This window comes from Photorhabdus akhurstii (assembly GCF_019090985.1).
In the GTDB taxonomy this organism is placed as follows: Bacteria; Pseudomonadota; Gammaproteobacteria; order Enterobacterales; family Enterobacteriaceae; genus Photorhabdus; species Photorhabdus akhurstii.
The window spans coordinates 1,268,773-1,326,443 of the sequence record NZ_CP020335.1 but is presented as its reverse complement, the minus strand read 5'-3'; the positions used below and the strand labels follow the sequence as shown (position 1 = coordinate 1,326,443).

At 46.5% G+C, this 57,671-nt stretch carries 59 protein-coding genes and 3 pseudogenes (2 of these 62 only partly in view); 25 read left to right on the top strand and 37 right to left on the bottom strand.

Features of this window, described 5'->3' with window-relative positions; all coding sequences use genetic code 11:
• Window positions 1-114 carry the end of a site-specific tyrosine recombinase XerC gene (xerC, locus tag B0X70_RS05675; RefSeq protein WP_217471096.1) on the top strand. It extends 999 nt beyond the left edge of the window, so 114 of the gene's 1,113 nt are visible here — the last part of the coding sequence; the start codon falls outside the window, past its left edge; its stop codon occupies window positions 112-114.
• A gap of 247 nt (window positions 115-361) precedes the next feature.
• Here the strand turns inward: xerC (B0X70_RS05675) and B0X70_RS05670 are convergent, their stop codons facing one another.
• Window positions 362-637, bottom strand: coding sequence for a hypothetical protein (locus tag B0X70_RS05670; RefSeq protein WP_217471095.1), 276 nt, complete (start codon window positions 635-637; stop codon window positions 362-364).
• A 349-nt stretch (window positions 638-986) separates the two neighbouring features.
• Here B0X70_RS05670 and B0X70_RS25675 point away from each other — a divergent pair, with 349 nt between their 5' ends.
• Entirely contained in the window at window positions 987-2,126 is a 1,140-nt protein-coding gene (locus B0X70_RS25675; protein ID WP_217471101.1) for a hypothetical protein, read from the top strand.
• Window positions 2,127-2,132: 6 nt separating this feature from the next.
• Window positions 2,133-2,522 (top strand): SMI1/KNR4 family protein, encoded by a 390-nt coding sequence (locus B0X70_RS05660; protein ID WP_217471100.1) that lies wholly within the window; start codon window positions 2,133-2,135, stop codon window positions 2,520-2,522.
• Between the two features lie 78 nt (window positions 2,523-2,600).
• Here the strand turns inward: B0X70_RS05660 and B0X70_RS05655 are convergent, their stop codons facing one another.
• The gene (locus B0X70_RS05655; RefSeq protein ID WP_217471099.1) at window positions 2,601-2,843 is read right to left on the bottom strand and encodes a SymE family type I addiction module toxin; all 243 of its coding nucleotides are present in this window, start codon (window positions 2,841-2,843) and stop codon (window positions 2,601-2,603) included.
• A gap of 103 nt (window positions 2,844-2,946) precedes the next feature.
• A complete protein-coding gene (locus B0X70_RS05650; RefSeq protein ID WP_217471098.1) occupies window positions 2,947-3,333 on the bottom strand; it encodes a helix-turn-helix transcriptional regulator in 387 nt (128 codons plus the stop codon).
• 101 nt (window positions 3,334-3,434) lie between these two features.
• Here B0X70_RS05650 and B0X70_RS05645 point away from each other — a divergent pair, with 101 nt between their 5' ends.
• Window positions 3,435-6,752, top strand: coding sequence for a CHC2 zinc finger domain-containing protein (locus B0X70_RS05645; RefSeq protein ID WP_217471097.1), 3,318 nt, complete (start codon window positions 3,435-3,437; stop codon window positions 6,750-6,752).
• On the top strand, window positions 6,739-7,851 hold the full coding sequence (xerC, locus tag B0X70_RS05640; RefSeq protein ID WP_217471096.1) for a site-specific tyrosine recombinase XerC: 1,113 nt from the start codon (window positions 6,739-6,741) through the stop codon (window positions 7,849-7,851). The genes B0X70_RS05645 and xerC (B0X70_RS05640) overlap by 14 nt, the downstream gene beginning before the upstream one ends.
• A 247-nt stretch (window positions 7,852-8,098) precedes the next feature.
• Here xerC (B0X70_RS05640) and B0X70_RS05635 read toward each other — a convergent pair whose 3' ends face one another.
• Window positions 8,099-8,374, bottom strand: a complete 276-nt coding sequence (locus B0X70_RS05635) for a hypothetical protein (protein ID WP_217471095.1) — start codon at window positions 8,372-8,374, stop codon at window positions 8,099-8,101.
• 349 nt (window positions 8,375-8,723) lie between these two features.
• Here B0X70_RS05635 and B0X70_RS25670 point away from each other — a divergent pair, with 349 nt between their 5' ends.
• The 9 genes from B0X70_RS25670 to B0X70_RS05585 all read left to right on the top strand — a co-directional run bounded on the left by B0X70_RS25670 (window position 8,724) and on the right by B0X70_RS05585 (window position 14,067).
• Window positions 8,724-9,560, top strand: a complete 837-nt coding sequence (locus B0X70_RS25670) for a polymorphic toxin type 17 domain-containing protein (RefSeq protein ID WP_110086566.1) — start codon at window positions 8,724-8,726, stop codon at window positions 9,558-9,560.
• Between the two features lie 5 nt (window positions 9,561-9,565).
• On the top strand, window positions 9,566-9,781 hold the full coding sequence (locus B0X70_RS05625) for an Imm31 family immunity protein (RefSeq protein WP_200868816.1): 216 nt from the start codon (window positions 9,566-9,568) through the stop codon (window positions 9,779-9,781).
• 208 nt (window positions 9,782-9,989) lie between these two features.
• Window positions 9,990-10,667: a hypothetical protein gene (locus tag B0X70_RS05620; protein ID WP_217471094.1), complete on the top strand. Its 678-nt coding sequence runs from the start codon at window positions 9,990-9,992 to the stop codon at window positions 10,665-10,667.
• Window positions 10,642-11,004 carry a hypothetical protein gene (locus B0X70_RS05615; RefSeq protein ID WP_217471093.1) on the top strand — a complete coding sequence of 121 codons (363 nt, stop codon included), beginning with the start codon at window positions 10,642-10,644 and terminating at the stop codon, window positions 11,002-11,004. The genes B0X70_RS05620 and B0X70_RS05615 overlap by 26 nt, the downstream gene beginning before the upstream one ends.
• Before the next feature lie 17 nt (window positions 11,005-11,021).
• The gene (locus B0X70_RS05610) at window positions 11,022-11,495 is read left to right on the top strand and encodes a hypothetical protein (RefSeq protein WP_217471813.1); all 474 of its coding nucleotides are present in this window, start codon (window positions 11,022-11,024) and stop codon (window positions 11,493-11,495) included.
• A 313-nt stretch (window positions 11,496-11,808) separates the two neighbouring features.
• On the top strand, window positions 11,809-12,558 hold the full coding sequence (locus B0X70_RS05605) for a toxin C-terminal domain-containing protein (protein WP_217471092.1): 750 nt from the start codon (window positions 11,809-11,811) through the stop codon (window positions 12,556-12,558).
• 3 nt (window positions 12,559-12,561) lie between these two features.
• Window positions 12,562-13,017, top strand: a complete 456-nt coding sequence (locus B0X70_RS05600; RefSeq protein WP_040150368.1) for a hypothetical protein — start codon at window positions 12,562-12,564, stop codon at window positions 13,015-13,017.
• 134 nt (window positions 13,018-13,151) lie between these two features.
• A complete protein-coding gene (locus tag B0X70_RS25005; protein WP_246593445.1) occupies window positions 13,152-13,805 on the top strand; it encodes a DUF4258 domain-containing protein in 654 nt (217 codons plus the stop codon).
• Window positions 13,795-14,067, top strand: a complete 273-nt coding sequence (locus tag B0X70_RS05585; protein WP_105396845.1) for a hypothetical protein — start codon at window positions 13,795-13,797, stop codon at window positions 14,065-14,067. Before B0X70_RS25005 ends, B0X70_RS05585 begins: the two co-directional genes overlap by 11 nt.
• Before the next feature lie 46 nt (window positions 14,068-14,113).
• Here B0X70_RS05585 and B0X70_RS05580 read toward each other — a convergent pair whose 3' ends face one another.
• Window positions 14,114-14,197: a SymE family type I addiction module toxin gene (locus B0X70_RS05580; protein WP_228999109.1), complete on the bottom strand. Its 84-nt coding sequence runs from the start codon at window positions 14,195-14,197 to the stop codon at window positions 14,114-14,116.
• A 310-nt stretch (window positions 14,198-14,507) separates the two neighbouring features.
• Between B0X70_RS05580 and B0X70_RS05575 the strand changes: the two genes are divergently transcribed.
• From B0X70_RS05575 to B0X70_RS05565, 3 genes are all read left to right on the top strand, one after another.
• A complete protein-coding gene (locus B0X70_RS05575) occupies window positions 14,508-15,092 on the top strand; it encodes a tRNase toxin domain-containing protein (protein WP_152544362.1) in 585 nt (194 codons plus the stop codon).
• On the top strand, window positions 15,089-15,307 hold the full coding sequence (locus B0X70_RS05570; protein ID WP_036774990.1) for a hypothetical protein: 219 nt from the start codon (window positions 15,089-15,091) through the stop codon (window positions 15,305-15,307). The genes B0X70_RS05575 and B0X70_RS05570 overlap by 4 nt, the downstream gene beginning before the upstream one ends.
• 257 nt (window positions 15,308-15,564) lie before the next feature.
• The gene (locus B0X70_RS05565) at window positions 15,565-16,272 is read left to right on the top strand and encodes a hemolysin/hemagglutinin-like protein HecA precursor (RefSeq protein WP_246593444.1); all 708 of its coding nucleotides are present in this window, start codon (window positions 15,565-15,567) and stop codon (window positions 16,270-16,272) included.
• Between the two features lie 322 nt (window positions 16,273-16,594).
• Here the strand turns inward: B0X70_RS05565 and B0X70_RS05560 are convergent, their stop codons facing one another.
• The 21 genes and pseudogenes from B0X70_RS05560 to B0X70_RS05460 form a co-directional block, all read right to left on the bottom strand.
• Window positions 16,595-17,422: a DNA-processing protein DprA gene (locus tag B0X70_RS05560; RefSeq protein ID WP_246593443.1), complete on the bottom strand. Its 828-nt coding sequence runs from the start codon at window positions 17,420-17,422 to the stop codon at window positions 16,595-16,597.
• A 255-nt stretch (window positions 17,423-17,677) separates the two neighbouring features.
• A complete protein-coding gene (locus tag B0X70_RS05555; protein ID WP_217471090.1) occupies window positions 17,678-18,430 on the bottom strand; it encodes a TIGR03747 family integrating conjugative element membrane protein in 753 nt (250 codons plus the stop codon).
• Entirely contained in the window at window positions 18,411-20,564 is a 2,154-nt protein-coding gene (gene traD / locus B0X70_RS05550; protein WP_217471089.1) for a type IV conjugative transfer system coupling protein TraD, read from the bottom strand. The genes B0X70_RS05555 and traD overlap by 20 nt, the downstream gene beginning before the upstream one ends.
• Window positions 20,565-20,667: 103 nt before the next feature.
• Window positions 20,668-21,192, bottom strand: coding sequence for an integrating conjugative element protein (locus tag B0X70_RS05545; RefSeq protein ID WP_217471088.1), 525 nt, complete (start codon window positions 21,190-21,192; stop codon window positions 20,668-20,670).
• Window positions 21,193-21,197: 5 nt separating this feature from the next.
• A complete protein-coding gene (locus tag B0X70_RS05540) occupies window positions 21,198-21,821 on the bottom strand; it encodes a lysozyme family protein (RefSeq protein ID WP_418889053.1) in 624 nt (207 codons plus the stop codon).
• On the bottom strand, window positions 21,800-22,537 hold the full coding sequence (locus B0X70_RS05535) for a TIGR03759 family integrating conjugative element protein (RefSeq protein WP_217471682.1): 738 nt from the start codon (window positions 22,535-22,537) through the stop codon (window positions 21,800-21,802). The genes B0X70_RS05540 and B0X70_RS05535 overlap by 22 nt, the downstream gene beginning before the upstream one ends.
• 2 nt (window positions 22,538-22,539) lie before the next feature.
• Window positions 22,540-22,758: a hypothetical protein gene (locus B0X70_RS05530; RefSeq protein WP_217471087.1), complete on the bottom strand. Its 219-nt coding sequence runs from the start codon at window positions 22,756-22,758 to the stop codon at window positions 22,540-22,542.
• Window positions 22,759-22,782: 24 nt separating this feature from the next.
• A complete protein-coding gene (locus tag B0X70_RS05525; protein ID WP_217471086.1) occupies window positions 22,783-23,334 on the bottom strand; it encodes a hypothetical protein in 552 nt (183 codons plus the stop codon).
• 230 nt (window positions 23,335-23,564) lie between these two features.
• Window positions 23,565-24,020: a hypothetical protein gene (locus tag B0X70_RS05520; protein WP_217471085.1), complete on the bottom strand. Its 456-nt coding sequence runs from the start codon at window positions 24,018-24,020 to the stop codon at window positions 23,565-23,567.
• Window positions 24,021-24,029: 9 nt separating this feature from the next.
• Window positions 24,030-25,211, bottom strand: a complete 1,182-nt coding sequence (pilV, locus tag B0X70_RS05515; protein ID WP_246593442.1) for a shufflon system plasmid conjugative transfer pilus tip adhesin PilV — start codon at window positions 25,209-25,211, stop codon at window positions 24,030-24,032.
• A 56-nt stretch (window positions 25,212-25,267) separates the two neighbouring features.
• A complete protein-coding gene (locus B0X70_RS05510; RefSeq protein WP_217471083.1) occupies window positions 25,268-25,465 on the bottom strand; it encodes a hypothetical protein in 198 nt (65 codons plus the stop codon).
• The gene (locus B0X70_RS05505; protein WP_217471082.1) at window positions 25,465-25,932 is read right to left on the bottom strand and encodes a hypothetical protein; all 468 of its coding nucleotides are present in this window, start codon (window positions 25,930-25,932) and stop codon (window positions 25,465-25,467) included. Before B0X70_RS05505 ends, B0X70_RS05510 begins: the two co-directional genes overlap by 1 nt.
• Window positions 25,933-26,535, bottom strand: coding sequence for a type 4 pilus major pilin (locus B0X70_RS05500; RefSeq protein ID WP_217471081.1), 603 nt, complete (start codon window positions 26,533-26,535; stop codon window positions 25,933-25,935).
• A gap of 74 nt (window positions 26,536-26,609) precedes the next feature.
• A complete protein-coding gene (locus tag B0X70_RS05495; RefSeq protein WP_217470308.1) occupies window positions 26,610-27,695 on the bottom strand; it encodes a type II secretion system F family protein in 1,086 nt (361 codons plus the stop codon).
• Window positions 27,688-29,240 (bottom strand): annotated as a pseudogene (locus B0X70_RS05490) (GspE/PulE family protein). The gene B0X70_RS05495 and the pseudogene B0X70_RS05490 overlap by 8 nt, the downstream one beginning before the upstream one ends.
• A 13-nt stretch (window positions 29,241-29,253) precedes the next feature.
• Window positions 29,254-29,739, bottom strand: coding sequence for a type IV pilus biogenesis protein PilP (gene pilP / locus B0X70_RS05485; RefSeq protein WP_112896253.1), 486 nt, complete (start codon window positions 29,737-29,739; stop codon window positions 29,254-29,256).
• The gene (pilO2, locus tag B0X70_RS05480; RefSeq protein WP_217470309.1) at window positions 29,726-31,042 is read right to left on the bottom strand and encodes a type IV pilus inner membrane component PilO; all 1,317 of its coding nucleotides are present in this window, start codon (window positions 31,040-31,042) and stop codon (window positions 29,726-29,728) included. Before pilO2 ends, pilP begins: the two co-directional genes overlap by 14 nt.
• A 23-nt stretch (window positions 31,043-31,065) precedes the next feature.
• Window positions 31,066-32,700, bottom strand: a complete 1,635-nt coding sequence (pilN, locus tag B0X70_RS05475; protein ID WP_246593522.1) for a PilN family type IVB pilus formation outer membrane protein — start codon at window positions 32,698-32,700, stop codon at window positions 31,066-31,068.
• Window positions 32,701-32,784: 84 nt separating this feature from the next.
• Window positions 32,785-33,219 carry a type IV pilus biogenesis protein PilM gene (gene pilM / locus B0X70_RS05470; protein ID WP_217470311.1) on the bottom strand — a complete coding sequence of 145 codons (435 nt, stop codon included), beginning with the start codon at window positions 33,217-33,219 and terminating at the stop codon, window positions 32,785-32,787.
• A gap of 6 nt (window positions 33,220-33,225) precedes the next feature.
• Window positions 33,226-34,275, bottom strand: a complete 1,050-nt coding sequence (gene pilL2 / locus B0X70_RS05465; protein ID WP_217470312.1) for a PFGI-1 class ICE element type IV pilus protein PilL2 — start codon at window positions 34,273-34,275, stop codon at window positions 33,226-33,228.
• Window positions 34,276-34,422: 147 nt separating this feature from the next.
• Entirely contained in the window at window positions 34,423-34,737 is a 315-nt protein-coding gene (locus tag B0X70_RS05460) for an Abi family protein (protein ID WP_472853263.1), read from the bottom strand.
• Between the two features lie 427 nt (window positions 34,738-35,164).
• Here B0X70_RS05460 and B0X70_RS25740 point away from each other — a divergent pair, with 427 nt between their 5' ends.
• Complete coding sequence (locus tag B0X70_RS25740; RefSeq protein WP_217470313.1) at window positions 35,165-35,353, top strand: addiction module antidote protein; 189 nt, start codon at window positions 35,165-35,167, stop codon at window positions 35,351-35,353.
• 225 nt (window positions 35,354-35,578) lie between these two features.
• Here B0X70_RS25740 and B0X70_RS05450 read toward each other — a convergent pair whose 3' ends face one another.
• From B0X70_RS05450 to B0X70_RS05440, 3 genes are all read right to left on the bottom strand, one after another.
• On the bottom strand, window positions 35,579-37,453 hold the full coding sequence (locus B0X70_RS05450) for a UvrD-helicase domain-containing protein (RefSeq protein ID WP_217471079.1): 1,875 nt from the start codon (window positions 37,451-37,453) through the stop codon (window positions 35,579-35,581).
• On the bottom strand, window positions 37,450-39,771 hold the full coding sequence (locus B0X70_RS05445; protein ID WP_217471078.1) for an AAA family ATPase: 2,322 nt from the start codon (window positions 39,769-39,771) through the stop codon (window positions 37,450-37,452). The genes B0X70_RS05450 and B0X70_RS05445 overlap by 4 nt, the downstream gene beginning before the upstream one ends.
• A 107-nt stretch (window positions 39,772-39,878) precedes the next feature.
• Window positions 39,879-40,193, bottom strand: a complete 315-nt coding sequence (locus B0X70_RS05440; RefSeq protein WP_217471077.1) for a hypothetical protein — start codon at window positions 40,191-40,193, stop codon at window positions 39,879-39,881.
• A 91-nt stretch (window positions 40,194-40,284) separates the two neighbouring features.
• On the opposite strand from B0X70_RS05440, the pseudogene B0X70_RS05435 reads away from it, so the two are divergent.
• Window positions 40,285-41,674, top strand: a pseudogene (locus B0X70_RS05435) (IS1182 family transposase).
• Window positions 41,675-41,830: 156 nt separating this feature from the next.
• Here the strand turns inward: B0X70_RS05435 and ssb are convergent.
• From ssb to B0X70_RS05405, 6 genes and pseudogenes are all read right to left on the bottom strand, one after another.
• The gene (gene ssb, locus B0X70_RS05430) at window positions 41,831-42,301 is read right to left on the bottom strand and encodes a single-stranded DNA-binding protein (RefSeq protein ID WP_217471076.1); all 471 of its coding nucleotides are present in this window, start codon (window positions 42,299-42,301) and stop codon (window positions 41,831-41,833) included.
• A gap of 73 nt (window positions 42,302-42,374) precedes the next feature.
• The gene (locus B0X70_RS05425) at window positions 42,375-42,833 is read right to left on the bottom strand and encodes an STY4534 family ICE replication protein (protein WP_023045225.1); all 459 of its coding nucleotides are present in this window, start codon (window positions 42,831-42,833) and stop codon (window positions 42,375-42,377) included.
• Between the two features lie 655 nt (window positions 42,834-43,488).
• On the bottom strand, window positions 43,489-45,519 hold the full coding sequence (locus B0X70_RS05420; RefSeq protein ID WP_217471075.1) for a DNA topoisomerase III: 2,031 nt from the start codon (window positions 45,517-45,519) through the stop codon (window positions 43,489-43,491).
• Window positions 45,500-46,165: a PFL_4669 family integrating conjugative element protein gene (locus B0X70_RS05415; protein ID WP_246593441.1), complete on the bottom strand. Its 666-nt coding sequence runs from the start codon at window positions 46,163-46,165 to the stop codon at window positions 45,500-45,502. Before B0X70_RS05415 ends, B0X70_RS05420 begins: the two co-directional genes overlap by 20 nt.
• Window positions 46,162-46,596, bottom strand: a pseudogene (locus B0X70_RS05410) (DUF2857 domain-containing protein); the annotation flags it as partial. The gene B0X70_RS05415 and the pseudogene B0X70_RS05410, both read right to left, overlap by 4 nt.
• Entirely contained in the window at window positions 46,592-47,791 is a 1,200-nt protein-coding gene (locus tag B0X70_RS05405) for a ParB family protein (protein ID WP_418889065.1), read from the bottom strand. The gene B0X70_RS05405 and the pseudogene B0X70_RS05410, both read right to left, overlap by 5 nt.
• 958 nt (window positions 47,792-48,749) lie before the next feature.
• Here B0X70_RS05405 and B0X70_RS05400 point away from each other — a divergent pair.
• Window positions 48,750-49,286 (top strand): hypothetical protein, encoded by a 537-nt coding sequence (locus tag B0X70_RS05400; RefSeq protein ID WP_040150322.1) that lies wholly within the window; start codon window positions 48,750-48,752, stop codon window positions 49,284-49,286.
• Between the two features lie 262 nt (window positions 49,287-49,548).
• Here B0X70_RS05400 and B0X70_RS05395 read toward each other — a convergent pair whose 3' ends face one another.
• Together B0X70_RS05395 and B0X70_RS05390 are read right to left on the bottom strand one after the other, a co-directional pair.
• A complete protein-coding gene (locus tag B0X70_RS05395; RefSeq protein WP_040150320.1) occupies window positions 49,549-49,974 on the bottom strand; it encodes a tail fiber assembly protein in 426 nt (141 codons plus the stop codon).
• Complete coding sequence (locus tag B0X70_RS05390) at window positions 49,975-51,012, bottom strand: tail fiber protein (protein WP_217471073.1); 1,038 nt, start codon at window positions 51,010-51,012, stop codon at window positions 49,975-49,977.
• 482 nt (window positions 51,013-51,494) lie between these two features.
• Here B0X70_RS05390 and B0X70_RS05385 point away from each other — a divergent pair, with 482 nt between their 5' ends.
• From B0X70_RS05385 to B0X70_RS05365, 5 genes are all read left to right on the top strand, one after another.
• Window positions 51,495-52,478, top strand: coding sequence for a glycosyltransferase family 9 protein (locus B0X70_RS05385; RefSeq protein ID WP_040150317.1), 984 nt, complete (start codon window positions 51,495-51,497; stop codon window positions 52,476-52,478).
• A 1,194-nt stretch (window positions 52,479-53,672) separates the two neighbouring features.
• Window positions 53,673-54,179: a fimbrial protein gene (locus tag B0X70_RS05380; RefSeq protein ID WP_217471072.1), complete on the top strand. Its 507-nt coding sequence runs from the start codon at window positions 53,673-53,675 to the stop codon at window positions 54,177-54,179.
• 66 nt (window positions 54,180-54,245) lie between these two features.
• Window positions 54,246-54,914: a fimbrial biogenesis chaperone gene (locus B0X70_RS05375; RefSeq protein ID WP_217471071.1), complete on the top strand. Its 669-nt coding sequence runs from the start codon at window positions 54,246-54,248 to the stop codon at window positions 54,912-54,914.
• 23 nt (window positions 54,915-54,937) lie between these two features.
• On the top strand, window positions 54,938-57,418 hold the full coding sequence (locus B0X70_RS05370; protein WP_246593440.1) for a fimbria/pilus outer membrane usher protein: 2,481 nt from the start codon (window positions 54,938-54,940) through the stop codon (window positions 57,416-57,418).
• Between the two features lie 27 nt (window positions 57,419-57,445).
• Window positions 57,446-57,671, top strand: the 5' end (the start) of a protein-coding gene (locus B0X70_RS05365) for a hypothetical protein (RefSeq protein WP_217471069.1). 443 nt of this gene lie beyond the right edge of the window; the window shows 226 of its 669 coding nt (coding positions 1-226); its start codon is at window positions 57,446-57,448; the stop codon falls past the right edge of the window.

The following is a 57,671-nucleotide window of genomic DNA, read 5'->3' as shown; positions in this document are numbered from 1 at the left end:
CAAATGGCCGACGAAAAAGTCAGCGACGCCGATGAAGTGGGTTTACTGGCCGACCTGTACGCCGACGATAACGCCGACACCGACACGTCGCCGGACAGCCCAGAGCTGACCTGAACCCCCGATACCCGCTGACCGTCCGCCCGCCCCCGTTAAGCTGGGCGGGTTCGGTGTGGGGGCAGACCGTGGCCGGACTGCCCGTCAGCCCTGGCGCACGCGGGGGTAAATAGTCGTCAGGCGGCGCAAGCCCCGGCGTCCCCGTTGAGCTGGTACAGGCCGCCCAACGCCTATTCAACATAATGCGGGGGAATTATACGCACTGCGCCGGTGAGCCCGGGCAACCGCCTGAGCATTGATGAGCGGCTTAATGCGTATAATTGGCATTATGTCTTGCGCCCCCGCGGGTCGGCATTGCGGGGAGTGGCGCACAAGGCTGCGCCTTATGCTCTAACCGACTGAGCCGGACATCGGCAACCCTGAGTTCTTCTTTAGCTGCCGTGCCAACGTCCGGCCAACACCCCTGAAGGCAGGTCGGCCTGCGGCCTCCGTTAATTAACGTCCCCCCGCCCCAACCCTGCTGCACTGGCTGCGCGCGGCTCGCACTGCGCTGCGCTCCGTTGCTCGTCCCCGTGCTCGCCATCTCCGCCCCGTGCAGCCCCCAGGGGCTTCCCTGAACAAAATCGCGTGGTCATGCAAGGTCATTGCAAACCGAAGCCACAGTGCCTCAGAGCGTCGCAGAGGCGCCGCTTGCGGGCTCTCTGCCGCCCGCGCCCGCAGAACGGACGCCCGCCGCCCAAACAAGTTGGGCGACGTTCGCCCGTTGCCGAAAAAGGCGCTACACTGACCAGAGCGCGGCGGGAAAAACCGGCCTTCGGAAGCGAAAAGCGCGTCAGGGGGTTTTGGGTTCGGCGGTGAACGTACATCGGAAAAAACGGGGTGTAACTGACTGAGGGTATTAGGAAAATCGGCGTTCGGTAATCAACTTCGCAATGGAATGCGTTGTTATTGAGAATAATGCGCTGGCCTCCCGAAATCTGGGCGATTGCCGCACGCTGTCACCGGAAGCCTGTGGTAAGGCCAAAGAACTGAGCCAGCGGATTCTGGATAAAGGTCTGCCGTCGGTTGAAGACATGCGCGGTAAACTGGCATCGTGTCAGGATGACCGTTGCCGTAAAGGGGTCTGGGCAGAATACCGGCAGGCCAGTGATGCGACCATCAACAGCCTGAAACAGATGGCGTTGAGTGGTGAGTTGAGCCGCGAAGAACTGGCATTCATCAACCATGAGCTGGGTAAGGAGCTGGCTGTTTCAGGTTACCGTGCCAATGACAAGCTGGGGCGTTCAGAGCAGAGCAGTTGGCTAAATGGCGGCAGCGGACCCCTCTCCGGGTTCTTTAACACGGAACTGCGCCAAAAAGAGCTGGAAAACGCCGGGTTATCCAAAGCCGATGCGGCGCAGTACGTGCAGGAAGAGCAGCGTAACCTGTTGCTGCTGGAGACTGCGGTCGGAGCTATTGGAGGCGCAGCCAATAATAAGATTCAGGCGAAGCCATCACCTGTATCATCAAAAAATAATGTTGATAAAAGCGTCCCGGGGGAAGCTACTCAAGTACAGCCTAACCAAACTGCTAATGTGGGAGCAAAAGGAAATAACGCATCTGCAAATCAGCCTAATAATGCGTCAAAAGGTGCGACAGGCAACATCTCGACGTTTAATCCTAATGAAATCAGATTCTCACAGAACACGGTTTCATATAATAAAACCGAAAGAGGAAGTGGTGTGAAATACAGTTATGATGATCTTGTTTCAGGTATGAAAAAAGATGGTTGGAAAGGGGACCCTGTTGATGTTGTAAAAATGCCTGATGGGAAATTTACCAGTATGGATAACACTCGTATAACTGCTGCGAGAGAAGCGGGTATTGATATTAAGGCTAATGTTCGCAGCTTCGATGATAAATTAACTCCAGCAGAATCAATCAGGTTTTCTGACCCCAGAAGAGGACTTGAGCCTAAAACTTGGGGAGAGGCAATAACAGGACGGATTAATAAGCAAACTGGTGGTTTTAGTAAAAATAACCCCTATGGTTCTGATGCTCCCCCTAGAATAACTGGAAAATCAAAGGATTAATTTATTATGTCATGTTACTTATATTCACCAGAAGAGCTACCAAAAGGATTTAATTTTCCATCGCATTTTTTGGAAATAGTAACTCAAGAATCTATTTTGGATTTAGAACCTTGGTGGTTTTTGTGCGAATTTGAAAAGTTCGCTAAATACTGGTTGTCTGAAATGAATACGCAATTTCCAGAAAGGCAACTCATACCATTTGCAAAAATATCTTATTCTGATGATATTGCTTGCTTTGATGGCTTTGATGTCTCAGGTGATCCAAAAGTATTTTTTATCCATGCTTTTGCGTCAACTGGGTGGGAAGATAGAGGGAGCCTTAATAATTTTGATGAGTGGCTAGAATTAGCAAAGGAAGAATCAGTGCGTTATAAAATGGATCAGCAAGCAGAGTAACAAGTGAGGCTTTGCTAATTAAGGTTGTATAAATAGCGTTAAGATCCCAGCCAAGCGCTGGGATTTTCCCTTTAACGGTTAGCTGTTCTCAACGAGCCGGATAATCAACTGTCCGTGCTCAACACTGACCTGCACTGGCTGCCCGGTCACAAAGCCCGCTTCTTCCAGCCAGTTACCTTTAAGATGCAAGCTGGGATGCTGGCTGTAATAGCGGGTCATGCCGGTGTTCCGGTCAGCGTGACATCGGCTGATATAGCCGACCTTATAGCGGCGTTGCGCTTTCGAACTGCCTGAATTTACATTACAATCGCGTTCAGCCATAGCTAACTACCTCTGATAGTGGGTTGTGGTTAGCAGCGTTATCCGGGTGGCAGCCCGGTAATGCTGCGTCGATAAAAGTCGTCTCTTCTGTAGCAAATGCCTTCTACGATGTCAGTAACTGCGTCATCTTTGAACGTTTAAGTAAACTGTCCATTAACACAATCAGCGCCTGCTGATCTTCATCCGAAAGCGAATCCATCTGAGTCACGAGCGCCTGTAAACGGGGATTATGTATCTGTGGTGGTGTCATCGGTTCCAGCCCGACGAGTGCATCCAGGCTACTCTGTAATACCTGAGCGATCCTGACCACAGCATCTAGTTGGGGAACAGAAGCCCCCCGTTCCCAACGGTTATACACCCGGCGATCGACATTGAGCAGTTCAGCGAGTCTGGCCTGTGTCATTTTACGGGCTTCTCTGGCTTCCTTTAGTCGCTTGGCAAACAGTTGCATATCTTCCTCACAAATCCAGTTCGGTAATGAGATGTGCATTGTAAGCCCTCCTTTTTAATTGCTTGACTCAATGGCTATATTATAGTCTCATATTAATGCTACTACAATGTCTATTGACAGGTTTTTACAGGAGGTCATTGATGACCCGCATTCCCGATACCGATTTAGCCCGTTTAAAGCAAACCGTCTCGTTGCTGGGGCTGGCGCGTAAGCAAGGCCGTGCGATGAAAAAACGCGGTGAGGATTATGTGCTGCGCTGTCCGTTCCATCACGAGAAAACGCCCTCAATGGTGATATCGCCTGCCAAGAACCTGTATCACTGCTTTGGCTGTGGCGCCGCGGGGTCGGTACTGGACTGGGTGATACAAACGGAAGGGGTGACGCTGAAAATCGCTATCCGCCGGCTGCGGGAGCTGGCCGGGTTGCCGGATATGGACAATGCAGTTATGGCCGCTTCTTCTTTAGCCGCCCCGCCGGGATCACAGGCGGCCCCCCTGCCGCGCCCGAAACTGGCCGACCTGGACGATGACGGGCAGGCGCTGTTGCATCAGGTGATTGATTTTTATCATCAGAACTTACTGGCATCACCGGAAGCCCAAGCCTGGCTGGCACGACGCGGACTGCATCATCCTGAACTGGTCAGTCACTTTAAGCTGGGGTATGCGGGCCATCACGGTATCAGCGGTTCCGCGGGGTTGTTGCCGTCCAAAGACAGTCAGGAAGGTCAGCAGTTGCGCGGCAAGCTGTCGGGGCTGGGCGTGTTGCGTACGACCACCCGGCAGGACCACTTCCGGGGCTGCGTCGTGGTGCCAATAATCGGCTGGGCCGAATCGGCCAGTGTGGCCAGCCGCGGGCGGGTGCTGCAACTGTATGGCCGCCGAACCCAGCCGGATTACAAAGTCCTGAAAGACAGCCCAAAGCATCTGTACCTGTCCTCACCCCTGGCCGGGGTCTGGAATGAGGCAGCGATGAAAGCCGCTGCGGAAATTATCCTGTGCGAAGCGCTGATCGATGCCATGACGTTCTGGTGTGCCGGGTTCCGCAACGTGATTGCCGCGTTCGGGGTGAACGGGTTTAACCGTGAGTCCCTCGAAGCCTTGCAGTATCACGGCGTGAAACGGGTGCTGATTGCCTTTGACCGCGATGAGGCCGGAGACCGTGGCGCGGCTAATGTGGCGGCTGATTTACTGGAAGCCGGTATCGAGGCATGGCGGGTGCAGTTCCCGCCGGGCATGGATGCCAATGACTATGCGCTGAAAAGCGGCAATGCCGAACATGCGCTGGGGCTGGCGTTGCAACAGGCGGTCTGGCTGGGACAGGGAACCGCGCCGGGCGCGGTGTTCAGCCATGAGCGGCCCGTCTCGCCGAGTGTGACGGAAAAGCCCCAAAGTGCCGGTGTGGCTGAATCCTCTTCTTTAGCCGCCCTGCCTGAGCTGACCGTTGCACCCGTGCCCTGTGAGCGCACGGCCTGCGGTGAACTGTTGATGAAAAGCGGCCCCCGGGTCTGGCGGGTACGGGGGATGAAGAAATCGCCGGTACCCGATGTGATGAAAGTCAATGTGCAGGTGCGGGATGAAACGTCCGGCCTGTTCCATGTGGATACACTGGACATGTATCACGCGCGGCATCGTCAGAACTACATCAGCACGGCGGCGCAAGAGCTGGAATGCGAGCTGTCGGTCATCAAACGCGAAGCCGGGCGGGTCTTGCTGATGCTGGAGCAGCAACAGGATGCCGAGCAGCGAGCGGAGGCCGAAGCCTCAGGGACAACGGCCGTCACGGTCAGCGCGGAAGACGAAGCCGCCGCGCTGGCGTTGCTGACATCGCCAAACCTGACAGAACAGATTATCCACGACATGGCCGCCTGTGGCGTGGTCGGCGAATCCACCAATCTGCTGACCGGGTATCTGGCGGCAGTCTCGCGCAAACTGGATAAACCGCTGGCCGTGTTAATCCAGAGCAGCAGCGCGGCAGGCAAGAGCAGCCTGATGGAGGCGGTGCTGAACCTGATGCCGGAAGAGGAGCGTATCCAGTACTCGGCAATGACCGGGCAGAGCCTCTACTATCTGGGAGAAACCAGCCTGCAACACAAAATACTGGCGATAGCCGAAGAAGAAGGCGTGCGGCAGGCGGCCTATGCCCTGAAACTGTTGCAGTCCGACGGCGAGCTGAAAATCGCCAGCACCGGCAAAAACGAACAGAGCGGCGAGCTGGTGACGCGGGAATACAAGGTACAGGGCCCGGTGATGCTGATGTTAACGACGACGGCCATTGATGTGGATGAAGAGCTGCTGAACCGCTGTCTGGTGCTGACGGTCAACGAATCGCGCGAGCAGACGCAAGCCATCCACGCGATGCAACGGCACCGTCAGACACTGGCAGGGTTGCTGGCTGACTCGGAGAAAAGCTATCTGACACAGTTACACCAGAACGCCCAGCGCCTGTTAAGGCCGCTGAAAGTGGTCAATCCTTACGCCCATCAACTGACGTTCCTGTCAGACAAAACCCGGATGCGGCGCGACCATATGAAATACCTCACCTTGATACAGGCCATTGCCTTACTGCACCAGTACCAACGGGAAATCAAGAAAACCACGCATCGCGGGCAGGTGATTGAATATATCGAAGTGACGAAAGACGATATCCAGCTCGCTAACCAACTGGCACATGAAGTTCTGGGGCGCACACTGGATGAAATGCCGCCGCAGACGCGTAAGCTGTTGTTATTAATACAGGAGTGGGTACGGGAAACCGCCGGACAACAGGCGGTCAGGGTCGATGAACTGCATTTTACCCGGCGGGATATTCGGGCCGCTCTGCACTGGGGCGATACGCAACTGAAAGTGCATCTGGCGCGGTTGCTAGAAATGGAATACCTGTTGCTGCATCGCCGCGGGCTGACCTACGAATATACGCTGCTGTGGGATGGTGAAGATACTGGGCAACCACATCTGTGCGGGTTACTGGAGATGACGGAATCCCAGTCAGAAACGGCAGGTGATGCGTTCCGGTCGGGGTCAGAGGATGTTCAGTCGGGCACAGGTCGGGGCAGGGTCGGCAGTCAGTCGGTCAGTCAAAATCCGGCCTCAGGGCAGGCAACACCAGACTTATCGGCGGAAGTGGCCGGGGTAAAACAAAAAACGGCTATTAAGGCAGAAAAAAAACCGGCTTCAATCCCCCTGCCCGAAGAAACAGAAATGGCGAATGACGCTGTTGCGGGCAAGGCGTTCCGGTCGGGGTCAGAGGGTGTTCAGTCGGGTACAGGTCGGCCCCAGGTCGGTACACAGCCGGACAGACAAAATCCGGCCTCAGCACAGACAGCACAAGGCTTAACAACAGAACCGGGCGGAGCCGGAAAGAAAACGGTTAACAGACATAAAACGCAAAAGGCCCCACCGCCCGCTGCCTCAGCCGCCCATTCCCAATCCGAAACGGAGGTTAATCATGGCAAACCGTAAACCGCGCAAAGGAAGTCTCCTGACCGTCGATGACGTCTACCGTCAGCCTGTCGGTCCGGCACATGACCCAAAAAGCCTGTATGCGCTGCTGCTGCGCTTCGTGGCATGGCGGCAGGAGCGGAACTGGTCGGAAACCACGCTGAAAGTACAGACCCATCACACCTATCGCTTTATCCTGTGGGCCACGGAACGGGGCCTGTACTATGCCGCGGATATCACCCGGCCGATACTGGAGCGTTACCAGCGTTATCTGTACCAGTACCGCAAGACCAACGGAGAGCCGCTGAGCATCCGCACCCAGCGCACGCAGTTGCAGCCGTTACAGGTGTGGTTCAAATGGCTGACGAAACAGAATCTGATACTGGCGAACCCGGCAGCGGACATTGAGTTGCCGCGGGAAGAAAAACGGCTGCCAAAGTATATCCTGAGCATTGATGAAATCGAGCATATCCTGTCGCTGCCTGACCCGCATACGTTGCAGGGCGCGCGCGACCGGGCCCTGATGGAGCTGCTCTGGTCAACGGGGATACGGCGCAGTGAAGCGGCCCGGCTCGATATCTACAGCATTGACGGGTCACGCAAAACCGTGACCATCCGGCAGGGCAAGGGCAATAAAGACCGGGTGTTGCCCCTCGGCGAACGGGCTTTAAGCTGGCTCCAGTTCTATCAGCAACAGGTCCGCCCGCAACTGCTGGTCACCCCGGACCTTCAATCGCTGTTCGTGGCGATGGACGGTCTGGACGGGTTGCAGCCGAACGGTATCACGAATGCCGTGAGCGGCTATATCCGGGCCGCCGGCATCGAGAAAAAAGGTGCCTGCCACCTGTTCCGGCACGCGATGGCAACCCAGATGCTGGAGAACGGGGCGGACCTGCGCTGGATACAGGCCATGTTAGGCCATGCCAGCGTGGAATCCACCCAGGTGTATACGCAGGTCTCTATCCGGGCCTTGCAGGCGGTACACGCCAGCACCCACCCGGCGGAGCAAATGGCCGACGAAAAAGTCAGCGACGCCGATGAAGTGGGTTTACTGGCCGACCTGTACGCCGACGATAACGCCGACACCGACACGTCGCCGGACAGCCCAGAGCTGACCTGAACCCCCGATACCCGCTGACCGTCCGCCCGCCCCCGTTAAGCTGGGCGGGTTCGGTGTGGGGGCAGACCGTGGCCGGACTGCCCGTCAGCCCTGGCGCACGCGGGGGTAAATAGTCGTCAGGCGGCGCAAGCCCCGGCGTCCCCGTTGAGCTGGTACAGGCCGCCCAACGCCTATTCAACATAATGCGGGGGAATTATACGCACTGCGCCGGTGAGCCCGGGCAACCGCCTGAGCATTGATGAGCGGCTTAATGCGTATAATTGGCATTATGTCTTGCGCCCCCGCGGGTCGGCATTGCGGGGAGTGGCGCACAAGGCTGCGCCTTATGCTCTAACCGACTGAGCCGGACATCGGCAACCCTGAGTTCTTCTTTAGCTGCCGTGCCAACGTCCGGCCAACACCCCTGAAGGCAGGTCGGCCTGCGGCCTCCGTTAATTAACGTCCCCCCGCCCCAACCCTGCTGCACTGGCTGCGCGCGGCTCGCACTGCGCTGCGCTCCGTTGCTCGTCCCCGTGCTCGCCATCTCCGCCCCGTGCAGCCCCCAGGGGCTTCCCTGAACAAAATCGCGTGGTCATGCAAGGTCATTGCAAACCGAAGCCACAGTGCCTCAGAGCGTCGCAGAGGCGCCGCTTGCGGGCTCTCTGCCGCCCGCGCCCGCAGAACGGACGCCCGCCGCCCAAACAAGTTGGGCGACGTTCGCCCGTTGCCGAAAAAGGCGCTACACTGACCAGAGCGCGGCGGGAAAAACCGGCCTTCGGAAGCGAAAAGCGCGTCAGGGGGTTTTGGGTTCGGCGGTGAACGTACATCGGAAAAAACGGGGTGTAACTGACTGAGGGTATTAGGAAAATCGGCGTTCGGTAATCAACTTCGCAATGGAATGCGTTGTTGTTGAGAATAACTCGTTATCAGGTGATAAGGCTAGAAAAGCGGTTAAGGAAAGTGCTGAATACTGGAAAGATCAGGTTCGTAACAAACTGGGTGAAAATACGGCTTCTCAGTTGGTTAATGGTGTACTGACTTTTGCTTCTGAAACGGGTGATTTTGTGATGGCAGGCGGGGATACGGCGTTTGATGCAACCGCGGCTTTAGTGACCTGTGCAACAGGCGGTAACTATTGTGAACAGGCAAAAAGTGATCTGAGTAAGAAAGATCAGGCTGTTGCCAATGCCTTTAATTCCCTTGTGAACGGTGAAGCATGGAATGGTATTAAGGATACGGCCATTAAAGCCTCACAAGGTGATCAAAAAGCACTTGAGAATCTGGCAGGCGTAATGACCGGTTTGTTTTCCCCGGTGAAAGAGTTACCTGCTGGAGGCGGTAAACCGTTGGGTGCTGCTTCTGTGGAAAAAAATGGGTCAGCTTTATCCTATGTTGAAGAGCCTCCTTTTAATCCTTCTGGAACTATTGGCTCATCGCAATCTTGGTCAACAAAGGCAAGAGTTAAGTATGTTGAACTTCCTACGGAAGGTAAAATTCGCTATGTTCCGCCAGAAAATTATTCTCCCTCTCAGCCATTACCAAGAGGACCTAATAATGGTTATATTGATAAATTCGGAAATGAATGGGTTAAGGGGGCTTCACGTACTACGGGGCAATCATTCGAGTGGGATGTGCAGCTATCTCGTACCGGTAAGTCCCAACTAAGTTGGGCTACTCGTGATGGCTCTCATCTGAACGTATCGCTTGATGGAAAAATTACACATAAGTGATAAATATGAAAATAGATTTTTATCAAGAAGTTGAAGTTATATCTAGTGCTAAGAATAAGGAATATATCGGCTTGAAGGGGGTAGTTTTAGGTATTAGTGAAGAAGACGGGATTATATATGGTTATTCAGTAATCCTTCACGAAAAAGAGTGCACTGTTTATTTTGAAAAAGATGATCTTATTCCTACAGGGATCAGATTTAAAAGAGAGGATTTTTATTGACAAATATCCTACTAAAGGAACGATACCCCAAATATTGGACAGCCATCTAGCTCTAAAGGTGAAGTTCATTACGCTGGGACAAAATGGCTTATCGAGCTGAAAAGTCGCGTCGGGGCGTTGTGGGCCAAGCATTAAACCACACAGGGAAAAATTGGTTGTAACTGACTGAGTGCATTGGGAAAATCGGTGTTCGATAATCAACTTCGCAATGGAATGCGTTGTTATTGAGAATAATGCGCTGGCCTCGCGAAATCTGGGCGATTGCCGCACGCTGTCACCGGAAGCGTGCGGCAAGGCTAAGGAGCTGAGCCAGCGCATTCTGGATAAAGGCTTGCCGTCAGTGGAGGACATGCGCGGTAAACTGGCATCGTGTCAGGATGACAGTTGCCGTAAAGGGGTCTGGACGGAATATCGGCAGGCCAGTGATGCTACCATCAACACCCTGAAACAAATGGCGCTGAATGGCGAGTTGAGCCGCGAAGAGCTGGCCTTTATCAACCATGAGGTGGGTAAAGAACTGGCGGTATCGGGATACCGTGCCAATGACAAGCTAGGGCGTTCAGAGCAGAGCAGTTGGTTAAATGGCGGTAGTGGACCACTTTCTGGGTTCTTTAACACGGAACTGCGCCAAAAAGAGCTGGAAAACGCCGGGTTATCCAAAGCCGATGCGGCACAGTACGTGAAGGAAGAGCAGCGGAACCTGATGGTGCTGGAAACCGCGGTCGGGGCTATTGGAGGAGCAGCTAGTAATAGGGGGCAGTCTAATAGTAAAACCAGCGTTGGAAAAGGAACGATAATTGATGCTAACAATGTTAAAGAAAACATTGCTGCTAGCCAAAAAGGAAATCGCTCAAGTAATTTTGGACAGCATCTGGAAAAAAGATAAGCTGATAAATCCAGCAACAAACAAGATAGTCACTGAGCATGTTATTGTTTCTTCTGGAAAGGCGCCGAAGACATCAACACCTAATTCTATTTATGAAGTATCCAGGGCGGATGGAACGAGGAGTATCACTTATTATGATAGTAAAGGACGTACATTTTCCCGAGAGGATTATGGACAGCAAAGAACTCATGGTGAGTTGGGTTATGATGAAAAAGGTAAGGTTCCACCTCATGAACATAAAATTACTTATAATGACCGAGGGTTTGTTGATAAGCGCTATTACAGAAAAATAGATAAAGATGGTAAAGCGATGGGTTCTTGGGTACCAGAAAAGTAATTGTTAGGAATATAGATATGTCAAATGATGTTTGTGGTTATCTAGAACCGATACTAGATTCGGATACAAATATTGCCTTAGATGATTTTATAAGCAATAGCAAGTTAGGAATACAGGCTATACCTAGAAATGAGCTGTATAATTATCCAGATAATTTTACTCCAAATAGTGATTGTTTTATATTTTTGATTGGTGATGTACCTGGTTATCCTAACGCTACTTATCTGACAGATTATTATCAATATGATCCTGAAACAGTGGATATAGGTTTTCCAGCTAATCCCAAGGAAAGATTGGATATCCTTATAACTACCTTGCTTGATATGATCAAAATCACGAAAGCAACTAAAATGGTTGTTTCAATTACAGAATGTGAACAAATTGAAACAATCAAAAAAATTCATGTTTCTGAAATGCGTGATGTGATACATGCAGATTTTGAGATATATCAGGCACCGCCAGATACGCTTTATGAGATCACCTGTAATTAGTTAAATCATACAAATGACATAGATCCCAGCCTAATGAACTGTACCCCAAAAGTTGGGATCTTCCTTTTAGCCACCAGTTGTTCAGAGCATCGTGGAGGCCTCTTGCGGACTCTTTGCCGCCCGTCCCCGCAGAACTTGCACCCATTGCCAAAAAGGGCGCTACACTGAAACACGAGCATTGGGAAAAACGGGCGTTCAGGGGCAAAAGGTGCGTCTAGGCGTTTTGGGTTCAGCGGTAAACAAATATTAGCAAAACTGACGGGTAACTGACTGAGTATACAGGAAAAATAGGTGTTCAACGGTCAACTTCGCAATGGAATGCGTTGTTACTGACAATAATTTCTTTGGTAAACTAATAACAGAAGGTTGTGCAATAGCTGCTCCGTGCCGAGCCAAAGTGGCAGAGAAAGTCCTGGAGATAGGCGTTAAGGCGGGTATAACCGGAGTGGTAGCGAAGGAAATCGCTGATAAGATTTCTTCAGAAGACTTAGACCATCTGATTATGCTTCAGATGATGGGAAATGATGCAATTACAGAGAGTTACCTAAATACACTTCAGGATAAATATACTCAAGTTGCTAATCCAACTGACCTACCAACACATACCGGCGGTGATCAATCCGGTGATATAAGGAAATACCCTAATCATACCGGTGGAAACCAGCAGTTAAAGCCGGGTAGTATACCGAACCATACAGGCAATGAGGAAAATCGGTCTGGCATTGCACCAAATCATACCGGCAATACGGAAGGTAAGCCGGATACTGGAGGGAATGCCACAACTACGCCGATTCCGGAAGAGCCAAATAAAGACGACTTAGCCTATCTGGCTCTGAAAGGAAAAGAAGCCCAAGAGGCAGCAGGGAAATTAGGCTTTGATCGGAGAATAGCTCCTCCTAAAGCACCATTTAACTCACATGGGCAACCTGTATTTTTTGATGGTAAAACCTATATTACTCCCGATGTTGATAGCCATAATGTTACTAATGGTTGGAAAATGTTTGACCGTAGAGGCAAGCGAATGGGGACTTACGATAGTGATCTGAACAGAGTTAAGGACTGATTGATGTTTGGTATATTTCCCGGTGATGCACCTATCAGAGAAAACAATGAGCTAGTTCTGCCTGCAACAATTATTATTGATACATTTACAGAAGCAGTTCACATACCTTTATCTTATTGGAGCTTTGAGGATTACAAGCGGAGTTGGCGAGCTTCTCTTGAGGAGGGTATACACAGTAAAAAACCTGTGGCGCTAGCTGTATCAATGTATGAACCTGATTATACAAATTTTATCTTTGTTTGGGTCATATATTTCGCAGGTGAGGAAGTTTTCTTGCAAAATAGCATCCTCTTTTTAGATGAGTGTCCAGGTTTTACTCCAGAGAAGATAAATAACTTCATAGAGTCGCGTACTACGTACAATGAAGACGGAATGAAAATATCTGAATGGAATACTGATCTGAATAGCATTATAGATTTTTATAACAGTCTTAAAGTTAATACAGAATCCCAGTCTTGAGTTAGGATTTTTACTTTATTGTCCACTAAATTATAATTGAGAATAACTATCTGAGCGCGGATCAGATAGACGACTTTGCGGCCAGAGCCAAAGGGTGTGAGGGACGCGGCGCCTGCAAACAGATCACGAAGGAAATGGAAGATCTGAGCCTCAAGCAGCAAAAAGAGCTGATCGCAGTGTGTTCTTCCAACCCCGCCGCCTGCAAGGAAAAATACGGCGATATCCCGGCTAATGGTATGCTGGTACGTCAAGCCATCGATCGCGTACTGGGTGACGATGTGCCTTCACGGATGAAGAATGACATGTCTTCTCTGTTGGCCCAGCAGATTGAAGCCGAAGGCGTCGTTTCGAGTACGGAATTTGCCAACCAGTTGCAAAGCCGCTACGGTATCGATAAGCAGCAGGCAGAAATCCTGGCGAGCGCTGCACTGGGTGCTGTGACTGGAGGATTGGGTAAAGGTAAATCTGGAAACTCTGCAAATAATACAAATTCTGGGGCTACTCTCCCTATGGGAGGTAAACAGAAGCAGATGAATCAGCCTAAAAATCCCTCTTACCAACCCGTAAGGAATGAACCTGCGACTATTAATAACAGAGAGTATTCCGGTCATGCCTTGGATCGTATGCAAGATCGCGGAATCACTCCATCTGTTGTAGAAAATACCATCAAAAATGGAATATCAACCCCGAGTAGAGGGGGAACGACTGTTCATTATGACCCAATGAATAATGTATCTATTGTTACTAATGAATCAGGTAAAGTGGTAACGGTGAAATATGGAAAATAAAGAATCCTTGATAAAAGATGCGGTTAACTCATTAGATGACTTAATGGTGTTCTCTAGGTTCATTAATTCATCAGAGGATCTGTACGATGATGAGCGATATCAGAAAATATGGTTTGAATTAGAAATAATTAATTCTGTTGCTTTAGCTGAATGGGAAGATCAAGGTCGACCAAGTGATTGGACTAAAGAATGGAGCATTAAATTTAAAGAAGAAGCCACTGAAGTGATGGCTTCACTTATTAATCGAATAAAAGAATGTTAATAAAATTCCCGGCTTTATGAATTGACCAAGATCTTTCTTTTAGCCGTCAACCGTTCTCTACCAGCCGGATAATCAACTGTCCGGCTTCGCTGGTAATAGTGATCGGGGCTCCTGTGGTAAACCCCAGCACGGCCAGCCAGCGCCCCTGGGCACCCGCCGCCCAAGCAAGTTGGGCGACGTTCGCCCGTTGCCGAAAAAGGCGCTACACTGACAAGGGCTTGGCGGGGAAAACCGGTCTTCGGGTACGAAAAGCGCGTCAGGGGGTTTTGGGTTCAGCGGTGAACGGACATTGGAAAAAACGGGGTGTAACTGACTGAGGGCATTAGGAAAATCGGCGTTCGATAATCAACTTCGCAATGGAATGGGTTGTTGCGGATAATAATGCCCTAGCTATACCAATGCCACCACCACCGATAGCCGGTTCAAACACGGGTGAAACCGTGAATGAAGCAAATCAGACAATAGCTTCAGCTGTGGACAAAAAATTGAAGGAAATGGGAGAATCTATAGATAAGGCGACTCAATGTTCCTTTGGCCGGGTATGTTCGTCAGATTATGTAGATGGTGAGAATCAACCCAATATATCAAAGGATCTGACAGATTCAGAGAAAGCCGAACTTGGTGGTTCAGGAACAGGAACACCGGGAGGACATGATCCAGAAGATGAGCAGAATGCCAGAAATAACAATCATATTGGCAAATGGTCAGTTGATGAATTGTCAAATGGAGCAAAATATACAGATCCGGCCTCAAAAAAAGGCGATTTGACACTTGCTGGTCGCGCTCTACAAAAACATGGTAGTCGGCCAGGTAGCATTTTTCCAGAGGCTAAAGGAAACCCATCTGCGATAAATGAACAAGGCCAAAAAATTGTAGATAGTATATTGAATGACCCGAACAAAAAGGTGATTCAAAGTAATACAGGACGATACGGTCAAGTTACTGATGTTATATCTTCTAGTGGGCGTGGATTACGTTATGATGCTCAAGGTAGGCTTATAGGATTTTTGGAACCACCGAAATGACAAATAAATTAACAGCACAAATAGCGAGCTTGCCAGATCGAGAGAATGTTGTTTACGAGATCTTTTGGGGTACAGATCAAGTAGCAGAAGTCTCGAATGAACCTGAGCATGGCATGAGAATAGAGATCTTTTCTTGTCCGAATGGAGGAATATGGAACTTTGACTTTAGAGAATTCCGTGCTCTTGTAGAGCAAGTAGAAAAAAATATTATCTAAATATTTACCCCCCCGGTTTGTAAAAGCCGGGACTGTTTTTTTAGCCTACTCCGTCAACATCACAATGGCGGTAGTAAAGTTAAACGGTTGCTTACTGAGCAGGTTGTTATTCTCTAACCACATCTGGGGAAAGTGGACTATCTGGCTGAAAAAGCGCGTCGGGGCATTATAGGCTGGGTATCAAGCTGCACAGGGAAAAATCGTTTGTAACCGACTGAGTACATTGAGGTAATTGGTATCCGGCGGTCAACTTCGCAATGGAATGCGTTGTTGTGGACAATAACCACCTAAGTGTGGAGAAGAATCAATCGCGCAGTGAGGAACTGGTTAATTGTCAGGGTGATACCAGTTGTCGTGCGACTGTCAGGGATAAATATCGGCAGGAATATGACAAAGTTCAGGAGCGGATAGCAACGTGTTCAGGCGCTGACCAGTGCGTTGCCGTTGCCAAAGAGCTGCGGGCATTGCAAGGTGACTACAGTGCCCGGATAGGCGAAATTCAGGAAAAAGCCAGAATGCAGGGGCTGGATTCCCTTACGCCGGCAGAAGTGCGGGAATGTGCAGATTTACGCGGTGCGATGTCAAATATTGACGCATCACGGAATTTGGTGCTCCATCGTGCCCAAGTCACCGGCGGCTCAGAAGAAACCACCCAGGAAATCGTGAAGATTATGGGGCAGACGGGAATTGCGGCGTCTGCGGGGGTGGCCGGAGGGATCAGTAAGGCTGGAGCAAAAGGAATAAAGGGAAGCCCTATACCGGTTCCTGATCCTGTGACAACTAATAATGGATTAGTGTATAAATCAAACCCTAAACATACCCCAGGACAAATAGGTTATCACCGTAATGCCGGGACTGAACCTAAAAATTCGGTCGAATTGTTTGGCAATTCAGTTGCTATTGTAGAATACTTTTGTGTCACTAATTCTCTAAAATCAAGTTCTGGATTTGAGCATTTACATTGATTAAGAATAGATATCAATCTATCGTCATAACCAATGTCAGTTTTGCACTTTGACGGAGGTATTGGAACAAAAGTTAAACGTTGAAGAGTGCTGATATGAGACAACATTTCAGCTATTTTATTTATTGCCTGCTGCTTATGTTTATAGTGATCTTCAGTTCGCTGTAATACGCTCTTTTTTAGATTTATTATTAGCCTATTTGTTTCACTGTAAGCATAACCTTTCCTGGCTGTATATTCACCATAAAAGTAACAAGTGTCGTCTTCTGCAAGATAGTAGTGATCTCTACGACTCAGTTCATCAATTTTCGTAAGACGGTAAGTCACAGATGTTCCCTAATATCCTCATAGTCTTTAACCCTTATAGCCCCTAACGCTTCATATTTTGCCGGCCAGCTAATCGAAGTATTCTTGAAACAAGATTCTAATATAAATAATTTCCTGCCTTGATTCAAAGCCGCTCTAGCTTGCGTCATCGTTCCTGAGGTATCAGATGCCTCAACGATAATAGTCGCTTCAGATAATGCTGACATAGTCACATTACGCTCAGGAAAAAACAGACGATTACTACGGTAATCTTGCTCAATATAACGTTTAAATGGTACCTGGCTAATTAGCAAATAGCTTTCTCTAATAGCCTTTTGGAGCTCACTATTCTGTCTTGGGTAAATATGAGACAACGGAGTACCAATAACCGCTATTGTGTTACCTCCCAACTCCAACGCAGTCGTATGAGCAACCGTATCGACTCCCTCAGCCAAGCCAGAAATAATAGTAAGTCCATCATTCACAAGACTTTTAACTAGCTTTCTTGTTCTACGGCGACCTTCATCAGATATCTTTCGTGAACCGACAACAGCCACACACCGAGTATTAACTAAATCCCACCAACCTTGATAATAAAACAATTCTATTGGGTAACGAGCATCTCTCAATTTATCAGGATACTCACTAGCTCCGTGCACTCTAACACCTAAATGCTCCACAGAATATTTATTAAGAATATATTTCAGTGACTTTTTGACAGACTCTCTTTCTTCTTCGGGGACAAGTTCAGATGGTATCGTACCATTAGGTGCTTGCCGGAATTTATCAGCAATAGTTTTAAATGTGGCACCCTGCTCAGTCCACAGCGCTTCATATGCAGCCATCTCCTCAAATGGAGATATCGCTCGTTCGAAGGAATCTGAAGATCCAAAATCAAGTTGCAACATTTTATCTGTTCCCAATTCATAACATAAAAGGTTACTAAAAACACCTATACGGTAACTGCCGAAAAGGCAGTACAAAAACATGCTAAATGGTTAACTGAGTAAATGCCATTATTTTTTCTTTTTACTGCCAAATTAGGCTTTTTCGCTGAAAAATCTAACAAAAATCATTAAAAATTTTACCTATTTATTACCTCAAAGATATTTCTTAAAAGTACTCATCATCACGGTAATAGCGACCCCTAATAGGAGAGCTGCGGGTAACAATAATAAATTGGGATACACAGCCGATGGCCAGGAGAGATATAACAGACAGGGTACACAAAACGCCGGTTTCACAAACCGTTTGGCATGATGATAAACAAAACTCGACTCATAAGCGGCACCATAACGCCGCAGGTCACGTCGGTTTAGTCCTTCAACGACAGCAACGCCTATAACCATCACAAACAATGGCAAAAACAACACCAGAATAGTGAGCCGGATAATAAAGGTTACGGTCACATATACCGTTGCCAGCAAGTACTTCCGCAAACTTTCCGCCAGTAATACACTCCAATCGCTCAACTCTCTCACCATCTCATAGTGGCTCCGAGCTTGTACTGTATGCTGTTGGTTAATCCAGTCCAGTGCACCACTGTCTACAAACACCCACTGATAACTCCATTTTAACCCGATACTGAGCGTAGTAGCGGGCTCTGATAACAGTAAGCTGCGGGTAAATTCCTTAGACAACCAACCGCTTTCCGTGATCATCACTTGCTGGCTGTGTCTCTCTCCCTGTTCCGTCCAGAAAAAAGCTATCCCAAGGTATTCAATCACTAAACTAAAAAACAACGATACCAGCAAGAAGCCAATAAGCATCCATGGCATATCCCACAGGACCGTTTTTAACGGACCTGATTTTTTCGCTGGCATCTGCTGCGATTTAGTGTTCTGTTGCGTCATCGTCAGCTTCCCCATCAGGCGTCAGCAACGCTGGATTTAACATCACATTGAAATCAATCTGACTGTCATTTGGCATTGAGCCCGCTGACCACCAGGATTCACTGGTACGGTAATGTTTACGCATATCATCAGCGATTTTTTGCAAACTTGCCGACATCAGGTCATCATCATCGGCTGCTGGCAACGGCATGCGGATCTTCCATAACCGTCCCCCTTCAAGCAAAGCAAATGCCTGACCTTTCGGCAAGTTAATCACTTCGGCAGGCGTAATTAACGGCGTTCTAATCGTGCTAACCCGATCCTGGGTATTAGAGGTAAAATGACCGCCTTGCTCTGGACTGGAAATATCGGTAATCCCGGAGACCAAAGTTTTAGTGTACACTTCCACCTCTGGCAATTGACGGGTTAGCAGCTCGGCGGTGTTATTTTCCCTAACCCGCAGCATAACTAAGGTATTAAAATTTCCTGTTACCTGTGCCGCTTTAGCACTGCTGCCAATACGTGCTTCAATATCAGACAAAGTCTGGGTGTACGCGGTTACCTCTATCCCGGCACCACCACCCTTATTAATCAGCGGAATAAATTCATCGCCCATTAGCTCATTGAATTCATCACAATGTAAGCTAATGGGGAGTTTTCTCGTTTTACCTTCTGGTAAACCGTCATCCAGACCAAATTTGTAGATATGACCCGCAACGGAAACCAAGTCTGCGAACATGGAATTGCCTACTGCCGAAGCCACTTCAGCATCCGATAAAGCGTCCAGCCCCACATAGACAATACCTTTCTTACGTATCACTTGTTGCCAGTCAAAGATGGGACGCGGATCATTCATATCCGTGTAATCTGGCGCCAACAGAGCAGCTATTTTCCCCGTGGTCAGCTTTTCCAATAATGGCAACAGGGATGCCACAATTTTGTCAAAATAGGTGCGATCATAGCGAACCGCACTGCGCAACCCGTCCAGTATCGGATCGTAGAGTTTTTTCCCCGCTTCTGAGCTTAGTGCCATTTCAATCGCCCAGATTTTCACTGCATTCGTCTGCCCCTGCATATTGCGTGGCAAATCGTCTTCCGTCAGCAGACCCAGACTTTTCTCTACCTGCTCCCATAACACAGGCAGGCATTGCCTGATAATTTTTTCAGCATAAGTTTCATACAGTTCGCCAATATTGGTGACATAACGTAATATCAGGGTGTAATCTGGTCGCTGCCCCAGAGCCACCAAAGCACGAGTAACGATATTGACAAAACGCCAGGCAAACTCACGAAAAGCGGCACTGTTACCCGCCCCACTCAATTGTCCTGCTATACGAGAAGCGACTTCTGAAACCCGACCAAAACGCCCAACAGCATTGTAGCGAGCATTAATATCCGGCCAGCCCAGATGAAACACCTGGAACTCATCTTCCCGCCCGACACGATGCGCTTCCGCCCACATGCGTTTGAGCAGGTCTGCATCCCCTTTCGGATCAAACACAATCGTGATATTACCCCGCCGGATATCCTGCGTGATGAGTAACTCTGCCAGCCGGGTCTTACCAACACGGGTTGTACCGAGGACCAACATGTGCCCGACCCGCTCACGCAAATCCATTGACACATTGACTTCATCTGGTTCAATGCCATGCAATGCTGGATTGCCTCCTACTGGCGGCAGTGGCCTCACCGGGTTCCACGGAGAATCACGTTGCGTCAGACGACATAAAGAGGGCAATGGGTACTCAAACCGCTGCTCAAATGCCCTCGCTAATTGATAATACCGGGAAGGTTGAACATAACGTTCGACTTCCGGGCGCAGGGTATCCAGAAATCGTTGTGTATGTTTTTGTTGCCAAAGAAACCCTTTCCCCAGAAACAATCTCTGATGACTGACGGGTACCTGGTGGCTGGCCATCACATAACGGGGCAATCGTCGGATATTGCGCCGGTAGTTCAGTATATGTAACCCCTGCCGGAATCGGAGACCTGATAACATGCCAAAACCTGCCGCCATGACATAACTGACCGATGGTGACAATGCCACAGCCCACGGCGCTACGATACAGACACCGGCGGCAACCGCCGAAACAACAGCGGTATTCAACTCAACAGCCGGACGTAACCGTGCTTCAATCACATAACGATCGCTCATCTAGCCCGCCATAACACCACAATTGCCAACAACAATCCCAACAAAAGCACCGGGAAACTGTGTGGCAACATCAGTTCGGATAATATAGGATGACGGGGCCACATCAACGCACCTGCTGGGTTAAGCCAGTATCGGTAATCAACACTGGATAATGCTGTAAGCGCAAACGACGAGCCAAATCACTGCCGGAAGCGGGGGCTAATACCAATCCCTCTGCAAGCTGACGCAGTTCATCCAGTTGTGCTTTATCCCGCACACTAACCAGCAACCCCACCGCCTGCTTTTTCCGAAGGCCAACCAAATTTTTCTTCAACCACTGTTTTGACAAGGCATCATCCCCAATCATGAACAACGCCCCCATTCCTGGCAATTGCAACGGACGAACGTCAACAGGTCCGGGAGACAATTCCGGCGTTTCCACCGGTAACATGCCCCCTTCGGTTAAATCTGGCGGGGCCGCCTCCGTATTTGAAGAAGTCGTCGGTTCATTGTCCTGAGCGTTAATGGCCTCAAAATACGCTGCTGTAGATTGTCCACCTAAATCAGCCACAATAGTCAGTGCAGCCTGAGAGCAGGGCGTCAATATCATCATCATTAAAAATAAACGGCAGCGATAACGGATTAACATCTTCTTTATTTTTCCTTCGGTTCAATCCAGGTCTGTGTCGTATTAGCCACAGCAATATTGGTGGACAAAACAAGATATCGGGTTTCTAGCGTACTCAGTTTACGTGCGACGATTTTCCGATACTTACTCGCAGGCTGACCGCCAGCGGGATGGTGATAACAGCCTGCCGCATTCAACCAACTACCCGGATTGGATTGATAACAGGTTTTCAGAATACGGGCTGCCACATGAAGATTAGTATAGTGGTCCAAGGCATCCCAATAAGAACGAAAATAATGGCCGTTCCAGCCTAAATTCACTTGAGTAATCCCCACATCAATACGTTTGAGGGGTACGCTACGCATAAATCCCTGCAACGCCTGCCAGACCGCTTGTCGGGTTGCATAACGATAACTTTTTCCAGCCACATTGAGCGTCCACGGCCAGGGGCGTTCATGTTTCTCCTGTGGCAAACGTTTTGCCGATTCAGCCAGTGCCAACGCATAAAGCATTTCAGCGGGTACGCCATGAACCCGCGCAATCTGCTGGTACCCAGGCGGAACGACCTGTTTTACCGCAGCGGCCATACCTTCTGTCATCCAAAAGAGACTTCCCGCCACAGCGAGACTCAAAATGCCACCACACGCCATCCGTCATTCTCATGTTGTAGTACGACCGGCATTTTCCCCTGACCAAATTGTCGCCAGTGTCCTTTGTCATGATTAAGCGTGATTTCTCGGCTACGGACTTTTTCTGATGGAATATGATGTTTACCTGCCCAGGTACGTAAAACATCATCGTTGCCTTCGCTATCTACCAGGTAAATATCCACCTCACGGCCAGCTGACAAGGCAGCAGCCAGCCGGGCATCACAGGCTGCGCAATCCTCTTTCACAAATAACGCCAGCCGCCCCTGATTACCCTGTGCGATTCCGTCCCCCTTGCCTAAATTAACCGGCAAAATATTCGGCGCCAGACGCTTCCAGGCCGCATCCACCGCCCGCTGGAACGCCAACTCTTTTTCAGTACGGACATATTCCTGTTTAACCCACAATTCTGCATAACGTTGACGCGCTTGTACTGTTTCTGCCTCAATACCCAATGCACTCAACGGATCGAGTCCAGGAGACTGAATGCCCCGTTGTCCCTGCATCAATTGCTGATAACGCTGAAACTCTGCTTCCGTCAGCCCCCACATTTGCGCCTGAATACGGTAGTTTTCAGCCTGCGTGACCTGTTGCTGAGTCGCTTTCATTCCCGTCTCTGTCTGTTCAGAGATAGCAACCTGTGCCGCCGAAGCTGACAGAGACATAAAAACGCCAATCAGCACCACCTCCTTCCTCTGGCTGAAAAAATCTTTTCTCATCATTACCCTCCATTAACTGACAGAGTTTGACGGTACCCTTGTACCTGGAACAAAGCCTGATGATCGGAGATACTGACCAACGTCCACTCAAATGCGCTTTCACCCAGGGTCAGTAAGCGCATTTGAGATATTTGGGAATGAGGATCTGTGTCTCGTGGAATAATAACGGCATAAACTTGTTCTCCCCGACGTTCAATACCAGAAAGTATGAAAGGAGCCACTATCCGTTTCTTCGCTCGAAGAACTTACCGATCAGGTGTGCCCGCTTTTTTACCAAAATGCTTTTCCTGCTGAGATTTCCACGTGATTAATGCGTCAACGCGCATTTCTTGCTGTTTCACGGTATTTTTCAATACACTTACTGCTTCGGTAAGATCCTGATGCGCACGGCTTAAATCAGTCACTGACCGTACCAGCGATTTCTGTTGGTCGTTGACGGATCCCTGTTGCGCTATCAATGTCTGATGAAACCGGTCATTTTGCATTTGCCAGTCCTGACGGGAGACAAAGCCGGTATCCGCTTTATCAAACCGCTCGTGTAGCTTTTGCACCTCATCAGGCAAATACCGGAATGATCCATTTCGCATCAATGACTGAAATTCCACTAACTGATGATGTTGCTGCCATACTACGAATACCAGCAACGCTATGATGACAATAACAAGCAATATTGACAGATACCCCAGACATTTTTTTAACGACAACAACCTGGATTGGGTCTTTTGAGAAACCGCTTTCTGAAAGCTATCAATTTCAGCCTCAGACGTCGGCGACAGAGGAGGGATTTCAGTTGTCATACAACACAACATCCTTGTTTGTTTTATTTGGCACTGTGCCTGGCATACTTTTCAGTACTATCGGGTTGCTTGACAAAACAACCGACACAGAAATGCGACTTATTTCAGGTCGTGATTAGAGTCTAATCATATGATTACCCTGATACAAGGAAGCATACTGTGCAAAACCAGAGAGGATGACGATAAAAAACTCAATATGAAAAAACGAAAATTACCCCCAATATAAAATGTTATTTTTCCTGCTTCACCACCACCATAACACCACAGGCAGCCGTCGGAACATAACGCCACTCATACAGTAAGTTTTGTAATGTAATCCCTGTTCGCTCCCAGCGAGGGATAACCACGTTAACCATCCGGTAACGCCATGTCGGGTAACGTGCCAGAACCGAACAGGCCAGCTGTATCTGAGCAGGCCGCATCAAATGAGAACGAAACAAAATATCCCTGTCTGCCCGCAAAAGTGCCCCCTCAAGTTCGCGAACAAATGCCGCATGAAAGCACCGGGTTCGGCTCCGTGTCAGACGCCCTATCCTGTCAGTCGGGGAAAGGTGAATGACGTAATACCGTTTTTTCCTGCGCCGAACCCCCGAACAGATAAATCCCCGCCAGGGCGTTAATCCGCTCACCAGTGCAAAGCAAGGACAACACGAAACCACCAAAATAAAAATCAGATATACGAACATGTTACGTTTTCATTTACAGCAGGTAATGACATAAGCTGATTCGCTGCGTTGGTGACCCACAAATTTAAGTCCCGCCGCATAATATCCGGGCTGACATCGGTGTTCAGCAAAATCACGTCCGCCCCAGTTTCCATCCTGATAACATTGATTCTGCTGCAAGGTGGCCTCTGCTTTTGTCCACAGACCAGACTGGCAGGACAATATAGCGCCTTTGCTGTCACGGCTAACCAATCCATTGGGTAAACAGGCCGTACCCGCCACAGCCACTTTATCAAGTTGTAAAAACTCCCCTGTCGACAGACGACCATCAGCCCGAAGGGCGCCGCCTTTGATTTGCCCCTCCGTATAAATGCTTTTATTATTGACGCTGCGAAGCCAGTTGCTGTCTGACATCATCCAACCACCACCATAGGTTTCATTTAACCAGCCTTTATTCTTTGTCGTCACAATCCAGCCATCGTGGCTACGAATATCCCCCTGAAACTGGCCGGCATTCGCCCGGATATCGCCACTGAAATGACCAGCCTGTGCATTCACGGTAGCCGTATTGTTCAGGTTGTTGCCTCCCATATTAATGTCAGTATGCATTTTGTTCAGCTCCGGACGGCCAGGGACAGCAAAACGGTACAATCGGTCACTCTCCTCACGGGCAGTAGATAACTCATCTGCGCTCAATAACACGGCCAGATGACCTTCACCACTGTTTATCCCAAAATCCTTTAGAGGCACCGTCCATGAACTCATTGCGCCGGTAGCCGTCTTGCCATCCCGAATATATCCCCCCAATCCGATAGAGATATCCATCGATATCAGGCGCAGGGCTTTATAAGGTAATGGGCTCCCTTCTTGTGTCACCACCATGGCCTGCAATAGTGCCGGATCCTGGGTATTGCTCACTACAGCGGTCTGATAGCGCTGTCCTGAACTGTTGGTGTCTTTGAATCCGGATGGCAACAGCCCCGTTTTTCTCAACATATCCGGGGTGATCATCACCGGTTGGGTTGTCGTTGCTGAACTCCGCAATCTATCATAATAACGGCCAATATAAGCTTTCGACGCTGCACTGAAACGACTGCTTTTCGCCGCCATGACCTGCCAGGACTTCTCTGTCAGATAATCGTTGTAAATGCGGGTTCCCAACGCCGCCAGTACCAGCAATATCATGAGTCCGGCAGCTGTGCCCAGCATCATGTATCCCCTATCCGGCCCTCTGCTGCTGCCACAACAACCCTTTCTTTCTGTCACTATTAGATTACCCATATTGGCTGATATAATCGTTCCAACAACATGACCACACTCCCTAAACTGAGCCAAGGTCCCAGCGGCCCACCTTTCATACCTTGATGAGGTAATTGTGCCAAATACCACAGCACGAAACCGGACAGACCAATCAAGCAACCTATCAGTGCCGGTAACCCTGTCAGCCAGGCACACAACGCTCCCATCAGCCAGACATCCCCATTCCCAGCGCTTCACATTGAGAGTGCCGGTTCATCAACTTGCGTAACACACTCATCCCGGCAAGCATAAGCACCGTAGCCAAAAGAGTTATTGACACTGACGGCAACGAAATACTGACCAAGACACCGGACACCAGGCAAGCCAGTGTAAACTGACGAGGAAGCCAGCCACTCAAAACGTCTATAACCGATAATTGCAACAAAAAACTCAACAGCAACAGTGCGGCTATCCGCTCCATCAGCGGCGCTGGTGATAACAACATCAACGTGCCCGACACCACGTACAAACAGATAGCCATTCGTGGTACCGGATGCACTGAACACATCAACAGACCGTATTCCTGCAAAAATTGACTCACCGGACGAAGCAGCACGCATCCGATGACAAATAACGTCATCATAACCAGAGGGGTATATTCTGTAGGAAAGCTAACTGCAATCAGTGTCTTCATTTAACCATTAATCGTAAAGATCAGTTTATTGGTCCCGGTACGACCATTGTTCCTTGTGCATTCTGTACTGGCACTTTCCAGTGTCACCTTGCCATCAGCGTGATGAGTATTATTAATAGTGATCTCTGATGCACTTCCTCCCCGGCTCATCCCAGTCGCTAATGAAACACAGGCAGACTGAGGGACTCTCTCGTAAGTTACCGTGAATCCATTATTAAATCCCCCCGTGCTGCTCGGTCCGACCTTAACCTGACCACCCCAGATATTCCACAACGTAGCATTACCAGCAGTCGTATCACCGCGAACCGTCATACTCTTCGGTATGCCACCCAACTGAATCAGGACGCCGGTCATCTTGTCTGCATTACTAAATTCATACCCGCCGCTGCCTTTCATTAACCCCTGAGTACTGGAGATGATAGTTTGCAGATTCGTTGTTTCCACAACCGCATCCTTGCGGTCATACAACATATAAATGCCCCCCAAAACTACAGTAATCACGGCAATCACAACCAGAGCGACCGCGCCATTTTCCAAAATAGCCCAACCCCGCTCAGGGGAACGGACCATTCGGTCTTGTTTCTGTATCATCATGTACTGCATTGATTTATTCCTTATATAAAGGGTTCTTTACGGAGAAAATCGTTATCGTTAAAAGGAGGTTTAATTTAAGGGGATTACGGCATGATGTTAGCCATGTTCTGTATTTCCATAACGGCCAGCAGGATCAACATAAATGTCCCGACAACCAGCAACAGGGAACACAACATGACCAAATTGGCACGCCTGTTCACCCGAACAATGGTTTGGTCCAGCCACCGCTCACCATAGCGTCCAATCATCTCAGGAGTACCATCACCTTCCGTCAGCAATGACAGAAAATTCACCGCTTCCTTTGACGGAAAGTCATAACCACAGTGATGCAATGCCCGGCCAAAGTGATCCCCTTCGCGGACACAATCAGCAATAGACTCCAGACGAATCTGTAACCAGGGAGATGCAAAGCGTTGCAGGATAATTAACGCATCCAGCGTCTGAACCTGGGCACGCAAAAGGGAAGCCATGTTCAGTAAAAAAATGGCGCCCTGAATATCGCTATAGACCGACCAGGGGATAAGATGATCCGCGATGCGACGCAGACGGTTGACCCACCGCGGGAGCGAATACGCCACGCCCACAATAAAAGAGAGCAGTAAGACACCACACCACAGAAAAGCATGCTCAAAGAATGTCGCCATCCCGTTCAGCCATGCCAGCACCCCCTGCCAGTTTTCCGGATCTGCAATATTTTTTAGTGTTGGTACCAATTCTGTTGCGGTGATCACCAATAATCCCGCCATCAGTAACACCAACAGCAAGGGATAAATCATCATTCTGAGCGACACTATCAGAATACGCTGACGGCAACCTATCAGTGTAATGGCCTGACTCAATGCTTCAGGCAAATGACCGCTGCGCATACCCGCACTAATTAACGCCGCCTCTTCTACCGGTCCCCAAACAGCCAGCACATGTTCCAAGGTATTCGTTTGACTGTTATCAGTGAGCGCCGAGATGCAATCGTCAATGAGTTCAGCAAACGGATGCCAATGGGTATCGAAATGCGTATACACATCACGTATCTGCCGCAACGCTTTCAATAACGGTATCTTGTTTTCCAGTAAAAAACGCAACGCCTCATAGAAAATGATGCGATAACTCGGTAAGAACGTGTGGCGAACTAACACATAGCGCAGACGGCTAACCCATGACATTTCACGCATCACACGGCTCCATCAGCAAATAATCATCTTCATCCAGCGGACAAACTAAATCGGCTTCCAATGGATCAATCAGCCCGGCATTCAGCTTATTCAATAGATGCTGGCGACGAGTAATCCCGCCTAGGTTCGATACCCAGTGTTGTCTCGCGGCCTCTTTGCCCTCAGTCATCAACAAGGTAAAAAATCGAGCATCTGGCCTAATGACTTCTGTCACCACGCTACGACCAGTTACTCCCCGGCTAACAATCCGTCCGCTCAAGGTAATCGTCTGGCAACAATGTTCACATCCTTCGGGATGACGAAAATACAAATTCTCTACGCAACAGGTACCGGGAGCATGGCAATAACGCATCAGATAAGCCCGTTGTTCCTCATCCAGTACCGCCTGTTTCTGTGCCCAAGGTACCCGACAGTGTGGGCATAATGTCTGTACCAAACGCTGACTAATCAACGCAATCAAAAGCTGTGCATCAGCAATCAGCCCCGCATTCACCCCCATGGTTATCATGCGCTCAGGAATACCGACTGCGCTATTGGTATGCAGCGTCGTCATGACACTATGTCCTGTTTGCGCAGCATAAATTGCCGTTAGCATGGAAGTCAGGTCTCGCATTTCGCCTGGCATAACGGCATCTGGATCAAGACGCAGCGCAGAGGTGAGCGCTCGGTGCCAGGCAAGCCTGACCGCCTCTTCATCACTTTTGTCACACACGATGGGCGTTTGAATCGCGCCGGCAATCCTCCCTTCAGGGGGTCTTCAACGGTCAATAACCGTTTTTTACCTCCTGTCCTGTCAAGATACTGGCGACAAAAAGTGCGTAATGTCGTGGACTTCCCAGAACCGGTTGGTCCCGATAACACAATCAGGCCCTCGGGCAGTCGCAAAATACGGGAAACCAATTTGATTTGTTGCGGCAAAAAACCTAATTGTGTCAGTGTAGGCACTTTGTCACCATCATCAGCAATCACACGCATCACAACATACAAACCATCTGCGGTTGGCGTATGGCTATACCGGGCGCCATACAAATGTACCCGACGCAGAAAATCCGCTTTAATCCTCCCGTCCTGCTGACGGCCGGGAAAAAATTGCGTTTCAGTGACATCACACATCGACAGGATGATCGTGGATGCCAGTGCCATTCCCTCCTCTTCCGACAGTTCATTGACGACTTCCAGCTCACCGTGAATACGCATTTCAATTCGGGTCAATCCCGGACTGATGGTCAGGTGAATATCTGACGCATTCAGCTTTTTTGCCAGTTCAAAACAGGTCAGTACCTGCTTCTGACGTTCACTCACATCAGTTAGGTCCGACAGACACACGCCCTGTTCATTCGTCCGCTGATGTTGTTTCTGGCGGTTCGCCTGCAATTCTGACAAATTGACAAAGCGAATTTCTGCTTCTGGCGTGGCTTCAAGTAATTGCATGACCCGCGTCTGAACCTGTGGATCGCCCCGACGATTGTTGTCAATTAATACCGTAGCCTGCTGTTCTTCACATAACAGCAACACGGCATCATTAACCTGGATACTTTCTTTCATTCCCTGTCTTCTCTCAGAACGTTAATACCGAGCCATCACTTAGCGTGACCGCAGAAAGCGTGATCACCTTAACTTTGAACTGAGTGCCAGGCACTGCGTCACCGACAGCTAACTCCATCACACCGCGGCCCGGCAGGCTTACGCTGGCCCGCAATGCATGCCCCCGACCATAAATCTCCTGCACCACCGGACGGGTCACAGGTTGTCCCGCCGTTATCACCGGTGATACGGTCATCGGCAAATCAAGGTCATTACTGCCCGTTAACCCCAAAGGCTGATTTTCTGTCAGTTGGCGTTGTAATTTAGCCTGCTGCAATTCCGCTTCCAGCAACAAATTTTTCGCGTGTAAATGCTCTAACTGCCCCACAGTCACACCCGCAGATGCTTCTGTCATCCCTGTTACCGAAAGAGCGCTATCCTCTGTTGCCCATACGGGTGAACTGATAAAAATTAGCCCACTTAACACACTGATACACAAGGCAGTATTATTTCCGGGCATAAATGTATCCCTCAGTCTGATAGGTTAACTGTCCCTGTGAGGTCAGGGTAAACGTGAGGCTGTTCAGTCGCAGCCCTGTATCATCCAGTTCAGCAAATAGCCATGCTGGCATCACCCGGCTACTGAAGCTGAACAGGTATTCTCGCCAATCCTGGGAAGGTATAGATTGCCCGTCTCCCGGTAATGCCGATGCTGGAGTCAGTTCATTTAACGTCAGAGGGATCTGCCATTGCTGGAAATTCGAAACCATCTTCATCAACTGTACTGAAACAGCAGGCACCGCTTCATTGCGAACCGGCAAAGGTTTCCACGGCAGGAATACCCGGCCTTCTTTTGCGCCCTGAACCAGGTCAAAAACCGGTGACTGCTTAAATACACTCTGTACACGCTGAACAAAATGCGCTGCTGTACCGCCAGGCATAATCTCGTAGTGAAGGCGGACGCCATCTTTTCGGCATGAACCTGCCGTCAAGCGCCAACCCGCCAATAACACAGGGATCGTCCGACTGGTCATGACACAACGTGCCAAAAACGCGGGTAACAACGGCTTATCGGCCCACGGATGAGGTAAGTCAACCGGTTTTGGCGTTTCTTCAAACAATCGTGATGCCCTGACTTGAACAGTTTCAGTCATCGGTAATCTCTCATCGGGAGATTTTCCTGACTGCAATAACCCCCATACGACAATCAACAACATGATAAATACGGCCATCAACAATAATGGTGTCCGCCACCGCCGTTGCAGGCGACACATCCGATACTGATGAGCAGACAAAGCAGAAGTTATTGAGCGCCAATGCGCCGGATTATCAGGGTCAGATACCACCCGCCAGCTTTTATCTGGAGCCGGGTTAAAAGTTAAAAAACGGGACAGTGCTGCATTGACACTCTCGCGAGTTCCAACAATATCGGCCATTACGGACGGCAAACCATTCTGCGTCGCCAAAAATAACCATTGCCCCTCGCCCAAATCGTAAATCCCGTACCCGTTTGGGCCGGAATGCGATAAAAAAGCGATGGCTAAAGAATACGGTGTGTGACGGCAATACAATTTCCTGATTATTCCCGTTCCCATCATGCGTGTAGTCTGCTGACGTCTCCCCGAACGATTGCCCACGACCCGATGTACATCGGCGTATTGAGATCGACTGGCTACCGGACGAACACGTTGCCTTCTGCGGGGTCCCCGTTTCACCTTCATGTACGGTGACCAACGCAGGCCACCGATCCAACAATAGCGCTCGGCCTTTACAACCGTGACTTCGGGTATCTCACCGGGTATTTCTAAATCGATGCTTTTCATTGATTCATGCAGCCTTTCATTCCTCAATCCAGTAATACGGGGGTGATCAAAATAACCAACGTGCTGCGCTGATTCTCTCCGGACTGGCCTCCCCCAAGCAGGAAATTACCCGGTGTAAAGGTTCCCGCCTGAGTCACCCGAGTATCAGCCTGTTCAAATCCGGTGAGTACCAGCGCCTGCCCGGCACGTAGATTCACTTTCTGACTCAGTGAACGTAACCGGGTATACGGCATCTCGATATAAGAATTGCCTTCTTTAGATGTGAATAAACGGATAGTCGGCGGATCAGACAGGTTAAAAGCCACTTGTAACTGAACATCCCCATTACGCTGTATCAACGGCAACAAAGTCATATTAAACCCGGTAGTGATCATCCCAGGCGTCAGAGCTGTGGTGGCTCCCACATCCGTAGCCGTCGTTGTACTGCTTTGAGCCACATACACCGTCTGATCAGCCATCTGTATCGGAATGGGGGTCAAATTAGTGGTCGCACTTCCTTGAGACGTCACCACACTGACATTACCTTGCTCGCTCAACGCCTTTATCAACAGGCTGGAACCGGAGAGTTTTGCCGCTTTCCCTGTGGCATTTTCCAAAATACTGACACCCGTAGACGTTGCCCCACTGCCCATACCGCTAAAACTGCCAGATAACGTAGCCCCCAAATTATGCAATGAGTTATAAACTAATCCCCAGTCCAACCCCATTTGCTCTTTACGGGTAGTGCTGACACTCAGCACCTGAACATTCAACAAAACCTGACGGTTGAGAACAGTATTTTGTTCTTCCACATAACGGGATACCGAATCCAGTACCGCCGGCGTGTCTGTTACCATCAGCGTTCCACTGGAGCTTGACAACCAGAACCGACCCCGCTCGGGCGTCAACATATTTTCGACTGTCTTACGGATGTCTTCGTATAAATCACTGTTCAGATCAACCGTCGTTTTCTGTGAAGAGCTGGCCTCCCCAGAAACAGAATTGTTGACATTACCACTGCCCCCTGATGTCCCCATACTACTGGTTGAACCTGAGGCAACACTGGCATTACTACTGGTACGGGTGTTGAGAACATTCAACTGAAATGTCCGGGTTTCGAATCGATAAAACACGACGGCCCTGTTATCCATCTTCCATGCAATCCCTAACCGGCTGGCAATATTGTCTAAAAGCCCCGTTAGCTCCCCTTGCCAATTGAGACCCGTGAGTACTTCTGACTCTCGACGCTCATCAGCATCAATTGAGTGTATATCGCGATCATCCAGCCAATCCAATGGCATACGTCCCTTATCATCAGCTGTCGGTAATGCCCTATTCATCTGGCGCGTCAACCCACCGGCAGTGGTTGATACTCGTGCTAAAACATCGGGCGCGACCGTGACCCGAATACCACAAAGTTGGGTAATGCGTTGTCCCAGTTCCGGTAATGTCAGCCCGACTTTACTGTTAATCGTTATCTGACAGGACGGTAACTTTACCGATGCGACAGGCTGAACTACCGGTTTCAGATTCACCCAGGGTTTATCTACCCAGGTTACTACTGGCTGTTTCAGGCTATGCTGTTGATGCAAATACTGTTGCGCTACCCGACTTTGCATACTAGCCTCACGCGCCATATTATCCACTGCCCGCAAGGTGCAACCGGACATCAGCGCCATGCCTGTTACCGCCGCCAGTGGAACAAGGCAAGTACAAAGCCTGAGTGAATACAGTTTATTTTTCATCAAATCCTGTTCGCTTTTTCAGTTGAAATACACCACATCACCATCGCTAATCCCGTCAGGGAGAGTGAGTCCTATCTCTTGACCAGATAAGCCATACAACCGTCCCTGCCGGACTTCACCAATCAACATTGACCCCTTAGTGCGTTCGCGCAGAGCGGTTACAAGACCGGGTATTTCCGGCATCCACACCCAGAGCCGATCTTGGCTGATAACATGCCGGATACGGGCATCAGGCTGAAAAGGCAGAATGAGCTTACGCAGATCCACCGTGCCATTTTTAGATGAGCCGCCACGCCAGTGATTAATGGCACTGGCTAATAGCAACATTTGGTCTGCCAGTATTCGAGCCCTTGCGTTGTCACCATCGACGTGCAGTTGTTCTGCCTGTCGCAGCTGTATACCCCCGGCAATCAGCAGAAAAACCAAGGCAAACCCACTGATGACATACCCCATCACGGCTTACCGGGTTACCGGTTTATCACTGACTGAAATCAGGCACTGAAGGCGACTGACTTCGGCAAACAACGGTTTCTCGGCCTGTCTATAAAGATCAAATAGTTGTACCAACAAGGACTCAAAGTTGCCTTTGAACGTCAACGGCGCATCAATGCGGTAATCCGTCGGTGACGACCACACGACTACCCAGTGTCCCCCTACCGGGCAATTCGTTGTATTAGCCCACCGTTCCAACATTCCACGCAAAGTGGTTCCCGTTTCCGCACGCCAGATGTTGCCTATCGGTATCGTTGTCACGGGTGTACTGCCGCTGAGTAAGGATTTAACGGGCTGAGTGGGCAATACAGAAGAAATGGCCGTAGGTTTTCCTCCTGTCACAGGAATTTTAGGGGTATCTGTTTTCGGTCTTTCAGCTATCAGGGGCTTCGCTGGTAACGGAGTGGCTAATATGCTGTTGGACAATGTAGGTGCCGATAACGCCGGTGAAGAAGATCTCTGCAACGGTACCTGCATTTTTGGCGGTGTCATCCGGCCAACCGTTGTCTCGGAAAACTGACGATATTCATCACGTAAAACAAAACACACTTCACGATTCACCTCATCTACCCGGATACGCCATGCAGACCCGGCAACAATCTGCAACGCTTCACTGAGCCGTATCGGCCCAATTTTGCGTTGAATAGCCGGTAATGGCCTGCCTATCAATTTAACGAAATGGGTTGCGGCGGTATCACACAGCGAATAACCGGTTCCAAATAGCAAATAGCGCAATCCATCACCAATACGTTGTACCAACGGTACTGGCATGGTGATATTGATGATTTGATTTAGGGGTTCACGTTGCGCAGCCTGGCTGCCTACACTCACCAAGGTATAGCGATCATAGCGCGTAACTTCTGGTGTCAGAGAATAGATATCGGATACGGCGGGACTTTCCTGATGAGAACGGTGAAAACTTACACCGGATGCAGTAGCCTCCTGAGTTTGTCCGGTACACCCAGCCAATACCATGACGGGCAGCCAACTGAGTGAGAAAAAAACAGGGTTTTTCATGAGCATTCCCGTGCAGGTAATCTTAAATGCGGCTTACTGTGCGGGGATCCGGGACTACGCTCAATACAGAACTCTTTTTGCAAAATCAAAAAAAACGCACCCATCGAAGTCAGTGCGTCAAATGAGTCAATTTGTCAGAGTGAAAAGTTAATGCCAGAGCGGATCTGCCCGCCAGTTATGGGCAAACCCAGCGCTACGCAGGTAAGGTCGAATCGCCGGATATCGCTGGATCAGATCATCAATCGTGTCAAAAAAGTCCAGGCTGGTAATACCAAGCGTTTTGATCATCTGATTCATATCTTTTGGTGCAGACAGGTTGACGTTCCAAAGGCGGCTATGGTGGGCACACTTGTTGCGAACATCATGCAACATGGTGACCCAGTTAGACAAAGTTGAAAATTTTCGCGCACCAAATTCAGCCGCTAATTTTTGCAGCGTGCTACTGGCCGGATTGAGGAACAGATGCAGGTAAATTTTGAAGTGGTGATAGCTTATCTGACTAAGAATTCGTGCTGCATCGGCAGTATTCTGAAGCTAAAGATACTTAACCTGTAAATCAACAACAAGCTCCCCGGTGAGCGATACGGCTTTGGATAGAGGGTATAAGGCATGATTAGCCGTCATTCCTGAAGAAAAAAAAGCCCACTAACATCCCCTAGGGAACATTGCGAGCGTTGGTAAAGTTAATACTACGCCTGGCGTAAATTTTGTCAACGCATTTTGATACTTTTGTCAGATTCGCATAGGGTTATTCTCGGTATCTGTAAGTAACCGGGCTTTTGAAGTATCCTAGAAATTAAACCACAACACAGTGCGGTGGAGGCAAAAACAGCCAATCCCTCGATATTGAATTGGCAAAAGTCATTGCCACGCCATGAAGAAGTAACCAATGAAAAACCAAAAAGTAAAGTTCAGCCGCTACGATACCGCTGATTACCTCCAAACAGAGGAAGATATTACGGCGTACCTAGAGGCCGTGATGGAAGATGGTGATCCTTCCCTTATTGTGGCTGCTTTGGGTGACATAGCACGAGCCCGTAACATCAGCCAAATAGCGAGAAATGTTGGAATGAGCTGAGAAAGGCCCTTTCTGGCGAGGGAAACCTACATTTTACTACAATCACAAAGGTTGCCAACGCCTTGGGACTACGTTTTACTATGCAACCCATTAGAACACCGACAACGCACACTCAATAGGATGAAACTTTATTTTCCTCCAACAATTGGACCAATTCTTGATGGAAGTAGATAAATGAAAACGACAGGACATAAAATGTATTAGTCGCGACTAATACACATTAAGTTATATTTGACAGGATATAATTTCATGTTCCTCAAACCAATTTTGACTCATAATATTCGTTTTTACTTTATTAGGCTCGTTTGTGTAAGCAACTATCGCTAAACTTTTTTCCGCTCGACTACAAGTCACATAAAACAGTCGTCTAGTGCGATCAATACTAGTTTCTTTGCCTTCCTTCTGGTTACGTATGTCTGTTGCGGTTGGGGGTTTAGCTCCAAACAATTTATCATAACTGAACAAAAAGCCACGAGCTTCTTCGTCATCTAGAATGACTATTACCCTTGGAAATTCGAGCCCTTTAATGCCTTGATGAGTACCGAACCTAGATTCATCAGATATGTACGCAACGTATTCCTTAAACTCACTAAAGCGAGACATCAACGCGGTATCCCAAGCGTCAACAACGGGATCTCGATCATTATCATCTTCTGCTTTTTCATAGTTCCTATCCTGCCTCTCAGCAATCAATGTGAGAACATCGGGGACATTGAACAAACGAGTGCGCTGAACTTCTTTAAGGATGTTGATTAGAGAGGGATCTGCGTCATCACGCCATAGAACATAAAGACCATCGACAGCATCCTTAGCTTTTGCTAACTCCGCCTTAGGCTCAGCACTTTGTTCAATACATTCTTTAGAAATAAGTGGCGAATACTTATTAACGATTCTAGAAACAGCGAAGTGGTTACCTACGTCCAAGCTCTTGATAAGTGGAAGTACTCTCTCTGAAAAAAAAGTAATGCCAGCATGGGTTCCATCAAGCAAACCGGTTCTAAGCTTATCTACTTCATAGAGAGAATTGAAAAAGCTTGCAAAGCCCCCTCGTTGTGCCGCCATGTGATGTTCTAAGGTTAGTGTTTTATTGTGTTTTTTCTCTGCTATCCACAAGTCATCAGCTGTAATCTCTGCCATTTTTTGACAAACAAAGCGCTCATAAGCCTCTTTGTCTATCCCATCAGATGTATCCGCAATAAATAGTCTAACGAAGCCTTCCTCTAGCTTAGCGGATTGCTGTAAGTTTTGATCGACCTCGGCTCGAATTTTATTGATGAGTTTCACAACTCGACGAGGACATCTATGGTTATATTCCTTTTTTGGAGTAAGCCAACCATCCGGCAATGGAGCTAGACCTAGGTCTTCTTTTCCATCGTTATAAATCCGCTGCATGATGTCGCCGAACAGACCTAACGAGAACTTGTCCTGATGTAAGCTCTGAACTACAAACAAAGCATCAATTAGCTCTTTTTTCGTGTCCTGACTTTCATCTACAAGCAAAACCGGGAATTTGCGTGTAAGAATTTGCTGCAACAATGGACGGCTGATCAGCAATTCAGCGGTTATGCCGATCACTTCGGCATGGTTAAGTGAATCCTTGCCCAAATTTTCACCATTAGGATTGTAAGTAAACTTCCTAATGTTGCTTAGTGACTCCAGCCGCTTTAGTTTGGCCGCAATCTGCTTTGGTCTATCTTCGGCCGCTTTTGTGCCTGCTCTACCTTTACGCTGTGCTTCCTCAAGTTCGACAATGTCTGATTGAAGTCTGACTCTAAGCGACTCTCTAATATCATGCTGATGCGGCTTGATTAGTTCCCAAGCAAAACTATGAATGGTCGAGACGCTAAAGGCAGAATCGAACTCCAAGCGGCGTTTAATTTCATCACAAGCGGCGTTGGTATAAGTAATGATTGCTACTTGTTGTGCTTTTACTCGCAAACGATGGATATTATGTTCACGAAATCGCTTAAGTACTTCGACTAAAGAGCGAGTTTTGCCCGAACCAGCCCCGGCAAACAAAAAGAAGCTTTTTGGATTATCTAGATCTAGACATCCATAGATCTCATCGTCAACTGTCTTAGTATCAATCACCTCTGTCATTCCTTTGCCTCCGACTTTGCCGCAAGCGGAGAGCTATTGATCAACTCTTTTTCCAGCCAATTGAGCCCCTCAGCAATATAGTGCGGAGCTTTAAAAGTGCTTGGTTCAACCGAATACAATAGATCCAGTGCCATTTCAGCTTTCTTGGCGTTCTTATCTAGTGCACAAAACATGAAGTGACAGGCTGTATCAAGCATTGGTTGATTAACGGCTTCAACCATTTTTTTGATAAGACCAGTTTTATCAGTCATCTTTCTAAATACTGACAAGTTAGCTAAAACCAGTGCATCCTCAAAGGTATAAGGGATCGCTGATTCCGGCTCTGGTTGATCCGGTACGTCTTTCTCATCTTTAAACTGAATTGATACAGTGCAAGGGTAAACAACTCTGACCTTTCCGTTACTCGCTGTCTTCTGTTCAAACTCAGCCCTCAATACCTCGTCTAATAATGTTTTTCCTGGTGCCCAAGTTTTTAATGTATCGTTCCCCGTTTTGAAGCCCTGACCCATTACCGGACGAGCTTTACTTGTTGACTCAGCCTGAATTGAATCGAGGTCGGTAATTACCAGCGTAGGTATTCCTAAGGCTTCAATAAGTGGACGTAATCTGTGCGCATGACTACCACCAATTTCCAGAATAGAAATATAACTTCTATCTAAATCTGGATAATGGTTTCGAATAAAGTGAGGCACCAACATCCGCTCAGCGGGACCTTCAACCAAAATAGCAGCATCAGCAAAAAATAGATCGCAATGTGTTGTTTTTAAATAACGCGTTGCAAATTGTGCCGTTGCGATTCTCTCTTGCTCTTGTGTTTCTTGGGCTATTTCAACTTTAGTCTTTTTTCTATCTGCGCCAAAAGTGGTAGACATATTAACGATACATGCATTTGGCACTTCAAGTTCATTAACCAATGGTTTCCTACGGAAATAACGCAGTCCGGTAAAATCTGTTTCGTGTGCTATATGGCTAGAATGCGTACTAACGATCATCTGAGTAGCAAACTGCTGTTTTTCTTCCAGATCAGGATGATTACGCAGCACACTGAAAGCTTTCTTGATAAAGACTTGTTGCACCTGCGCATGTAAATGAGCTTCAGGCTCTTCAATTAGCATTAAGTGCAGAGGCTCTATAGGCCTATTATTGCTTTCTTCTCTTTTGCTAACCTTGCCAACACGCATCCATTCATCACGAAAGCGAATCAGATTAAAAATCATCGAAATCAGATTTTGATAACCTAATCCGTTGTATTTTTCGGGCAGGCAAAAAGCATCACCTGAAGGGTCTTCACTGCGAATGACTTTAAACTGTACTGCCGAGTCATGATTCAGTCCTTCTAATGGATTCACTTTGCTTGACAGTAAAATTTGTGGGTCGCTAAACCCAGGATAATTAAGCCCTTCCAACTCACCAATAGCGGCACTGAAACTGGTCTTCAATTTTTGATCAAATACTGTTCGGGCACTTTCCATTGCTTCAAGTGCATCCAGATCGCTCACATCAGGAAGCTCGCTAGGGTCGAGGTGCTTATCAAAGTAATTCCTTAACTGAGCAGACAAGCGCCGATCAGTATTTGCCGCGCCTTCACCAGCATTTGGGTCTGAAAAACCACGCTGCGCGTTAATGATGTCAATCTTAAATAGGCCATCAAACGGGTCACCATCAATTGCCTCCATGAATTCTGTAAAAGCCTGAGGTTGTTCGTTGTCGGCTAAAGCTGGATCTAGCACATAAGCGCTAATCGCAAAAAATTCCTGAAGCTTTCTATCCAGAAAATCACGCATTGAAGTTGGCCATAATACCAGTGGTGATCCAGTTGTTTCATCTGCTTCTATCTTGTGAGCAGATATAGTTTCCCTAGCTGCAGAGTAAGCGTTGATATAAGCTTTGTATAGTAATTCAAGGTTTTTCGGTTCTAAAATTAACCTGACACCCAGCAAGCCGCCATCCCAATCCAAGGTGGGCAAAATGTGGCTGACGTAGTGTATTTGTAACTCATCCACCTCTAACCACACATCAATCGAAGGGAATTGTGTACGCCATGTATCCAAAGTCAGATCCGGGACTGGGGCTTGTTTTTCACTTTCACTAATCCAGCCAGTGCCGACCGAATTGATGGTTGCCCAATTGGATAAAGTAATATCGGTGGTTGAAAGCTCTTTGCGCTTTGCCTTTTTCAAAAACATGATCAGCGCGTCCATAGCAGACGTTTTACCACTGTTATTAGCGCCGACGAAAACCGTACTTTTCCCAGCAAGCTCTACACGACAGGATTGTAGTTTTCGAAAATTTTGTATGTCGATACGGGCTATTTTCAACTCTAACCCTCCTTGCTAATTTTTATTTTTGATTTCAATTTATCATTACTAAAATTACTTTATTTATTGCCCTAAGTCATCCTAACGTAAGGCTTATTTGAAATGTCTTAAAGTCTTAGAATCAATAGCTTGAACCCGTGGTGCGTACCATCCGGTAAGTCCACAAAAAGTCGAAGCTTACCGCCCGCTCCTTCTGCAAATCCATTTAAATTCAATAAGATATTGGAATTTTCATCATCAATTTCCGTATCTTCTTCATACCCTAAACGGGAAGATAGCTCCGCAAGCTGAATTTGAAGTAATTGATGAGATACCTTGCTACTTGCTGACTTTACAAGTTCAGGTAGTTGAGAAGCTATGATCTGCTCCAAAGTTCGCCCATTTATTTTCCTCCTAAGCATGACCATCACACGAACTTTCACATGTGAAAGTTCAGATTATTGACAAAGTACTGTTTTTTTATCCGGCACTTTGTTTTAATTAAGTTTCGTTCACCAAACGTAGCTTGCCGCCATGTTAAGAACACCGCCTCCTCAGACTTTCCCGCCAGAAACGCACTCGCTTGACGAGCTGGTGCCCAAAAATCATTGGGTCCGTAAAATCGATGCCGCTATTGATTTCGAATTCATCCGCTAATTAGTCGCGCCTTTGTATTGTCATAATAATGGCTGACCGGCTATCGATCCCGTTATGTTGCTTAAGATGATGTTACCGAGCTATTTATTTGGTATTCCCAGTGAACGCCGTCTGGTACAGGAAATTCAGGTTAATGTAGCTTATCGCTGGTTTCTGCGCCTCGGACTGACTGAGAAGGTGCCTGATGCTTCAACCCTGAGTCAGAACCGCCTCCGTTTCAATCATACGGCGGTCTTCCAGCAGATTTTTGACCACATTGTCGAACAGGCGATAACCAAAGGATTGGTCGGCGGTCAGGTACTCTACACTGACAGCACCCACCTGAAAGCCAGTGCCAATCCGCACAAATCCAGGCACGAACAACGTGCTGTGCCCCCCGGCACCTATTTTGACGCCCTGCATAAAGCCGTCAATGAAGACCGGGCAGCGGCCGGAAAAAAAGCCTGAAGCCAGCCCTTGAGGAACGGCAGAGAAAGACGAAGGTCAGTCCCACCGATCCGGAAAGCGGATTTATGCACCGGACCAACAACCCCAGGGGGCTTTTACCTTGACCACCGTACTGTGGATGGGCAAGTCGGTATTATCACCGATACCTATGCCACACCAGATAATGTCCACAACAACCAGCCTTTTATCGGGCGTTTGACGCATCAACTGGCGCATTTTTCCCTCAATCTCCTCGCGGTTGGGCTGGGTTCAGGCTATTTTACGGCTCCGGTTTGTTACCTGACGGAACAGTCAGGCATTATCCCCATCATGGGTTATCGCCGGCCGAATAAGGGGCAGAACACCTTTCAGAAGAAACATTTTTGCCTATGACAAACCGCAGGATTGTTATGTCTGCCCGCAAGGAGAAAACCTGATTTATACCCCAACCGGCCATCAGGGATACCGGCATTATCAGGCTCCGGCGGCTATCTGCCAGTGTTGCCCGCAACGCGATGCCTGCACTCACGCGAAAGGCGGAAAAACGATAACCCGCCATATCTGGGAGGCCAGTAAAGAACAGGACAGAGAAAACCGACTAACGGAGTGGTGTAAAAAAGTTTACAAGCGACGAAAGGAGACGATAGAGCGTAGTTTTGCGGATGCGAAGCAACATCACGGACACCGTTATGCCCGTTTTCGCCGGTTGCAGAAAGTGCAAATACAGTATTTTTTGGCGGAAACAGCCCAAAATATCAAGAAGATAGCCTTGCTGGTCGCGATGATTTGTTGTTTTTATCTCTGGAAAGTGAGCCTATCAATGCAGGAGAGTCAAAAATAACGCCCTGGCGGACGATTAAACCGGGTTAATGAGGAAAATGGGGGCATTATGAAAGGAACAAACCCCGTTATTTTCAACGAGGTTTGTCAACGGTCTGAACCCTTACAAATAAGGGCATTGATTTAATTTCTTTACACTTTCACTCTTAGGTGAACTCTAAAAAGGGATCAAATCGTCAAAATCGATTGGTGGTTCATTTCCACGAGTCGGTTCTGAAGAAGACGAAACGGGTTGTGGTTGTCCCCGGTCACTTGAACGAGAAGGTTCGCTTTGACCGCGACCACCCAGCATCTGCATTATACCTTGCTGACTAATCACCACCTCCGTGCTATACCGATCTTGCCCACTCGTCTTGTCAAACCATTTACGGGTACGCAACTGACCTTCAAGATACACCTGGCTGCCTTTTCTCAGATATTCACCAGCAATTTCAGCCAGTTTGCCGAAAATGACTACCCGATGCCATTCGGTACGCTCTTTCTGCTCTCCGGTTTGTTTATCCCGCCAGGTTTCCGATGTTGCCAGTGACAATACCGCCACTGCATCACCTTCTGGCCGATAACGCACTTCTGGTTCTTGTCCCAATCGTCCAATAAGTATCACTTTATTCACGCCGCGTGAAGCCATGTAACTTCCCTTTCAAAATGTAGATGAAAAAAATTCCCCGAAAAAATGCACTCCGGAGAGACTTCAGGGGCAGTCAAAATGAATTCTCTGCATAATGCTTTTGCGAAGACTTATTCTGTACAGGCGGCACGGATTCAGGTTTTTCAGCTTTATAAACCATCTCCTGCCCGATTTTGATCCAGTCAATTTTAATCAACCGCGCTCTTAAACTGACACGCTGTTCACCGGCATGCTCACCCTTGTTCAACGTAAAAATCCCGGTAGACGGCTGACTTAATGTGAAACCCAGTAAGACTTTTTTGTCCTCATCAACCGCTTTCTGACAGCGGCTGATTAAGTCACTGTTTTCCTTACCGGCAACCGTGACATCAAAGCGAACGTAAGACGGATTCTCTGTTGGTCCACTCAATGCATTGATGACCGCGCTGAAAAAACTGCCATTCTGACCATTCACCTTGCGGACATTGCTGAGATACCCCAATCCATTGATATTCAGGTTGAAATATTTATTTTCAGTGGTAGTTGCAGACATGATGTTCTCTCCATGAAGTGAAAAAAAGAAACGACGGAGAACACATCACCACGACGGGAAGTGATGTTTCCCGTCGGGAAGCCAGTGTCAAACACCGGCTATCTGATAAGTTAAAAATACACCTTCATCACTGTTATCAGTGATACCCGTTTCCAAAGGATAAACGGGTTTACCGCCCGCAGGCACCGTCTCTCAGGCTACAATGGCTTTATGACAGGTCACACGAAAGCGTCAGTCTCAGACCTTTCTGACATTAAGAGCAGTCACCCAAAGGCATTCCTCTCAGACTGCGGGAATATTGGCGATTGTCCGAAGACAACAAGTTATCCCACGCATTTTTGAATCAGGAAGCCAGACTGTCAACGAGGAAAATGATTTTTGGGAAGCGGTAAAAAATAGCGCCGCCCAAAGGACGGCGAGGAATCTGCACTGACATGTGGTACAAGATGAAAGCTAAGTAGTCTCAACAAACTCCAGGGACATTCAACTATCCCAGCGCGGCTATTTACCAACCCTTCAAAGGAAGCCGTTTACCGGACTGACAACAGAGAAAATCTATGCACGACTTGCCTGTCAAACCGCAATCGTGGGGTGCAATGTATCAAAGCCAGTTTACCTTTCCAGATCTCAGCTTAGGTACACAACAAAAATCAGCTCACCCTGTCATTGCCGGTTTTTTCGGTACGTTCTTATGCCGGGTAGATCTGGTTTTTCTTTTTCCATCGACGGTGCTGACTACCCCACTGCATTCCGGGTATTTTATACACCCCCAGAAAACACCGTTTTTTCCCTGGCGTTGACGCGTCACGCCTCCACACACCGGACAAGGCAATGAAGGCGGCGGCGTGATCACGACTTTCTGCGCCTGAACCTGCTCCACTAAATATTGGGTCCATTGTATCTGACGAGCCATAAAATCCGGCAACTCCGCCTGTCTCTGAGCAATATCATCCAACGCCTGTTCCCACAATGCAGTCAATCCCGGGTTGGTCAACGCGGTAGGCAACGCGGCTATCAACTCGCTGGCAATCTGCGTAGCGTGGATATACTTGCCCTTTTTCGTCAGATAACCCCGTTTAAACAACGTATCCAGTACCCCTGCCCGAGTAGCCTCCGTTCCCAGCCCGGCATTGTCCTTCAATACCTTCTTAAGTTGCGGGTCACTGACAAAAGCAGCGGCATTTTTCATCGCCGCAATCAATGTGCCCTCCGTGAAGTGAGCGGGTGGCTGAGTTTGCAACATGCGTAAAGTAGCCTCATTAACCTGACATTGACTGCCTTTGACCATCGACGGCAAACTTTCTCCCAAAGAATCGTCTTTCCCGATGGATGCCGATTCATCTTTACCCGCTGAAAACAATACCTTCCAGCCAGGAACAATCACTACATTGCCCCGGGTACGAAACAATTGCCCACCGATATCAAAAGTCACTTCAGTTATATCCATTTCATGCAGAGGAAGGAACTGTACCAAATAATGCTGACGTATCAGCTGGTACACCTTACGCTCATCATCCGTCATCTTCTTCATATCACCGGGCTGTTTTGTCGGAATGATACCGTGGTGCGCCGTAATTTTTTTGTCATTCCAGATACGCGAAATCAATGTCCTGTCCAGACTATCCACCACAATCCGCATAGCCGGATCACTTTTAACCACAGCATCCAATACTTGAGGAATTTCCGCCTGCATAACCGTAGGCAAATAGCCACAATCTGTGCGGGGATAAGTGATAGCCTTATACGTCTCATACAAGTTTTGAGCAATGTTCAGTACTTGTTGAGCTCCCATATCCCATTTTTTTGAGCACGTTTGCTGCAAACTGCCAAGATCGAATGCCAGAGGAGCCGCATGCTTTTCCCGTTTAGTGTTGATTTCCAGGACCGTAGCCGTACCAGCTTGTTGGCATAACTTAACCACTGTCTGTGCCACATTCTGATGAATACAGCGTTTTTCTTCATCACAATAGGTCGCAGCGGGTACCCAATCCACCCGGAAAATTCGTCCGTCAAACTGAAGGTCAGCCACCACCTGCCAATAAGGTTTAGCCGTAAAGGCGATAATCTTCTGATCTCGAAAGACAACCAGTGCCAAAGTGGGCGTCTGAACACGTCCAATAGACAAAATGTCACTATATCCGCATTCACGGGCTTTCACGGTATAGAGTCGGGTAAAATTCATGCCAATGAGCCAATCAGCTCTGGCTCGTCCCAGTCCCGCCAAATACAACGATGCCGTTTGTTCACCGGGCAAAATATTAGCAAGCGCCGCCCGAATACTCACCTCATCCAGAGCAGACAACCACAAACGGGATATTTTTCCCTGAAACTGGCAATAATCCAGTAATTCCCGGGCAATAACCTCGCCTTCCCTGTCAGCATCAGTGGCAATCACCACCTCGTCTGCCTGTTTCAGCAGGCGACAGATAACAGTAAACTGGTCAGCCGTCTCCTTTTTGACCACCATTTGCCAGGAGGCCGGCAATATCGGCAACACTGACGCCCGCCAGGGAGCTCCATATTGCTCCCCGTAAACTTCTGGGCTGGCAGTTTCCAGTAAATGTCCAATTGCCCAGGTTACTGTCACCCCCGGACCCGTTAAATACCCCTGCCCGCGCTTTGTTGCACCTAATATCGCTGCAATATCCCGCCCCTGAGACGGTTTTTCACACAGAAACAGTTTCATCGCTTATTTCTGCTTTACCGTACTTTTTAATGGAAGGAGAAAAAACAGAACGTTTTTCGCCCCGCATAACAGCCTCATCCGGCAGCCCCAAACGGGTAATAGCTTCCCTGCCGGCAGGGGTTTGGGAAAGGATATCGTCACGAGTAACAGCAAAACTACGGTACGGCTGGACAGCACCGTAGATTTGGCGTACCCAATGTCCCCCCTTTTTTAAAAACCCGTCACATTGTTGACGGGAAATCAGCGCATAGTGGTGCGCCTGCAAGGCTTTCATCACCAGTTGATCATAGCCTACTAATAACCAGACACAGCGGTAACCTAAAGGCGTGCGACTGTAGACACCAATATTGAGCGGGGCGACAGAGGCAATCTCAGATAAATGGATCTGAGCAGGTACTCCCGAGAGTGTAGCCGCCAGTTCCGCTAACGCCGCCTGCATCTGGTCATGAGCAGAAGCAAGCTTAGTTTCCAGTGCCAACATCGCCATATCGGCATACGGATTATCTATCAGGGAATCCTGGCTGATCCGAGTGTAATTTTTGCTACCCTGTCGATAACGTTTCAATTGTTCTACCGCTTTCTTTCTATAGACGAGTGGTACAGAACAGGGGGCCAGCAACCCCTGAGTGATCTCTGTCTTTTTCACCTGTCTTGCCGTCCCTGACCAACTTCAGGTTTTACTGTGTTCTTTTCGTCTTCAATCCAGCCACGTACAGCATTCCAGACTGCCGTCAGTGACACGACCAGCTGTTCAACGGCCTGCATCATCACATCCAGCCCATCCGCACTATCCAGATCAGTGACATGCGCTTTCCACAGTCGCCAGACCTCAGCACTGCCTTTATCTGTCAGCATCAGGCATCGACCCTGGCGAGCTTCAATCCCTAACATACGACGACGGGAATTCACCTCAACAGAAGTCAACCCAAAGTAGTGTTGCATCAATTCAATTGAGCCCCCTAACATCAATGCCCGATCAAGACGTTGCAGACGTTTTTGTTCACGTCGGGCTTGTTGCAGCATTAACGCAAAATTTTCATGATGGATACACAGCGTAAGGACTGACACCGGGCTATTCATCCATAGGCTCTGTTAATAATGAAGTCTGTGGTGGTGTTGGAAGACAGTGATTAAATTCACTTAAAGTAGAAGGAACTATCTGCGATAAAGGTGCTGATACTAAAGGCGCAATATCTTCCTTATCCTGTATTGTCAATAACTCACTGGATAGAGTTGGCCGAGTTTCATATACATCAGGTTGAACTTCAACTTTGGGCGGACAAGCTTCATATTCCTCAGTCTTTTTATCTTCCTGACATTCGATAACATCCCTATACGACTCAGGTTCCACTGCTGAAACGCAGGCAGCGCTTTTAGTCACAGGAGGTACCGACTTTTCAGGCACTTCAGCGACTTGTCTATCCGCATCGCTCAAATGTTCAGCAATAGGAGGGGGCTCACCAAATAACTGACGACGGTTTCGCTCTTTAGGATCGAGCTCCAATAACCAACGATCATAATTAAGGGCAGGATGTGGCAAAGCTTTTATTAATTCCCCAATCAGTTCATCCCGTAACATGTCAAAAGAATAGAGTTCAGGATTATCAAAGCGCTGACATACCTCACCAAAAACTGAATCGAAGTCCTTCCCACACGATGCCTCCGAAGAAAAACTATTCCAGGTTTTTTGAGCATCAACTCGTAAAGACAATATGTTTACTGCTTGCGGACGCCCCATACCCGATATCAACAAATTGGGCATATGAGGATATAAATATTGCACCGTGTTATGCATCTGACTGATGCTGGTTTGTGATATTGGAAACCCTTCTTGTTTTAATAAATCTGTCAATTCTCGTTGTGAGACCGGTCTTCCCAAACATTTCTCATGCATAGAACTTGCGTTAAAAACACCAAGCGCTTTCTCTATAAACGTTAAATCCCCCCGAACATCATTTTCTGCCAGATGCCCAATGACACACTGCAATCGACCTGGCCAGGGTTTAAACAAACAGGGGATTCGGAAAAAACGTTCCTCACCCGTTTCTTTCCATAATTCACATAGGATTTGGTAACGGGTATTGCCTCCATCACTGAAAATGTAAACATTTCCACTATCTTCCGGATCTCGCGTCACTTTCGGTACAGAATCCAGTCCTCTGGCACGAACAGAAGCTTTAATATCGTCGAAACGGGGATTACGGCTGAGGCGAGGATTATCTGGGTTTAGCTGTAACTCATCCAACGTTAATACCATTGGCATTTCTGCCATAGGTAAAACAACAGTATCAGTTAGTGATTGTGGTGTTTTGCCACGTTGAAGTATTGCATCACTGAGAGAGGTTTTATGCTTACTCATATATTTCCCCTTCCAGCACCAAGATCATAATTCCTTGTGTCGGTGGTTCGATTCCGCCTCCGGCACCAATTCAAAGTGCGCTTGTTGGGAGATAAAAACTTAACGGGCGACCAATAGAAGAACCCGAATGTATAACTGTAGTTAGTTTAACTTTTCAGTACTTCTGTATTGAATCGAACATAAGGGTTATCAAGCTAGGATGCCTAAAAATTTAGGAATCCTTTTTTTGCTGGAATGCAATACTTACAAGTTCTATTGCAACTGCCAAACCATCCAAACCAAAATCAATGAATTAATTAACACGATGTTGTATGTTGGTTACTCAACTTTCCTCATTGATCAGAAGAAAGTTAATTATGAGTGATTGTATCAGCTCAAAAAAATTCCCTATCTTACAACAGGGAATTTGTACAGAAAAAACAAGTCCAGGCAACAGCGAAGAGATTTTGTTTTATCTGATTAACATTTCGCCTCTTCTGGTTCAACATCGATATACAGCATCAACTCACGCCCGGCAATATCCAGATTGATATCAATATATGCTACAGGACGTGGCTCTCACCGCTTAACCATTGCCAATACAGCGCGGCCGGTATGCTTGCATCAAATAAATACATTATAAACATTGACGTATTTTATCTTTAATCCTATACCTTTTGTAATGTTATAAGAGACCTGAAATAGAGTGCGGCCATTCCCTTTCTGAGTGACCAAATCTTTCTCTATAGGCATTCATCAGCCTAATACCAACAGCAAACGGGGAGGGGGAACAATCTTAAAGAGAGATGTCGACGACACATATAATTAATAATAATTAACATTAAAACCACTAACACAGCTAAAGTCCATTTCATACAATCAGGAAACAGTCATGTCACTAACACGCATAGAAGCTCAATACATATATAATAATAATCTCGGGTGCCGCTACGGCACTACGACTGGGGGGGCGGCCTACGCCTTCATGGACATTGAAGGGGAAGGTAAAGATGGAGGTTCGATGATCCCGCCAAACTCGGTAGTCATGAGTTGGCTTAGAGATCCTGGCCAGCCCGCTTATGAACCCCGCTGGCACAACCGACTGTGGAACTCATGTGGATTGATCGTCACATTGAGCGCCGCAGGTACAGTGCTCCTGGTGACGAAAGCGCCACCCACCGCTGAACGGTACCTGTTCGATAATGAAGCTGCGCGAGGCGATCACTATACGTTTCGCAAGTGCAACCGCCTTTCACCGGACAGTAAAACTGTGGCGACAATCCATTATGGAGGGGGAAAAAGAGAGCCGGAAGACGGGAAGATCGCTTCCCCTGTCGACGCGGCGCTGGTTGATACTGCTACCGTCGGGAAGTTGTATAACGCAATCCTTGCAGAGCTGAAGAAACTTGCGGGCAGCGCGGTAAACTGACCGCGCTGAGTTGACAACGTGATGCAAAAACAATGGCTGTGAGAAATCACAGCCATTCAGACCGCTGACAAACCTCGTTGAAAATAACGGGGTTTGTTCCTTTCATTATGAATCATAATCATTAACCCAGTTTAATTCCTCGCCAGAGTGTTATTTTCGTTTCCCCTGCAATATGTTTTTTACGGCGGGGAGCAGTCACATATCCATGCCTAGATTGGTATGAGATCAATAACAACGACGTTTGCGATTACATCCCCTGTCATCACTTTGGTTGTTCCGGCCATACGATATCAGGGGCAATTGAGCAATCCACTCGACTGAGCCACACCCTGTATTTACGCCATTCAGTTAGTGTGGTTTGTTCTTTATCCGTAGCAATATCCAAATCAACGGCGTCCTGTAACGGTGCGATAGTATTTGCGGCCTGTAACATCAGATGCTGCTTTTTTCGTTCTGCCGAACGTTGCAGTTCTTTTTGAGATGGTGGCGGAATGTCACCCCATGCAGGTAACCCATCAGAGCCGGCAATACGGCGCTTTCCTACCGGTGGACTATTCGACGCGAATTCTAAATAAATTTTCTCACTTACCTCAATACCATCTTCAGGCCATGAGTCAGAAGCCATATATCGCTGTTTTAGTTCAACCGGATAAAATGAATTTGATTTTGGGCTATAAATATACCTCATTTAATACCCCACAACATAAATCATAGGTCGATATTGACGATTATATGCACCAGTTGCAACTAATTGCAGCTCCACAGTGACTGATGCCTTATCCCAATCAATAACTTGCCAAAAACCGTCAGCGTAGACGTCGTATTTAGGTACTTTGGTTGACACCTGAACATTTAAAATACCTGTTGGAAAAGTTATTGGTAACGGAACCTGCATTGAGAGTTCTGCTGTCGCGATTTCACCTGTCGTCCATGCCGTAATGACCCCTGTGTTATGATCTTGAATCCATCCCGCCGTTTCCAAAAGTGTTGAACTTCTAACCAATTGGCTAACCCACCCACCCCATGTGTTTCCCTTATCCCAAGATTGCCGAACGGCTTCTTGTCCATGATGAGATGTGTAACGCTGGAAAATAACGTTACCTCCGTTCAATGCTTCCAAAATTCCATCTCCATATAAATATCCTGCGGAAAGCAGCGGAAAATCTGGGACGGAAGACGGATTTGAAACAGCTACTTTATAGAATCCACTCAATACATAATTACTAAACCGACTATCGTTTCCAATGGTTCCCAAACTGGTAGCATTCATTGCTCCGATATCAGCAGCATTCAAAGAGACATCATTAGTCAGTGCCCTTCCATTAATTTTCCTGCTATTAGGCACCGAATTTTTCGCCAGTTCCACAGTTTCCCGTAATCCGAGATTCTTCACAAACTCCGCTTTATCAGGAACATCCGCCCCGTTCTGCTTTTTCTCCAAGAAATTAGCATTATTTTTGATGGCGTTTTGATTAGCTGTATTTGCCAGATCATATGCTACTTTCACTGCCTTAGATGTTGCCGCATGAGTTTCACTATCACTACTGACATCATTACTTAGAGTAACAAACCCTCTATCTTCCAATGTTGCGTAAGGGTGGTTCCTGCTCTGTGCGTGCTCTTCAATCGCGCTTTTGATTGAATCTTTAACATATTCAGGTGTTGGCACTACTACTAGATTATCTTCTAAGGCTTTTATCTCAGTTTTTTTATCTTGAGTGCTCATATTTATTCCCTCATTTAATCAACAATACACATTGCTAAGTAATATGAAGGCGGGGGGATACTTCTCCGCCTGTAAACATCAATAAACTGGTTTATCAATACTGGAGAGTACGACTTGACTAAATTTAGTTGGCTAATATTTGGTGAGCTGCATGCTTCGATAACAGAATGATATAAGATAACATCTGGTCAAACATAATTGTTTATCTCAGTTTATTGACACACCTATCAGTTAAACCCATTCAACAGTGGTGCTTATGGACAAGTTAAGAGCAATCAGCGTTTTCCGGCGTGTTGTGGAACTAGGCAGCTTCAAAGCCGCCGCCCAGGATCTGGGCTTATCCAAGGATGTAAGCGATTCTAAGAATTTCCGTATTACTTACGGTATGCAATTCGCGGATACAAAAGTTACCATAATCACTTCAAGGTATCGAAAATTACAATATTATTAGCACTATTTTTCCATATGTTAGTTAACAACAAATGAAAATTGCAATTTTACGCCGTAATGGTCTTGGTGATTTAATTTGTACTCAGCCATTAATCAAATATTTACAATATAAATTTCCCATAGCTGAGATTCATCTATTTATAGAATCTAACAACAATGAATTAGCCGATTATCTCTGTCCAGAAGTAATTACACACATTATTCCAAAAGGAAATAAATATATCACTACTCTGGGAACCGCGTTGAAATGGCGTAAATTACATTTTGATATCGCCATTTCAGCAAAGCCCACTCCCATGAAACTGAATAACCTATTTTTATGGCTTTTAGGGGCCAAAAAACGTTATGCTGTAACACAATCGCATCAATGGCACGAAAAGCTAATCAATTACCCAACCTGTCCGCAGCATATTAAGGGATATCACCAATCATTCAAAATATTAAAGATATTTGATTCTAGAATAAACAAGTTACCCTCTGAGTTATTCCCTAAAATTCCATCTCAATATTTACTGTCAATTAAACAATATGGCTCTCCCTCTATCCTATTTTCTGTCTCAAATAATCGGCAAAGTAGCTGTATTACTCATGAACGGATAGCATTAATTGCCCAGAAAATTAGAAATCATTTTCCAGATGTGAGATTTATTATCTCCACTCTTCGACATGACAGATCACATGCTGAGAAGTTACTTGCAATGATAGGAGACCAAACTCAGATAGTCGAATGTCAATCACTACACTCTTTTTTGTCACTTCTCAACAGCACAGATCTGATTATTGTTGGTGATGGTGGAATATGCCATTTAGCCGCCGCATTAGACAAAAAACTGGTTGCTCTCTATGGTGTCACTAAGCCGGAGAATTGGACTCCCCTTGCTTCTGAAAACCAATGTGTGACACTTTATGATCCCCAAAATGTCAACAATATTCCTCTGGAAGATATCTATCAGGCAGTTTTTAAATTGCTCTCTCCAGAAAAAACACTCTTATTATTCGAATCAAGCTGTAGGTAAAGTTATTTGCACTTATTCATGCGAATGCACAGTAACTTGTTAACTGTTTCAATGTCACTCCACCAGACAGAAACGCTAAATGTATACACCACATAGATTGACATCTGTTAACGCTCGATTCCAGCCCGGTTAATTTCTTCCATGACTAAAACTGTGATTAATGATTTTGATGATGAAATATACAGCCACACTAATAGCAATGGAATATCCGAATTAATAATAAGACAAAAATGAATCAATTTGTCTAATTTATATCATGATGAAAAATAAGACATTAAATAAACATCATTATTATTTCTTAATTGAATTAACTCAATCAATCGATTAATTTAATCTTATAACACAATGAAATAGAAAGAAATTTTAATTAATTGCAAAAAAAATACTATTTTTTTGTTTAAGTTGTTGAAAAAGATCATATTTTAGTTAATACTATTTTCCGTCGAGTGAGAAATAGACCTAAAACAAAGAAGAAACTCTGGATTGGAAATCAACTTAAGATTCTAACAAAAATAAGAAGAAATTTTCGTTATCTTAACTGTGGTTAAGATGGCAGTTTATCCGATCGTATTAATATCATGAATGCGATGGCATTACATATTACGGTTCGCCCAATCAGAATATTCACTTTCTTTGAGTAAGAGACTAGTGTGTTGCGTTGAGTAGCTATAGACTACTTTTATTAATATCGCTATTGAATTTCCATTTCAGTAAAAATAGTGAAGATGAATTTATCCATATGTACTATGCACCTTGCCTATAATCACTTTTCACTATGTTATTAGCAATACATTAAAAGAATTTTGCTATTAACACGAGACTTATCGTGTCGTAAAATTTTAGAACATCTTAATAAAAATAAGAATCATTATTAACAACACGAGTAGATTTATAACAATAGATGATATTTTAGAGAATAAAACAACTCTTTTCTGAAAAGAAATTAATATCAGACATTATTATCAATAATATGAATATAGATGAGGCAGACTATAACATGGTGAGAAACAATGATAAATTAGGATAACCTAAAGATATATGTAAAAATGGTTAAAAATGCGATTGCATTATATACCATGATAAAAATGACTTTAATGATATCATCAACCATTAAACTATAATATTGGTTAGATGTATATTTCTATTGTATAGGCAAGACTAAAAAATATATTTATTAAGGTAAGGTATTTTTAAATGAAAAAGAATTTTATTTTGGTTTCTTTAGTAGCAGCATTAGGAATTTTTAGTAGTTTCAGTGCGTTATCTTATGATGGAACAATTAAATTCCGAGGTTCTATCCTTGAGAACGGCTGTACTATTAGTGGAGGAAAAGATCAAGAAGTTAACTTTGGTAAAATATCTAAAAGCGCTTTTGGAAGTGCACCAGGAACTGTAGCAATTACTAAAGATTTTTCTATAGAACTAACTAGTTGCCCAAAAGATTCAAATATTGATATTGAATTTTCTGGTATAAAAGACACTCATGATCCTGCTCTATATTCCACAAAAGTTTCTGGTGCCGGTATTTTACTGACTAAATCTAATGGGGATAAAATAAGTGCCAACACAAAAGTATCTGGCTATACAATCACAGGAGGAAGAGCCAGCATCCCTCTTATAGCAAAATTACAATCAACCAATGCTACAGTAGGTAATGGTACTATTACATCAGATGTAAACTTCACACTTATATATCCATAAAATCAGCTAAATATTTTATTAAAATTAACTTATAACAAAATATCATTTATAACCAAAGGAGTAAAAATGCTTCGCTTTATTACTCCCTTTTTGCTTGTCTTTTTTATGGGACAAGTACAAGCAGGGATTACTTTAGGCGGAACTCGCCTGATCTATAACGGCTCACAAAAAGAAGCCACAATTTCTATCACCAATTCGGATACAGAAAGACCTTATCTTGTTCAATCGTGGGTAGATAATATCGATAACAGTCAAAATAAAGTACCGTTCGTTATTACCCCTCCATTGTTTAAGATGTCGAAAGAGAGTGAACACCAAATTCGTGTTTCATATATTGGCAATCATCTGCCAGCGGATCGGGAATCGATATTTTTACTCAATGTCAATGCGATTCCGGCAGTTGAAAAAAATGACAATAGCAAGATGATCATCACGATAAAAAACATTATCAAATTGATTTATCGTCCATCCGGGCTATCTGATAACGATGCTAATGATGCCATTAATCGTTTGGAAGCATCACGTAATGCTAATGGTGTTCAATTAACTAACCCCACGGCTTATTACATTAATCTTAATGAGATGAAAATTAACGGAACATTAATACCCAGACCAGGATTTATTCCCCCTTTTAGTCATAAGGTATTTTCAGCCCCAAATGGCATAAAAAGCGTGACTCTGACTGCTATCAACGATTACGGTGGCACAACAGAAGAGCGCCAGTTTAATTTCTAATAATATTGTCTGATGAGTGTATTGTGAAAAGAATAATCAGTTTTGTTTTAATGATTTGTTGTTTATCGTTGCCAGCATATGCAGAGCTGTATTTCGATATCAATGCATTACAATTATCAGACGAAGACAAAGAAAATATTAATCTGGAAAGTCTGGCAAAAACGGACTCCCATATTCCAGGCGTCTATAAAGTTAATGTTATCGTCAATAAAAAGGATATCGGCATTAAAAGCCTATCCTTTATTGACTGTGGAAATAAACTTTGTCCTGAATTATCTATCAGTTTATTGAAAGAAATCGGGGTAAAAACAGCAAGCTTCCCAGAATTAGCATCCCTTGCTGAACAAGAGATCATTTCTCAACCGGAAAAATATATTAAACAGGCGTCAGCAGAACTGGATTTAAGCGCTCTGACACTGATGTTGAATTTTCCGCAAGCTGCCATGCGATCGCAAATCAGGGGAGATATCTCTCCTGATCAGTGGGACGATGGTTTGCCTATGTTTTTCACCAATTATCATTTAACAGGAATGCAATCCTGGAATAAAAATCAAAGTGAACAGAATCAATATCTGAATTTACGTAGTGGCTTTAATTTAGGCCCGTGGCGAATTCGTCATAATAGTTACTACAACCATACCGGTACAACATCTGAATGGAAATCGCTTAAAGCCTATGCTGAACGGGATATTCGACCATTGAGATCTCGACTGGTATTAGGCGAAACATCCACCGATAGCATGGTATTCGATAGTTTCACCTTTAATGGCATTAAATTGATGTCTGATAGCCAAATGTTGCCAGATAGCCAACAAGGGTTTGCGCCTGTTGTACGCGGTATCGCGATGACTCACGCAAGAGTAGAAGTGCACCAGAAAGATAATATTATTTATCAAACTTTTGTTCCACCGGGCGCTTTTGAAATTACCGATATTTACCCCAGTAACCTGAATGGTGATCTGGAAATATCCATTTATGAAGAGAATGGCAATGTCAGAAAATTTACTCAGCCCTTTGCTGCCTCACCATTGATGATCCGTTCCGGTCAAATGAAATATTTTGCTAATATCGGTAAATTCAGCGGTGGCAAACAGGCGAGTAAAAAAAGATTTATTCAGACAGAAGCTATTTACGGGTTATGGGATAGCACCACCATTTATGGTGGAGTTATTGTTTCTTCTGACTATCAAAGTCATGCATTAGGTTTAGGACATAATTTAGGAAAAATTGGCGCGGTATCAATCGATGTCACCAATGCAGCAACTCATTTCCCAAATGGAGAAAAGAAAAGCGGGCAATCTTATCAAATACGCTACAGTAAAGGTTTTACTGAAACTAATACAACGGTGACATTGGCAGGTTATCGCTACAATACCAATGGTTATTACAGCTTCAGCGATGCTAATAATAACCACCAATTTACGGATAATAACAGAAATAGCGCGCCTAAAAACCGGATGCAAATAACAATGGGCCAAAGCTTAGGGCAATATGGCAGCCTTTCATTATCGGCCTGGCAACAAGATTACTGGCAAGATAAAACCAGTAAGAATCAGTCATATTCTATGTCCTATAACACTAATATTCGTGATATCTCTTTGTCATTGAGCTACAATTACCATCGTAATCGCTCAAACATTAATAACGATCAAGTTTTTTCATTCAATATCAGTATTCCTCTGGATAAATGGCTGCCATCAAATAATCATAGTGCATCGGTAGATTATGATACCTCTTATAACACCAATGGTAGCAACCAGCATTCAATGACATTATCCGGCTCTTTATTGGAACAACAGAATCTGAACTATACTATTTCTCAAAATTACAGTTATGAAAAATCTGAGAAAGAAAAAGAATCAGGTAATGCCGCCAGTTTATATTACCGAGGTTCATATGGTTCAATTAATGTAGGCTATACCACTGATCATAGAAAAAATCAGCGGGTTAATTATGGATTAGAGGGAGCGATTATTGCCCATCCCTATGGCGTTACCCTGGCGCAAAATATTAGCGAAAGCGGCTCCAGTGCTTTAATTCGTGCCCCCGGAGCAACCAATGCCAAGGTACTGAATAATACCTCTATCAGTACAGATTGGCGAGGATATACCGTTGTGCCTTATATATCGCAATATCGGGAAAATATGTTATCTCTTGATACCAATACATTCGGTGATGACGTAGATATTGATAATCCAACCACAAAGGTCATTCCAACCAAGGGGGCTTTAGTATTGGCGGATTATTCTATTCGTGTTGGTCATCGAGTATTTTTAACTTTACAACATCACGGTAAGAAACTTCCATTCGGCACAGTCATTACGGGTCCAAATGGCGTTAATGGTATGGTGAATGAAAAGGGAGAAGTTTTCCTCAGTGGTGTGAGTGACACAGCAAAATTAACAGCCGATTTAGGCGATAAACAAAACTGTCATATTCAATTTGATAGTAAATTATATCAAAAAATTAATGGTATTATTCTGACTTCATTGCATTGTCAGTGATTAAAGTAGTATTTGTTCAGGGAAAGTATGAGAAACAAACTAATTATATTAGCAATATTATTATTAACATTATTCAATGTTACAAAATCAATTGCCTCATGTAAATTAAGCAAGAATTTTAAAGCAATTGATTTAAATGTTGATATAAATGAAATTATCAATTCACGTAATAACCATAACGCATATATTCTCATCGCACAATATGGACCAATGGAACTAGCTAGCAAAATAGATATTAAAGCTGACTCAGCTA

Coding starts and splice junctions, on each gene's coding strand:
- B0X70_RS05670 (WP_217471095.1), bottom strand. CDS start 637: ATGGCGAGCACGGGGACGAGCAACGGAGCGCAGCGCAGTGCGAGCCGC.
- B0X70_RS25675 (WP_217471101.1), top strand. CDS start 987: ATGGAATGCGTTGTTATTGAGAATAATGCGCTGGCCTCCCGAAATCTG.
- B0X70_RS05660 (WP_217471100.1), top strand. CDS start 2,133: ATGTCATGTTACTTATATTCACCAGAAGAGCTACCAAAAGGATTTAAT.
- B0X70_RS05655 (WP_217471099.1), bottom strand. CDS start 2,843: ATGGCTGAACGCGATTGTAATGTAAATTCAGGCAGTTCGAAAGCGCAA.
- B0X70_RS05650 (WP_217471098.1), bottom strand. CDS start 3,333: ATGCACATCTCATTACCGAACTGGATTTGTGAGGAAGATATGCAACTG.
- B0X70_RS05645 (WP_217471097.1), top strand. CDS start 3,435: ATGACCCGCATTCCCGATACCGATTTAGCCCGTTTAAAGCAAACCGTC.
- xerC (WP_217471096.1), top strand. CDS start 6,739: ATGGCAAACCGTAAACCGCGCAAAGGAAGTCTCCTGACCGTCGATGAC.
- B0X70_RS05635 (WP_217471095.1), bottom strand. CDS start 8,374: ATGGCGAGCACGGGGACGAGCAACGGAGCGCAGCGCAGTGCGAGCCGC.
- B0X70_RS25670 (WP_110086566.1), top strand. CDS start 8,724: ATGGAATGCGTTGTTGTTGAGAATAACTCGTTATCAGGTGATAAGGCT.
- B0X70_RS05625 (WP_200868816.1), top strand. CDS start 9,566: ATGAAAATAGATTTTTATCAAGAAGTTGAAGTTATATCTAGTGCTAAG.
- B0X70_RS05620 (WP_217471094.1), top strand. CDS start 9,990: ATGGAATGCGTTGTTATTGAGAATAATGCGCTGGCCTCGCGAAATCTG.
- B0X70_RS05610 (WP_217471813.1), top strand. CDS start 11,022: ATGTCAAATGATGTTTGTGGTTATCTAGAACCGATACTAGATTCGGAT.
- B0X70_RS05605 (WP_217471092.1), top strand. CDS start 11,809: ATGGAATGCGTTGTTACTGACAATAATTTCTTTGGTAAACTAATAACA.
- B0X70_RS05600 (WP_040150368.1), top strand. CDS start 12,562: ATGTTTGGTATATTTCCCGGTGATGCACCTATCAGAGAAAACAATGAG.
- B0X70_RS25005 (WP_246593445.1), top strand. CDS start 13,152: ATGGAAGATCTGAGCCTCAAGCAGCAAAAAGAGCTGATCGCAGTGTGT.
- B0X70_RS05585 (WP_105396845.1), top strand. CDS start 13,795: ATGGAAAATAAAGAATCCTTGATAAAAGATGCGGTTAACTCATTAGAT.
- B0X70_RS05570 (WP_036774990.1), top strand. CDS start 15,089: ATGACAAATAAATTAACAGCACAAATAGCGAGCTTGCCAGATCGAGAG.
- B0X70_RS05565 (WP_246593444.1), top strand. CDS start 15,565: ATGGAATGCGTTGTTGTGGACAATAACCACCTAAGTGTGGAGAAGAAT.
- B0X70_RS05560 (WP_246593443.1), bottom strand. CDS start 17,422: ATGGCTGCATATGAAGCGCTGTGGACTGAGCAGGGTGCCACATTTAAA.
- B0X70_RS05555 (WP_217471090.1), bottom strand. CDS start 18,430: ATGACGCAACAGAACACTAAATCGCAGCAGATGCCAGCGAAAAAATCA.
- traD (WP_217471089.1), bottom strand. CDS start 20,564: ATGAGCGATCGTTATGTGATTGAAGCACGGTTACGTCCGGCTGTTGAG.
- B0X70_RS05545 (WP_217471088.1), bottom strand. CDS start 21,192: ATGTTAATCCGTTATCGCTGCCGTTTATTTTTAATGATGATGATATTG.
- B0X70_RS05540 (WP_418889053.1), bottom strand. CDS start 21,821: ATGGCGTGTGGTGGCATTTTGAGTCTCGCTGTGGCGGGAAGTCTCTTT.
- B0X70_RS05535 (WP_217471682.1), bottom strand. CDS start 22,537: ATGAGAAAAGATTTTTTCAGCCAGAGGAAGGAGGTGGTGCTGATTGGC.
- B0X70_RS05525 (WP_217471086.1), bottom strand. CDS start 23,334: ATGACAACTGAAATCCCTCCTCTGTCGCCGACGTCTGAGGCTGAAATT.
- B0X70_RS05520 (WP_217471085.1), bottom strand. CDS start 24,020: ATGTTCGTATATCTGATTTTTATTTTGGTGGTTTCGTGTTGTCCTTGC.
- pilV (WP_246593442.1), bottom strand. CDS start 25,211: ATGATGCTGGGCACAGCTGCCGGACTCATGATATTGCTGGTACTGGCG.
- B0X70_RS05510 (WP_217471083.1), bottom strand. CDS start 25,465: ATGGGAGCGTTGTGTGCCTGGCTGACAGGGTTACCGGCACTGATAGGT.
- B0X70_RS05505 (WP_217471082.1), bottom strand. CDS start 25,932: ATGAAGACACTGATTGCAGTTAGCTTTCCTACAGAATATACCCCTCTG.
- B0X70_RS05500 (WP_217471081.1), bottom strand. CDS start 26,535: ATGCAGTACATGATGATACAGAAACAAGACCGAATGGTCCGTTCCCCT.
- B0X70_RS05495 (WP_217470308.1), bottom strand. CDS start 27,695: ATGCGTGAAATGTCATGGGTTAGCCGTCTGCGCTATGTGTTAGTTCGC.
- pilP (WP_112896253.1), bottom strand. CDS start 29,739: ATGCCCGGAAATAATACTGCCTTGTGTATCAGTGTGTTAAGTGGGCTA.
- pilO2 (WP_217470309.1), bottom strand. CDS start 31,042: ATGAAAAGCATCGATTTAGAAATACCCGGTGAGATACCCGAAGTCACG.
- pilN (WP_246593522.1), bottom strand. CDS start 32,700: ATGGCGCTGATGTCCGGTTGCACCTTGCGGGCAGTGGATAATATGGCG.
- pilM (WP_217470311.1), bottom strand. CDS start 33,219: ATGGGGTATGTCATCAGTGGGTTTGCCTTGGTTTTTCTGCTGATTGCC.
- pilL2 (WP_217470312.1), bottom strand. CDS start 34,275: ATGAAAAACCCTGTTTTTTTCTCACTCAGTTGGCTGCCCGTCATGGTA.
- B0X70_RS25740 (WP_217470313.1), top strand. CDS start 35,165: ATGAAAAACCAAAAAGTAAAGTTCAGCCGCTACGATACCGCTGATTAC.
- B0X70_RS05450 (WP_217471079.1), bottom strand. CDS start 37,453: ATGACAGAGGTGATTGATACTAAGACAGTTGACGATGAGATCTATGGA.
- ssb (WP_217471076.1), bottom strand. CDS start 42,301: ATGGCTTCACGCGGCGTGAATAAAGTGATACTTATTGGACGATTGGGA.
- B0X70_RS05425 (WP_023045225.1), bottom strand. CDS start 42,833: ATGTCTGCAACTACCACTGAAAATAAATATTTCAACCTGAATATCAAT.
- B0X70_RS05420 (WP_217471075.1), bottom strand. CDS start 45,519: ATGAAACTGTTTCTGTGTGAAAAACCGTCTCAGGGGCGGGATATTGCA.
- B0X70_RS05405 (WP_418889065.1), bottom strand. CDS start 47,791: ATGGCAGAAATGCCAATGGTATTAACGTTGGATGAGTTACAGCTAAAC.
- B0X70_RS05400 (WP_040150322.1), top strand. CDS start 48,750: ATGTCACTAACACGCATAGAAGCTCAATACATATATAATAATAATCTC.
- B0X70_RS05395 (WP_040150320.1), bottom strand. CDS start 49,974: ATGAGGTATATTTATAGCCCAAAATCAAATTCATTTTATCCGGTTGAA.
- B0X70_RS05390 (WP_217471073.1), bottom strand. CDS start 51,012: ATGAGCACTCAAGATAAAAAAACTGAGATAAAAGCCTTAGAAGATAAT.
- B0X70_RS05385 (WP_040150317.1), top strand. CDS start 51,495: ATGAAAATTGCAATTTTACGCCGTAATGGTCTTGGTGATTTAATTTGT.
- B0X70_RS05380 (WP_217471072.1), top strand. CDS start 53,673: ATGAAAAAGAATTTTATTTTGGTTTCTTTAGTAGCAGCATTAGGAATT.
- B0X70_RS05375 (WP_217471071.1), top strand. CDS start 54,246: ATGCTTCGCTTTATTACTCCCTTTTTGCTTGTCTTTTTTATGGGACAA.